This window comes from Psychrobacter sp. AOP7-B1-25, assembly GCF_052376195.1.
GTDB lineage: Bacteria > Pseudomonadota > Gammaproteobacteria > Pseudomonadales > Moraxellaceae > Psychrobacter.
Map to the genome: position 1 here is coordinate 1 of NZ_JBQSVK010000021.1, position 44,552 is coordinate 44,552.

The 44,552-nt window shown below is 43.8% G+C and carries 35 protein-coding genes; 19 read left to right on the forward strand and 16 right to left on the reverse strand.

Going from position 1 to position 44,552, the window contains the following annotated elements; translation table 11 throughout:
• Positions 1–83: 83 nt before the first annotated feature.
• Both ACT3QR_RS12615 and ACT3QR_RS12620 read left to right on the forward strand, forming a co-directional pair.
• On the forward strand, positions 84–1,268 hold the full coding sequence (locus ACT3QR_RS12615; RefSeq protein WP_444521677.1) for an acyl-CoA dehydrogenase: 1,185 nt from the start codon (positions 84–86) through the stop codon (positions 1,266–1,268).
• Positions 1,269–1,464: 196 nt separating this feature from the next.
• On the forward strand, positions 1,465–2,673 hold the full coding sequence (locus tag ACT3QR_RS12620; RefSeq protein ID WP_444521710.1) for a CaiB/BaiF CoA transferase family protein: 1,209 nt from the start codon (positions 1,465–1,467) through the stop codon (positions 2,671–2,673).
• A gap of 147 nt (positions 2,674–2,820) precedes the next feature.
• Here the strand turns inward: ACT3QR_RS12620 and ACT3QR_RS12625 are convergent, their stop codons facing one another.
• Entirely contained in the window at positions 2,821–3,582 is a 762-nt protein-coding gene (locus ACT3QR_RS12625) for an IclR family transcriptional regulator (protein ID WP_444521678.1), read from the reverse strand.
• Between the two features lie 220 nt (positions 3,583–3,802).
• Between ACT3QR_RS12625 and ACT3QR_RS12630 the strand changes: the two genes are divergently transcribed.
• The 4 genes from ACT3QR_RS12630 (at position 3,803) to ACT3QR_RS12645 (ending at position 8,452) form a co-directional block, all read left to right on the forward strand.
• Positions 3,803–5,266, forward strand: a complete 1,464-nt coding sequence (locus ACT3QR_RS12630; RefSeq protein ID WP_444521679.1) for an NAD-dependent succinate-semialdehyde dehydrogenase — start codon at positions 3,803–3,805, stop codon at positions 5,264–5,266.
• Positions 5,267–5,407: 141 nt separating this feature from the next.
• The gene (gene gabT / locus ACT3QR_RS12635) at positions 5,408–6,682 is read left to right on the forward strand and encodes a 4-aminobutyrate--2-oxoglutarate transaminase (protein WP_444521680.1); all 1,275 of its coding nucleotides are present in this window, start codon (positions 5,408–5,410) and stop codon (positions 6,680–6,682) included.
• An 87-nt stretch (positions 6,683–6,769) separates the two neighbouring features.
• Complete coding sequence (locus tag ACT3QR_RS12640; RefSeq protein WP_444521681.1) at positions 6,770–6,988, forward strand: hypothetical protein; 219 nt, start codon at positions 6,770–6,772, stop codon at positions 6,986–6,988.
• A gap of 21 nt (positions 6,989–7,009) precedes the next feature.
• The gene (locus tag ACT3QR_RS12645; RefSeq protein ID WP_444521682.1) at positions 7,010–8,452 is read left to right on the forward strand and encodes an APC family permease; all 1,443 of its coding nucleotides are present in this window, start codon (positions 7,010–7,012) and stop codon (positions 8,450–8,452) included.
• A 78-nt stretch (positions 8,453–8,530) separates the two neighbouring features.
• Here the strand turns inward: ACT3QR_RS12645 and ACT3QR_RS12650 are convergent, their stop codons facing one another.
• The 6 genes from ACT3QR_RS12650 to ACT3QR_RS12675 form a co-directional block, all read right to left on the reverse strand.
• Positions 8,531–9,904: an NAD-dependent succinate-semialdehyde dehydrogenase gene (locus tag ACT3QR_RS12650; RefSeq protein WP_444521683.1), complete on the reverse strand. Its 1,374-nt coding sequence runs from the start codon at positions 9,902–9,904 to the stop codon at positions 8,531–8,533.
• A gap of 84 nt (positions 9,905–9,988) precedes the next feature.
• Positions 9,989–11,104, reverse strand: a complete 1,116-nt coding sequence (gene aguA, locus ACT3QR_RS12655) for an agmatine deiminase (protein ID WP_444521684.1) — start codon at positions 11,102–11,104, stop codon at positions 9,989–9,991.
• 61 nt (positions 11,105–11,165) lie between these two features.
• The gene (aguB, locus tag ACT3QR_RS12660; RefSeq protein ID WP_444521685.1) at positions 11,166–12,035 is read right to left on the reverse strand and encodes an N-carbamoylputrescine amidase; all 870 of its coding nucleotides are present in this window, start codon (positions 12,033–12,035) and stop codon (positions 11,166–11,168) included.
• A 136-nt stretch (positions 12,036–12,171) separates the two neighbouring features.
• On the reverse strand, positions 12,172–13,665 hold the full coding sequence (locus ACT3QR_RS12665; RefSeq protein ID WP_444521686.1) for a Na+/H+ antiporter NhaC family protein: 1,494 nt from the start codon (positions 13,663–13,665) through the stop codon (positions 12,172–12,174).
• Positions 13,666–13,863: 198 nt separating this feature from the next.
• On the reverse strand, positions 13,864–15,195 hold the full coding sequence (locus ACT3QR_RS12670) for an NAD(P)/FAD-dependent oxidoreductase (RefSeq protein ID WP_444521687.1): 1,332 nt from the start codon (positions 15,193–15,195) through the stop codon (positions 13,864–13,866).
• Position 15,196: 1 nt separating this feature from the next.
• Positions 15,197–16,543 carry a glutamine synthetase family protein gene (locus ACT3QR_RS12675; protein ID WP_444521688.1) on the reverse strand — a complete coding sequence of 449 codons (1,347 nt, stop codon included), beginning with the start codon at positions 16,541–16,543 and terminating at the stop codon, positions 15,197–15,199.
• A 356-nt stretch (positions 16,544–16,899) separates the two neighbouring features.
• On the opposite strand from ACT3QR_RS12675, the gene ACT3QR_RS12680 reads away from it, so the two are divergent.
• Positions 16,900–17,637, forward strand: coding sequence for a gamma-glutamyl-gamma-aminobutyrate hydrolase family protein (locus ACT3QR_RS12680; RefSeq protein WP_444521689.1), 738 nt, complete (start codon positions 16,900–16,902; stop codon positions 17,635–17,637).
• A complete protein-coding gene (locus tag ACT3QR_RS12685) occupies positions 17,615–18,298 on the forward strand; it encodes a cupin domain-containing protein (protein ID WP_444521690.1) in 684 nt (227 codons plus the stop codon). The genes ACT3QR_RS12680 and ACT3QR_RS12685 overlap by 23 nt, the downstream gene beginning before the upstream one ends.
• A gap of 81 nt (positions 18,299–18,379) precedes the next feature.
• Here the strand turns inward: ACT3QR_RS12685 and ACT3QR_RS12690 are convergent, their stop codons facing one another.
• The 8 genes from ACT3QR_RS12690 to carA form a co-directional block, all read right to left on the reverse strand.
• Positions 18,380–19,699, reverse strand: a complete 1,320-nt coding sequence (locus ACT3QR_RS12690) for a glycosyltransferase (protein WP_444521691.1) — start codon at positions 19,697–19,699, stop codon at positions 18,380–18,382.
• A 151-nt stretch (positions 19,700–19,850) separates the two neighbouring features.
• Positions 19,851–20,723, reverse strand: a complete 873-nt coding sequence (locus ACT3QR_RS12695; protein ID WP_444521692.1) for a TIGR03915 family putative DNA repair protein — start codon at positions 20,721–20,723, stop codon at positions 19,851–19,853.
• Positions 20,724–20,798: 75 nt separating this feature from the next.
• Positions 20,799–22,067, reverse strand: a complete 1,269-nt coding sequence (locus ACT3QR_RS12700; RefSeq protein WP_444521693.1) for a putative DNA modification/repair radical SAM protein — start codon at positions 22,065–22,067, stop codon at positions 20,799–20,801.
• A gap of 141 nt (positions 22,068–22,208) precedes the next feature.
• A complete protein-coding gene (locus ACT3QR_RS12705; protein ID WP_444521694.1) occupies positions 22,209–22,784 on the reverse strand; it encodes a hypothetical protein in 576 nt (191 codons plus the stop codon).
• 207 nt (positions 22,785–22,991) lie between these two features.
• Positions 22,992–23,882 (reverse strand): hypothetical protein, encoded by an 891-nt coding sequence (locus tag ACT3QR_RS12710; protein WP_444521695.1) that lies wholly within the window; start codon positions 23,880–23,882, stop codon positions 22,992–22,994.
• A gap of 471 nt (positions 23,883–24,353) precedes the next feature.
• Complete coding sequence (gene greA, locus ACT3QR_RS12715; RefSeq protein WP_444521696.1) at positions 24,354–24,830, reverse strand: transcription elongation factor GreA; 477 nt, start codon at positions 24,828–24,830, stop codon at positions 24,354–24,356.
• A 330-nt stretch (positions 24,831–25,160) separates the two neighbouring features.
• Complete coding sequence (carB, locus tag ACT3QR_RS12720) at positions 25,161–28,439, reverse strand: carbamoyl-phosphate synthase large subunit (RefSeq protein WP_444521697.1); 3,279 nt, start codon at positions 28,437–28,439, stop codon at positions 25,161–25,163.
• 158 nt (positions 28,440–28,597) lie between these two features.
• Positions 28,598–29,839, reverse strand: a complete 1,242-nt coding sequence (gene carA, locus ACT3QR_RS12725) for a glutamine-hydrolyzing carbamoyl-phosphate synthase small subunit (protein ID WP_444521698.1) — start codon at positions 29,837–29,839, stop codon at positions 28,598–28,600.
• Positions 29,840–30,454: 615 nt separating this feature from the next.
• On the opposite strand from carA, the gene ACT3QR_RS12730 reads away from it, so the two are divergent.
• The 5 genes from ACT3QR_RS12730 (at position 30,455) to ppnP (ending at position 34,840) form a co-directional block, all read left to right on the forward strand.
• Complete coding sequence (locus ACT3QR_RS12730) at positions 30,455–31,762, forward strand: RNA-guided endonuclease InsQ/TnpB family protein (protein WP_444521699.1); 1,308 nt, start codon at positions 30,455–30,457, stop codon at positions 31,760–31,762.
• A 137-nt stretch (positions 31,763–31,899) separates the two neighbouring features.
• Positions 31,900–32,436 carry a gamma carbonic anhydrase family protein gene (locus ACT3QR_RS12735; RefSeq protein WP_444521700.1) on the forward strand — a complete coding sequence of 179 codons (537 nt, stop codon included), beginning with the start codon at positions 31,900–31,902 and terminating at the stop codon, positions 32,434–32,436.
• A 159-nt stretch (positions 32,437–32,595) separates the two neighbouring features.
• Complete coding sequence (locus ACT3QR_RS12740) at positions 32,596–33,288, forward strand: HAD family hydrolase (protein WP_444521701.1); 693 nt, start codon at positions 32,596–32,598, stop codon at positions 33,286–33,288.
• A 127-nt stretch (positions 33,289–33,415) separates the two neighbouring features.
• Positions 33,416–34,511, forward strand: a protein-coding gene (prfB, locus tag ACT3QR_RS12745; RefSeq protein ID WP_444521702.1) for a peptide chain release factor 2 whose coding sequence is annotated in 2 segments (ribosomal slippage) — positions 33,416–33,487 and positions 33,489–34,511 — 1,095 coding nt in all. Because the reading frame shifts where the segments join, the coding sequence is not laid out codon by codon here.
• A 44-nt stretch (positions 34,512–34,555) separates the two neighbouring features.
• Complete coding sequence (gene ppnP, locus ACT3QR_RS12750; protein WP_057760713.1) at positions 34,556–34,840, forward strand: pyrimidine/purine nucleoside phosphorylase; 285 nt, start codon at positions 34,556–34,558, stop codon at positions 34,838–34,840.
• A gap of 118 nt (positions 34,841–34,958) precedes the next feature.
• On the opposite strand, the gene ACT3QR_RS12755 is transcribed toward ppnP, so the two are convergent.
• A complete protein-coding gene (locus ACT3QR_RS12755; protein WP_444521703.1) occupies positions 34,959–35,411 on the reverse strand; it encodes a GNAT family N-acetyltransferase in 453 nt (150 codons plus the stop codon).
• Positions 35,412–35,591: 180 nt separating this feature from the next.
• On the opposite strand from ACT3QR_RS12755, the gene ACT3QR_RS12760 reads away from it, so the two are divergent.
• The 6 genes from ACT3QR_RS12760 to ACT3QR_RS12785 all read left to right on the forward strand — a co-directional run bounded on the left by ACT3QR_RS12760 (position 35,592) and on the right by ACT3QR_RS12785 (position 44,519).
• Positions 35,592–36,722: a DNA topoisomerase IB gene (locus ACT3QR_RS12760; protein WP_444521704.1), complete on the forward strand. Its 1,131-nt coding sequence runs from the start codon at positions 35,592–35,594 to the stop codon at positions 36,720–36,722.
• 206 nt (positions 36,723–36,928) lie between these two features.
• Complete coding sequence (locus tag ACT3QR_RS12765; RefSeq protein WP_444521705.1) at positions 36,929–38,632, forward strand: AMP-binding protein; 1,704 nt, start codon at positions 36,929–36,931, stop codon at positions 38,630–38,632.
• 71 nt (positions 38,633–38,703) lie between these two features.
• Positions 38,704–39,498, forward strand: a complete 795-nt coding sequence (locus tag ACT3QR_RS12770; protein WP_444521706.1) for an SDR family NAD(P)-dependent oxidoreductase — start codon at positions 38,704–38,706, stop codon at positions 39,496–39,498.
• A gap of 98 nt (positions 39,499–39,596) precedes the next feature.
• Entirely contained in the window at positions 39,597–40,178 is a 582-nt protein-coding gene (locus ACT3QR_RS12775) for a L,D-transpeptidase family protein (RefSeq protein ID WP_444521707.1), read from the forward strand.
• 298 nt (positions 40,179–40,476) lie between these two features.
• Positions 40,477–43,074 carry an ATP-dependent chaperone ClpB gene (gene clpB, locus ACT3QR_RS12780; protein WP_444521708.1) on the forward strand — a complete coding sequence of 866 codons (2,598 nt, stop codon included), beginning with the start codon at positions 40,477–40,479 and terminating at the stop codon, positions 43,072–43,074.
• A 197-nt stretch (positions 43,075–43,271) separates the two neighbouring features.
• Positions 43,272–44,519 (forward strand): PQQ-dependent sugar dehydrogenase, encoded by a 1,248-nt coding sequence (locus ACT3QR_RS12785; RefSeq protein ID WP_444521709.1) that lies wholly within the window; start codon positions 43,272–43,274, stop codon positions 44,517–44,519.
• Positions 44,520–44,552: the final 33 nt, after the last annotated feature.

The following is a 44,552-nucleotide window of genomic DNA, read 5'->3' on the forward strand; positions in this document are numbered from 1 at the left end:
CAACAAAGTCAATGACTTGTTAGGCCGAATGATGTATCAATCACTATTCGTCAGTCAGGAAGACTGATACCAAGGAGATCCACATGGCAACATCTACCAGCCCACGCTTTGATTGGGAAGATCCTTTCTTATTACGTGACCAACTCACGGAAGAAGAGCGCATGGTCACAGACAGCGCGCGTCAGTTTTTTCAAAAAGAGCTGATGCCTGGCATTATCGAAGCCAACCGCAATGAAAACTTCGATCGCAATATCATGCGTCAAATGGGTGAAATGGGTCTGCTAGGTGTCACGATTGAAGGTTATGGCTGTGCTGGTCTATCTAGTGTTGCTTATGGTCTGATTGCAAAAGAAGTAGAAGCCGTTGATTCGGGCTACCGTTCAGCGATGAGTGTGCAGTCAAGCCTCGTGATGCATCCTATTTGGGCGTACGGTACTGAAGAGCAGAGAGAGAAGTATTTGCCAAAGCTTGCGACAGGTGAGTACGTCGGCTGCTTCGGTCTGACTGAGCCAGATTCAGGGTCTGACCCTTCATCAATGTCGACACGTGCGCGCACAGTCGATGGCGGTTACGAGCTGACTGGTAATAAAATGTGGATTACCAACAGTCCTATCGCCGACGTGTTTGTAGTATGGGCAAAAGATGATGCGGGTGAGATTCGTGGTTTTGTGTTAGACAAAGGCATGGAAGGATTATCTGCACCAAAAATCGAAGGCAAATTCTCATTACGTGCCTCAGTCACGGGTGAGATCGTCATGGATAAAGTATTCGTTCCTGAAGCCAACGCTTTTCCAGATATTCGTGGTCTAAAAGGACCATTTGGCTGCTTGAACAAAGCTCGCTATGGTATCGCTTGGGGCAGTATGGGCGCGGCTGAATTCTGCTGGAAAGCGGCTCGTCAATACACGCTAGACCGTAAGCAGTTTGGTCGTCCGCTCGCCGCAACGCAGCTCGTACAGTTAAAACTAGCTAATATGCAAACAGAAATCAGCTTAGGTTTGCAAGCAGCGCTACGTGTGGGTCGTCTGATGGATGAGGACAACGCTGCACCTGAGATGATCTCACTTATTAAGCGTAATAACTGCGGTAAAGCGCTTGATATCGCTCGTATCGCTCGTGATATGCATGGTGGTAATGGTATCTCTGATGAGTTCCATATCATCCGTCACGTGATGAACTTGGAAGCGGTCAATACTTATGAGGGTACACATGATATCCATGCGCTTATCCTAGGTCGTGCACAAACAGGTATTCAAGCGTTCTTTTAAGCGTTTTTAGCTAATAGTGTTTGGTACAACTGTATTCGGTGACGTACGTGGCTGCTTGGCTTTTTATTAAAAGAGCATGAACAGTAGCGTACGTTTTTCAGTTGTTATTCATCATCTAACTATTTAACCGTTAAATGATGAATAACAATTTTATGATTAAAAATACGCGACAGAGTAAGGAAATCTCATGACAGATATGACTGATACGGCTAATATGCCAGAGGGTGCATTGCATGGTATCAAGGTGCTTGATTTGTCGAGAGTGCTAGCAGGGCCTTCTTGTACACAAGTATTGGCTGATCTCGGTGCCGAAGTCATTAAAATAGAGCGTCCGCATATTGGCGATGAAACGCGGCATTGGGCGCCGCCAAAGTTTAGCGACGACACATCCGCCTATTACGCGACCATTAACCGCAATAAAAAATCACTGACGGTAGATATCACTACGCTAACAGGACAAACTATTATCAAGCAGCTAATCGCTGAGAGTGATATTTTGGTTGAAAACTTTAAGGTTGGCGGACTGAAAAAATACGGTCTAGATTACGACAGTCTAAAGCAAGACAATCCGCGGCTGATTTATGCATCATTGACAGGTTTTGGTCAAACAGGTCCCGATGCCAAGCGGCCTGGTTATGATTATATTATCCAAGGTTTATCGGGGCTGATGAGTATCACAGGCCCTAGTGATGGCGAGCCGCACAAAGTTGGCGTGGCAGTCGTCGATCTATTTGCAGGTTTGCAACTGACGATTGGTATTCAGGCGGCACTGCTCGCGCGTCAACATACTGGTGTTGGACAACACGTCGATGTGGCATTGCTCGATAGTGCGCTTTCCATGCTGGCCAATGTCGGTATGAATCATCTAGCATCCGATAAGATACCGCCAAGATTGGGCAATCAGCACCCTAATATTGTGCCGTATCAAGTATTTGCTGGTGAAGGTGAGCAGCACTTTATCTTAGCCTGTGGCAATGACAGTCAGTTCGCCAAACTGTGTGACGTGCTCGCAGTTGATTGGCATACTGATGAGCGTTTTTCGACCAATCCACAACGCGTTGCCAATCGTGAACTGCTATGTGGCGAGCTAACTAAACAATTTGCCAAGCAGTCTCGCACCTATTGGCTAGAAGTGTTGGATCAAGCAGGTATCCCATGTGGCGCGATTCATAATGTGGCGGAAGCCTTAGCCATGCCGCAAGCACAAGCCCGCAACATGATTGTAAATTTCACTGAGCAAGGTAGTCCAGTACGCGCACTCGGAAATCCTATCAAATTGTCCGCATCACCTGTCAGCTACCGTACACCGCCACCGCAGTTGAGTGAACATACTGACAGCACACTTGCTGATTTGGGTTATGACAGTAAGATGATTGCTAAGCTAAAAGCCGATGGAATTGTTTGAAAGCACTTTGACAGCCGCCTATTTACAGCAATAAGTGTTATAAGTAATCAAGATAACTGATAGCTCAAAAGCTTCAGTAATAACAACATAAAAAGCAGTTAAAATGGGTCGCAGAATGCAGCAGAAAGCCCTATGACCCATTTTCTATCAGTTCGCCGTAAAGCCTAAATGCTGTTCAATTTGCTCGGCCAATTCAATCAATACAGCACTGACCTCAGCCCGCTTGGATTCATACTCTCCTTGCAAAAAACTCACTGCCATACCAGCGACCGCATTGCCTGAGGCGTTACGGATATGGGTGCCTAAGCAGTACATCCCATCGCGCAACTGTCCATCATCGAGAGACACGCGGCTTTCTTGTATCGCTGCAAGCTCGGTAGCCAAATCGGTAAAGTTACTGACACCATTCTGGGTCATAGGTGTCGGAAACGTGTCTTGATACAATGATTTGACACTATCCATCGATAATGTCGATAGCATGGCTTTACCCGTCGCAGAAAATACCGCAGGTACGCGAACGCCTGCACGAAAAGTAAAACCAAGCGGCTCAGGCGACTCATGACAAGCCAAAAATACTACTTCTCCCAAATCAAGCTTCGATAAAGTTACGGTGTGCTGAAGCAGTACTGGATACTGCACAATCAAATCTTTAAACAACTGTACAACGCCTTGCTGCTGCTCGTACTTGCCTGCCCAATACATCAAATAGGAACCCAAATAAAAGCGGCTTTCAGAGTCCTTATAAATGACATGCTTGGCAAGTAGGCTTTGCAAAATATTGTGAGTTGAGCTACGCGGTAGCCCAAGCTCTTTTGCGATATGAGCCGCAGTCAAAGGCTGTAAGCTATCGGTAATCAAGTCCAAAATTTGAAACGTTTTGTCTAGCGCAGGCACGGCAGTCGAACTCATAAATAACCTATAAAGTGAAATAAAAGAAAAAAGTACAAGATAATTTTCAAAATAATGCGATTAAGGGTTGCAAATCACGTCATATCGTTCTTATAATGATGTCTCGTATATAGAATGCGTGTTCAGTATATTGAACAAAAAATAAATTATCAATAATTATTTACGACTGACCATTGTATACATTCTTATAAACACATCCTATATGACAAGGAGCGTCACCATGTCACACGCGCTGCAGTTATCAAATCCAGATTTACTCAAACAATCTTGCTTCATTAAAGACGGCTGGCATGCTGCTAGTGATGACGCTGTGCTTGATGTAAATAATCCTTTTAATGGCGACCTTATTGGTACTGTACCAAGCCTCACGACAGAAGATGTCAACGAAGCAGTTGCTTATGCTCATGACGTCCAAACAGAGTGGGCAGCAAAAACAGCCAAAGAGCGTGCAGAGTTATTGCAAAAATGGGCTGATCTGATCGATGCCAATAAAGAAGACTTGGCCATTATTATGACCGCTGAGCAAGGCAAACCGCTTACTGAATCACGTGGTGAAGTGGGTTATGCCAATAGCTTTATTCGCTGGTTTGCCGAAGAAGGCAAGCGTGTCTACGGCGATGTGATTCCAGCTAATAGCGCACAGCTACGTCACGTTGTTCTTAAGCAGCCAGTTGGTGTTTGTGCAGCTATCACGCCTTGGAACTTCCCAGCTGCAATGATCACGCGTAAAGTTGCTCCTGCACTAGCAGCAGGCTGTACGATTATCGTCAAACCTGCTACCGAAACGCCATATTCTGCATTGGCACTTGGTGTATTGGCAGAGCAAGCGGGCATCCCAGCTGGCGTCATTCAGGTTGTGACTGGCAAATCATCAACCATCGGTGACATCTTAACGGGTGATGCACGCATTCATAAATTATCATTCACAGGCTCTACAGAAGTAGGCCGTACGTTGATGGCACAATGTGCACCGACTATCAAGAAGCTGTCGTTAGAGCTAGGTGGCAACGCGCCATTTATCGTCTTTGATGATGCGGATTTAGAAAAAGCTGCTACTGGCTTAATTGCTTCTAAATATCGTAATGCTGGTCAGACTTGTGTTTGCGCCAACCGCGTATACGTTCAAGACAGTATTAAAGATAAATTCTTAGAGGTTTTTGTCAAAAAAGTCGCTGAATTAACAGTTGGTAACGGTTTAGAAGAAGGCGTAGATATCGGTCCTCTTATCAACCAAAAAGCGTTAGATAAAGTCCAAGCCTTATTAAAAGACGCACTAGATAAAGGGGCGAAACTGGTCACTGGCGGTAGTGTCAATGACGCTTCAGAATTGACTTATAACCCAACGGTTATCACAGATATTAGCAGTGATATGGACATCGCTTCTGAAGAAATTTTTGGACCAATTGCGACCATCTTTACCTTCAAAGACGAAGCGGAAGTTATTCGTGCTGCTAACGATACTATCTATGGCTTGGCCGCTTACTTCTATAGTGGTGATTATGCTCGTTCATGGCGTGTGACTGAAGGCTTAGAGTACGGCATCATTGGACACAACACTGGTTTGATTTCTACAGAAGTTGCGCCATTTGGCGGTGTGAAGCAGTCTGGATTTGGCCGTGAAGGCTCAAAATATGGCATCGAAGACTATATTACGACCAAATATTGGTGTTCTGACGTCAGCTAATATAACAATAGCTAACGTACAAGGCACATTTTAATAGTAGCTAGCCACTGTGATGGTACTAGTGATACGAGTACCAATCACAGCAATACCGATAGTAATGAATTTAATACAACCAACACCACATTAAAAAAGGACATTCTGATGACTACGAACACCCAAACCACTAACGAAGCATTACTTGCCCGTCGTAAAGCTGTTTTACCAACAGGACTTGGGGTTGCCTTTCCTATCTTTGCAGAAAAAGCAAAAAACTCAGAGATTTGGGATGTTGAAGGCAAGCGTTATATTGATTTTATCGGTGGTATCTCGGTATTAAATACGGGTCATAGTCATCCAAAAATCACTCAACGTGTACATGAGCAAGTTGACAAATTTACGCACACTGCTGCGCAAATTGTTAGCTATGAAAGCTATGTTGATCTTGCAGAAAAACTGTGTGAAAAAGCACCTATTAGCGGTCCAACCAAAGCGCTATTTTTGACCACTGGTGCTGAAGCGGTCGAGAACACGATCAAAATCGCCCGTGCCAAAACTGGTCGTCCAGGCGTTATCTCTTTTGTTGGTGGCTGGCATGGTCGCACGCTAATGTGCATGAGCTTGACTGGTAAAGTATTACCGTACAAAAAGAACTTTGGCCCAATGCCTGGTCCTGTATTCCACGCATTGTTCCCTGCTGAAGAGTTGAACATCACAGAAGCACAAGCACTACATAGCCTTGATATGATTTTTCAGGCAGATATTGACCCAAGTGAAGTAGCGGCAATGATTATTGAGCCTATTCAAGGCGAAGGTGGCTTCCATCAAGTCACGCCATCATTTGCTAAAGCATTACGTGAAATTTGTGATGAGCACGGTATTGTATTGATTTTTGACGAAGTCCAATGTGGTTTTGCCAGAACGGGTACTTTGTTTGCAGGCGAGCAGTTGGGTGTTGAGCCAGACTTAATGACCACAGCTAAGAGTTTGGCTGGTGGTTACCCTGTATCAGCAGTGGTTGGTCGCGCTGATATTATGGACGCGCCGCAAGTAGGTGGTTTGGGTGGTACGTATTCTGGTAGTCCGATTGCGTTAGCCGCAGCATTGGCTGTAATAGAAGTTATCGAAGAAGAGAATTTGCTCGAACGTAGTGTCGTGATTGGCGATACCATTGCCGAATTCTTAAAAGGCTTAAACCTAAGTAGCATTGGCAACGTTCGCTATAAAGGTGCCATGCTAGCATTTGATTTAGTGGATAGCGAAGGCAAGCCAGATGCTGCTGCCACTGCTAACCTTAAACAAAAATCTTTTGAGCAAGGTTTGTTATTAGCGTCTTGTGGCATGTATGGCAATGCGATCCGTGTGATGGTGCCATTGACAGTTGAAGATGAAGTGCTACAAGAAGGCCTTGATATCATCAAAGGTATTCTAACTGCATAAAAAGTATTGAGTGTCATTTATTTTAGCGATGGACCGCTTTTAACCAAGTACAGCTATTTCAAGTACCGATATTGGTTAAAAGATTGTATGAAAAATAACGGCAAGGTTGCTCTTCTTATGACACTCACTTTGAGTGAGCTTTTTAACGGCGCCTTGCAAGTCAAGACGCCGTTTTTGTTTTTGCTGTTTGAGTACTATGCCGATGGCAAATCCAAGTTTTACGGCGACGCGACAGATACAACAAATATGATGGGTATTATCCCATTTAACAAAAATAGTGTAACTGTAAAAGGTTTACACGGATGAAACACAGACAAGGAGTAGGTTATGTCTGAATTAAAAAAGTCGCTAGGGGTGTTCGATATAATTGCACTGGCATTCGGTGCTATGGTTGGTTGGGGCTGGGTGGTACTGGCGGGTAGTTGGATTATCTCAGCAGGTATATGGGGCGCAATTAGCGCCTTTTTGGTCGGCGGTCTGGTAGTTGTTTTGATTGGTGTGACGTATGCTGAACTTGCAGCCTCTATGCCAATCACTGGTGGTGAGCATACTTATACCCATCGAGCGCTAGGGGTTAATATCTCCTTTATTTGCTCGTGGAGTATTTTGTTTGGTTATTTCTCAGTCGTCGCTTTTGAGGCAGTAGCGCTGCCCACCGTCGTCGAATATATCATTCCTAATTATAGCCAAGGGTATCTTTGGAATATTGCTGGTTGGGATGTTTATGCCACTTGGGTAGGCGTCGGGATGCTCGGCTCAGTGATTGTCACCTGGCTGAACATACGCGGTATGGAAGTCAGTGCCTGGTTCCAAAAAACAGCAGTAGTCGGCATTTTTCTTGTTGGTGTATTACTGTTCGTGGGTGCATTACTATTTAGTCCTGAAACCTCTAACTCTGTACAAGCGCCTAACTTTATTGGCGGTATGGGCGGCATTATGACTGTGATGGTGATGGTACCGTTCTTGTTCGTTGGCTTCGACGTCATTCCTCAAGCGGCAGAAGAGATCAATCTATCTCGCCCGAACATCGGCAAGTTTTTGATCGTCTCTATCATCATTGCCGTGCTATGGTATGTTGCTGTCGCTTGGAGTGTGGGTAAGACTTTACCGCTATTACAAGCGCAAGATTCGACATTGGCAACGGCTGATGCGATGACCAACGCTTGGAATGGTAAATGGGCTGGTACGTTGCTGGTTATTGGTGGTGTGCTCGGGATTCTATCAAGTTGGAATGCGTTTCTTATCGGTGGTAGTCGTCTGCTATATGCTATGGGTAAAACGCATATGTTGCCACAGTTTTTGTGCAAGCTGCATCCGAAATACAACACACCCGTCAATGCGATTTTATTGATCGGTGGTCTAGCGACACTTGCACCATTGTTTGGTCGTAAAATGCTGGTATGGATTGTAGATGCTGGTGGGTTCGGTATCGTTATTGCCTATACCTGTGTGGCTATGTCATTCCTAGTACTGCGCTACCGTGAGCCTGATATGGTACGCCCATTTAGAGTACCAGCAGGTAAATTGGTGGGTGCTATCACCATTATCTTAAGTATTGGTATGCTCACGCTTTATTTACCAGGTATGCCATCAGCACTCGTCCCGATTGAGTGGTGGATTTTCCTTGGCTGGATCGTACTTGGTGGGGTGTTATACGGTTATGCTACGATGAAGCATCCTGGCAAAAGTAAAGATATTATGGACCATGAGCTGCGCGAGCTAAAAACGGCTAATCAGCAATGGTTAAAAGAAAATTCATATAAAAAGTAAACTTACTTTAATTATCGTCCCATAAAAAAGCCTAACGTCAAACGTTAGGCTTTTTTTCATTCAACTAAGTTTAATCTATTAAGACTTATCACGAATAAGCTTATAGTTTAAGAACTCGGTGATACCAAGGGTGCCAAGTTCACGGCCAAAACCTGAACGTTTAACACCGCCAAATGGCGTATTAGCCTCAGAACCAGAAGGCGCGTTAATAGTAACCATGCCCACTTCTAATTTGTCAGCAATTTCAGCAGCCAGTGCTGCATCTTGCGTTTGGATAGACGCACCTAGACCAAAAGGCACATCGTTGGCGATCTTGATAGCATGTTCGATGTCATTTGCTTTGTAGACGACTGCTACAGGACCAAACAGCTCCTCACGATATACGTCCATTGATTCAGTCACATCTGTCAGTACCGCAGGCTTAAACCAAGCGCCAGGCTTGTCTTTCTCCATGCCACCTTCTACCAATACCGTCGCTCCTGCTTGGATAGCGCTGTCTAGCTGTGATTGCAAATTGACCGCAGCAGCTTTTGACGACATTGGGCCAATGAACGTATCTTCTTTAAGCGGGTCAGCCAAAGTCATGTTACTGACTGCATTGGTAAAGCCTTCAACGAATTTATCATAGACAGATTCGATAACGATCAAACGCTTGGCTGCGTTACAAGCTTGTCCAGTATTACCGAAACGACCAGAGATAGCGCCTTGTATCGCTTGCTCGATATCGGCATCAGCTGCAACGATAAAGGCATCTGAACCACCCAATTCTAGAACGACTTTTTTGAGTGCGCCACCAGCTTCTTTGGCAACTGCTTGACCAGCACGTTCAGAACCTGTTAATGAGACACCCTGTACGCGAGCGTCGTTGATGATGGTCGCTGATTGCTCGTTGGTCGCAAAGATATTGTTATAGACACCTTCAGGTACGCCAGCATCTTTAAAGATATCGACAATAATTTCTGCGGTGTTTGGACACTGCGGTGCGTGTTTTAAGATAATCGTGTTACCCGCCATAAAGTTTGGCGCGACAAAACGGGCTACTTGGTAATGTGGATAGTTCCACGGCATAATACCTAAAAGCGCGCCTACAGGATGCTTTTCTACCGATGCTGATCCGCTATCGACGTCAATAGTGCTAGGTGCTAGCAGTTGCTCAGCGTTGTCTGCATAGTAGCGAAAAATATCAGCAACCAGACCGATTTCACCTTTTGCCTGTGCAACGGGTTTGCCCATCTCATTAGCCACGATACGTGATAGCTCATCTTGACGCTCAAGATAGATATCAGCGATTTTATGCAGTAGTGCACTGCGCTCATCTAATGAGACGTGACGCCAGTCTTGATACGCGCTGTCGGCTTGCTCAATGACCTGTTGGATATCTTGTTCAGTGGCAGTAGGGTAAGTGGCTTCTACTTCGCCAGTGGCTGGGTTATTAACCTGATAGTCGCTCATGTTGTGTCCTTTATTTTAAAATATTATTGAGTTTATCGTCCATTTTGGTCTATCTTTTTATACGGGCATTTTTACTTAATAATTTTAGTTATTACTTTTGACTGATGGTTTTGGTTGCTGCTGCGTAATACAGTGAATATTACCGCCACCAAATACAATCTCTCTTGTTCGTACTCCCACTACCTGATGTTGAGGAAAGACTTTTTCAAGCTGTTCGATGGCGAGTGCATCATTTATATCATCATATTGCGGCACGATGACCGCGTCATTACAAATCAAAAAATTGGCATATGAGGCAATACAGACATCACCTGTCAGACGTGGTTTGGCATCATCAGATTGGACAATGTCGTAATCGTTAGGCAAGGTTACTGGCTGCTGGGTGCAGCAAAGCTTATGAACTTTTAGATGTCTGCCTTTTGCATCGGTCATATTTGAGAGCTGCTTATAGGCTTGTTGCGTTGCTTCATAAAACGGATTTTCAGGATCATCAGTGAACAAGCAAACCACTTCACCCGGGCGTGCAAAGCAGGCGATATCGTCAATGTGACCTGTAGTTTCATCAGGGTCAATACCATCATCAACCCAGAGCACTTTTTGAACGTTGAGATAAGCTTTTAATTTGTCCTCAATCTGCTGCTCGTTCAGATGTGGATTGCGCCCCGGACTTAGCAGACACATACGCGTGGTCAGAACCGTGCCTTCACCATCGACATGAAACGCGCCGCCTTCCATAACGAAGTTATCCGTTCGATAACGCGGAATATCTAGCTGCTCGCACAGTCGTTCTGCGAGCTTATCATCGTCATCCCATGGCGAGTAGAGGCCATCATAGTCTCCGCCCCATGCATTGAATGTCCAATCACAAGCACGTAGCTCGCCTGCGTCATTGATTAAGAACGTCGGAACGGTATCACGCGCCCACGCATCGTTGCTTGGCATAGAGATAACGTCGATATCATCAGGTAAGCTATCGCGGCACTGCTGATAGTCGTCAGGATTGACCAGCACGCCAACTTCACAAAACTTGTTAATCGCCAACGCTACATCAGCATAAGCTTTTTTTGCAGGGACAGCTTGTTGTCGCCAGTTATCAGCACGGTATGGCCAGACCATCCAGACTTTTTGTATTGGCTCAAACTCTGCTGGCATATAAAAATCATCTTGCTGCGGGGTTGAGTCTGTCAGTAATATAGACATAAAATCACCTTATCGTACACGAGCGACTATAAAAATAATGAGAGTAAACTAAAGAAACGAGTTAACCGTGAGTGAGCAACGTGCCATACATTGATGGACGACGATCACGGAACACACCCCATTCCTGACGTTCGATAGCCAGTTGATCTAAGTCAAAGGTCATACTCATCACTTCACTCGTATCTGCTGACGCTTCCTTTACAATCTCCCCGCGACCGTCGGTAATGAACGAGCTACCATAGAACTGCATCGTGCTGTCATTACCATTTTGACTGATAGTTTCAGTGCCAATGCGATTGGCGGCAATAACTGGCATCAGGTTGGCTGCAGAATGGCCTTGCATACAGCGCTGCCAATGACCTTTTGAATCGATGCCAAGCGTTGGCTCATCGCCAATAGCAGTCGGATAAAACAGCAACTCGGCACCCATCAATGCCATGCTACGAGCGCATTCAGGGAACCACTGATCCCAGCAGATACCCACGCCAATCTTAGCGTACTTGGTCTGCCAAACTTTGAACCCTGTATCGCCAGGGGTAAAGTAGAATTTTTCGGCATAAGGAATGCCATCTGGGATATGCGTTTTGCGATAAGTGCCCAATATCTCACCATCGGCATCGATGACAGTGATGCTATTAAAAAAGGTATTACCTGATTTTTCATAGAAACTAATGGGTAATACCACTTCTAACTCTTTTGCCAGTTTTTTAAAGTGATTGATAGCGGCATTATCTTCAACTGAGGTCGCCAGTTTGAAATAGTCAAAATCATGAACTTGGCAAAAGTAAGGCGTCTCAAACAACTCTTGTAGCAAAATAATATTGGCACCATCATTGGCCGCTTTTTTTACTAAGTCAGTCGCGGTTGCAATGTTTTGCTGGATATCCCAACCGCATGTCATCTGAGTGGTTGCCACAGTAACGTTTCGCATGATTTAAATCCTTTTATTGATCGATAGGTAACACTATAGGTAAATGGTGATTTGTATTTTCTAACGAACAATTTCTCATCATTCGTTAGTGTATAGCTTAACCATAGTTAAGCTAATTTTAGACAAGTTTATACGCTTAAGCCATCATATAACCCAATCCTAAGAAAGTGAAGACAGTTAGTACTGCTCCTAACAATGCATAAGGGAATTGGGTAAAGGCATGCTGCATAGGAGAGCAGCCAGCACCTTGCGCAGCAAGTAACGATGAGTCACTAAAGAAGCACGCATGACTACCGAACGATGAAGCCGATAACAAGGCGCCAATCATAAGTGGTGTGCTCACGCCAAGGGCGAGTGATATTGGGAATACAATCGGCATCGCCAACACGTACAGACCCCAGCTTGATGCGGTCGCAAAAGTTAAGAAAGCCATCACAGCGAAAATAATCGCAGGGAAGATAATGACCGTCATGTGCGGTGAGATAGCGTCAATGACATACATCGTCATACCAAGCTCGTCGTTAATGGCTTTCAAAAAGAAACCACCAATAACGGTCGAGAGAGGATAGAGCATGACTTTAAAGCCTTTAAAGATAGACTCCATTTGTGTCTCAAAGCTTAAGATACCTTGCATCCAATAGATAACAACCGTCACAAAACAGGTTAATAGTGCACCGCGTAACAGGTCAACTTCAAAGTAGATGGTCGAGACAATCAACAGAATCATTGGAAAAGCAAAATTAGCGATATTGGCTTTGAACGATAACGTGCGTTTGGCTTTAACATTTGAAACTAACTGCTCATCAACGAAAGCCTCTGGAACAGGGTTGCCAGCTTTGGCGCGTTTCTCAGCGCGTTTCATTGGTCCCCAGTCGCCTAGGATACCGTAAGCTACTAAAAATACGATGAGTAGCGCAAACCACGCATAGGCCATGTAAGGAATAGCGCTGATATAAAGTCCGATACCGCCGCCATCTGCCGCTACGCCGTTTTCTTCTAGTAGACCTGCAAAGTAAACTGCCCAAGTCGAGATAGGCACGATGATGCACATAGGAGCGGCGGTTGAATCGACGATATAGGCAAGTTTTTCGCGAGAGACATTATAGACGTCAGTGAGCTTTTTAACGGAAGTAGATACCGCTAAGCAGTTCAAGTAATCATCAATAAAGACCACAACGCCCAACGCAAAAGTAGCCAATAACGACTGACGACGCGATTTGATAATTTTTTGTAGCCATTCACTAAAACCATTTAGGCATCCACTGATTTCAAGGAGCTGGATAAGACCACCCATGAGACCACAAACGAGTACGATCCAAATAATGGTTTCGTTACCGAGTACAGCTGAGATATTATCTGCGAAAGGGGAAACTAAATCGAATGGGTTGAGCATAACGAGGCCAGCGACGCAGCCTGCGATCATAGATTCAAAAGGACGCCTAGAGATGATAGCGGTGACTAATACTAATAAGGTGGGTAATAAGGACAAAGCACCCCAAGATTCATCTGGGCCGCGACTCATAGAAAGCCAAGCAAAGGCTAGATAAATAACAGCGGCTACTACTACGGTGAGAAAGACTCGCTTATTATGATAGTGCCCTTCGACAGCATCATTGAGTTTCATGTTCATGTTTACACTCCCTATAGAACATAATTTTTTAAAACAAACTCTATTTTGTGGTTGATGCTCGATAGAGAGTAGCGAAACAACTTTCTATCAAGCTTCCTATCACAGCAATCCATTACTGTGATAGGTCAGTGCAACAGTAGTTTTTATGAGAAAAGCGTTGAGTATATCGTCCGCTTTTATGCAAGGTTAGTCCTATATTTACATGCCAGTCTTGTCCTTTAGCGCGTACCACCATGACCCCATCATAGAGTAGGGCACTCGTAGTGCGCGACCACCAGGGAAAGGAATCCAAGGAATTTTCGTAAATGTATCAAACTCTTTTGTGTTGCCATTGATGGCATCGGCCAGTATCTGTCCAAACAGATGCGAGCCTGTCACACCGTGACCACTGTACCCATGGGCGAAATATACTCGATCATGTAGTTTACCCATCTGCGGCACACGTGAAAAAGACAGCGCAAAATTACCGCTCCATGCATAGTCAATTTTTACATCACGCAGCTCTGGGAAAATCTTATTCATGTTGGGTCTGATTTTGGCAGTGATATCAGAGGGATCTTGACCGCCGTAGACCGTACCGCCGCCAAACAACATGCGCTTGTCTGCTGACAGACGATAGTAGTCAAGGATATAGCGGACATCTTCAACACAAACATCAGTAGGGAGCAGCTGATCGGCCAAATCACCCAATGGTTCGGTGGCGATAATTTGCGTTGATACTGGCATAACTCGATCAGTCAGTTTAGGAATGACTTTGTTTAAGTACGCATTACCGCACATAACGGCTTGTTTACAAGTGACCGTACCAAACTCAGTAATGACCTTGATATGGTCATCAGCATATTCAACATCAACGACTAAGGTGTTTTCGTAAATAGTACCGCCACGTGATTCTATGGCAGCTGCTTCACCAAGCGCAAGGTTTAGTGGATGAAAGTGTCCACCTGAATGATCGATAACGCCGCCCACATACGCATCTGATTTAATGTGCTCTTGCATGCCGTATTTGTCGAGCATTTCACGGTCGTGCATACCATGGCTTTCCCACAGTGCATGCGTTTTTTGTAGGTCTCTTAACTGCCCGTTGTTTAAGGCGGCAAAGATATTTTTTTCTTTCAGATCACAGCTGATATCGTAGTCTTTGATCAATCGGCGAATGATTTTACCACCGCGAGTCACAAGCTGACCGACAAAATCAGCATTTTCTTGACCATAAGAGCTTTTGATTTTTTCCAAGCTGGCATTTAGACCATTGACAATCTGACCACCATTGCGACCTGATGCACCCCAACCGATCTGTGCGCCTTCAAGTACGACCACTTCGTGATCTGTCTCCATGAGGTGCAGTGCCGTTGATAAGCCGCTATAGCCACCACCGACCACGCAAATCTCAACATGAATGTCATCTTCTAGCTTTGGTCTATCTGGTTTAGGATTGCGACTGGCAGCATAATAGCTATCAGGATATTGCCCATTGTCTGAGTAGTGTGGAATATTGCGCGTATTGTTAGACGGCTTGCTATTTGACATATTAGACATCCTGTAAATAGGTGAGGTATTCAAGATTGGTGACTTGCTGAGCAAAGCGCATGGCTTCTTGCTTTTTAACGGCAATCAGAAGTTCAATCATCTCGCTTGGGAATAGTGCATCAATGACGTCGCTGTTTTCAAATTGACGAATGGCTGACAACCAATCTAATGGCAAGGTTTTAAGGTCTTCATCATTATAAGTAATACTATTGATTGGATCTGGGGCTTCTAGTTTGTTTTCGATACCATACAGCATGCCTGCTAGTACTGCACTACAGACTAAATAAGGGTTGGCATCAGCACCTGAAACGCGGTGTTCGATACGGCGTGCTCTTGAATCTCCACCTGGAATACGTACGGCTGCTGTACGGTTTTCATAACCCCATGACACATTATTTGGTGCTAGTGTACCTGGTGCAAAGCGGCGATAAGAGTTGACGTGTGGTGCAAACAGTAATGTGCAGTCTGACATAGTCTTCAGTAGGCCAGCGACGGCATGACGTAGCATATCCGAGCCTTCATCTGAACCATCGTCAAAGATATTATTGCCGTCTTTATCTAGCAAGCTGCAATGTACATGAAAGCCATTACCAGACTGTAGACCAAACGGTTTGGCCATAAAAGTGGCGGTGAGCTTGCGACGAGCAGCGACCGCTTTGACCACTTGTTTGAATAGTATCGCATCGTCAGCGGCTTTTAGTGGATCATCGACATGCAATAAGTTGATCTCAAACTGACCACAGCCGTTTTCTGCCAATGCTGCATCAACAGGAATATCGAGTTTCTCACACTGAGCGTAGACTTCGTCTAAAAACTCATCAAATTGTAATAAATCATTGATACTAAGAATAGAGGTTTTGTTCAGTCTCAGGCCGCTCTTAGGACGGATAGGTGGCTTGGGTGTCTCTCCCTCAGTATAGTCAACCAAATAAAACTCAAGCTCGGTTGCCATGACAGGTGTCAAACCAAGCGCTTTGAATTTGTTGCTAATGAAGTTCAGAACGTGGCGAGCATCACCGTAGTAAGGCTCATTGTCTTCGGTATAGAGCCACACAGGTAGCAGAGATGATGGTGCACTGGTATTTAGAAGCGGAGAAGCAGCACGACCAGTAGGGCGAGCAATGGCATCGATGTCACCATTACACTGGGAAGATTCAATAACATCAGCACCCCAGATATCGACACCTAAAATAGATAGTGGTAATCGAATATCGCCATTTTGTGCTTTTCCCATTTGATTATATGGGATGCGTTTACCGCGAAGTAACCCGTTGATATCACCCGCCGCAATATAAACATATTCGGTATTGTTTGTTGCCGTACTTATAGTTTCACTATTCGTTGTCATCTCTTCTATCCCTGTCAGTTTCAAACGATTTTGGTTGGCTTTTATAATTTAACTAACAATATTAAATACTTAGTATTCAGTGCTTAGCGAATTTCAGAAAGCTATCTGTTAATGTGCACAATGTATAAAAATTGTTTTGTGTCATAAATATGTCTTTTAATATATGTATGAAGTTTATAGTTGTCAATATTTATTTTTATTTATCTAAAAGTAATTTATATAACTCATAATACCTTAAAGAGTTGTTAGTGAAGTTTATAGTTTACATTTGATGAGGTATTGTGATAAATTTTGGTTAAGTAAATACTTACACCATCTGGACATATAGGTTCGGATACCATATCTAGGGAAAGAATATGTCTACTACTAAGCCAATCATCGCTATCGTGTCATGCCATAAAATGGTTGATGGCCAACCAGCACAAGCGGTATATCAAAAATATATCGATGCCATACAACACTATGGTGGGAACCCAATATTGCTACCTTACACCGCTGCTGATGACGCAAACTTTGAAACATTAATATCGCTAGTAGATGGTATATTATTGACAGGCAGTTATAGCAATGTTGCGCCGACACGTTATGGCGCGACACACGTAGAAGAAAAGCAAGATTTAAATCGTGATGAGCTGAGCTTTAAGCTATTGGATTATTCAGACAAGTCTGGCACACCTTTATTAGCAGTGTGCCGTGGCTTACAAGAGATGAATGTGCATTTTGCGGGGACACTGCACCCAGATTGGCGTGAGATAGAAGGGTTTTATGAGCAGCATCTAGAAGACAATACGCAACCGCTCGAAGTACAATATCAGCCAGTACATGATGTCATCATCCAGCCTGAAGGAAAGCTTGCAGCATTTGGTGAGGAGTGGCATGTCAACTCGTTACATAAGCAAGCAATCAATAAAGTGGGTGAGGGGTTATTTGTTGAGGCAGTCGCACGTGATGGATTGGTAGAGGCAATCAGCTTAGCAAAACATCCGTTTATGATTGGTGTACAATGGCATCCTGAACTAAATTATGCCAAAGATGGTTTTTCCAAATTTTTATTTACGGAATTTATTCATTATGCCAGTCAAACAAAATCCTGATAACAACGTCGATACTAATACCAGTATCGATGATGACATCAACGATGAAGAAGCGTGTTCTACTGAAGAGCAGGATATGCTTGAAAATACTCAAGAGTTAGAAAAGCCTGAAGAAGATATTGGTAAAAAAATCAACCAATTGCGTCTTACCAAAGGTTTCTCGCAGCGTAAATTGGCGAGATTAGCAGGATTGACCAATACTTCCATCAGTGCTATCGAGCGTAATAAGGTTAGCCCTGCCGTCAATACGCTAAAAGCAATATTGGAAGTGCTCGATTCTGACCTAAACACCTTTTTTAGTGACGAGTGGAAAGAACGTAAAGACAGAGTCGTTGTTACACCAAAAGATCTGGTAGAAATTAGTGAGCCAAACAGTCGAGTCTCTATCAAACAAGTATTTAATGGTAGTCCGATTAAAAACTTAGGGTTTTTGATAGAGGTTTACCAGCCGAATAGTTCGACTGAAGATAGGATTTCTCATGAAGGTGAGGAGATAGGTACCGTGATCGAAGGCAAGATTATCATTCGTATTGATGATACTACTTACCTGTTAAATGAAGGCGATAGCTACGTGATTAAAACCTGTCTGCCTCATACTTTTATTAACCCAACTAATGCCATTACTCGCATTATCAGCGCGCATACTCCAGCGACTTACTAAACTGGCTTATTAGTTTGAGTACTCATTAACATTCAATATTTAAAAGGCTACTTTCAGCGATGAAGGTAGCCTTTTTTACGTTTAGTCTGTCGTAGTATCTGCTTTTCTCGGTTTTTCTTTCGTCAGTTTTATTTTAGGATTTTTAGCAACAGGTTCAATATTTTTGACCGCAACATTCAGGGCGGGTTTGGCCGCTTTTTTGAGGCTTTTTTTAATTCTTCGCACTGCGATTGCATCTGCCTCCGCTTGTTCTTCTGCTAGTGCTGTCTTGTGTAAACCTTCATATACCTCAAGTGTCTTATCAATCATCTCTCGCATGGTAAATTTATTGGTCATTTCAGGGCGAGTCACACTCTCCAGCTGATTTCTAACTGCTTTACAAAGCGCATTGGCATTGTACTTTTTGACCAGTCCTTGTGGGTAGAGCGGTTGCAAAATCTCGCTAAAGGCTGCTTGATCCCAACCAATGACAGGCGTACCTAGATGTATGGCTTGTAGGGCGTTGATACCGATTGACTCTGGCTCATTGGCCAGTGCCATGACAATATTGGCCGCCGATAGCCATTCCCGCATATCATTACGTTTGCTACCTACATAAGTGATGCGTTCAGCAAGTCCCAAGCTGTTGGTACGTTGGCGAAAGTCTTCATGAGCGACATCACCATCTTTATAGTCTTCATCCATAATAATGACATGAATATTGGGGAACTGTTCCTGCAGATTGCCCAAGATATCAATGAGCCATTCTTGTCCATACTCATTACCGATGACGGTTGGAAATACTAGCCATTTTTTGTGCTCAAGCTCAGGGTATTCAGCAAAGGTATGACGTAACCAATAGACGGAAGGATTATGACGGTAAGGGTAGCGCCGAGTATCGATGCCGCGATAGATACGCGTGATGACTTTAGGGTCTACGTCCTCTAGGTCCTCTAGGTCCTCGATGCGTAGTCCTTTTCTTAGATATTGAGTGACACTATCAGATACAGTGATTATCGTATCAACGTTGAGCAAGGCTTGAGAGTACTTATTAATAGGATAAAAACCATACATGGTCGAGACCAGTTTGGGAAACCGTTTGATGCGTGCTCGGCGCAGTGCCAAATGCAGTATCCATGCAGGTGTACGCGAGTGTATATGGATGACATCAGGTTCGTGCTTTTCTATCAAATGTCGCAGTGCAGAAACTTGTAGCAATGCTAGCCAAGACTTTTTATTCACATGCAGTTGATGGTATATATTGCCATCACGCTTGAGACGTCTAACCAAATCATTGTCTTCATCGGCACTCGAGACAATAATAGAAGTATGCTCATTTTTGACCAATGCCCGCCCAAGATGAAAAATGCCGCGCTCGGATTCATCATGCTTTAGAGACGACAGTAAGCGCATAACTTTCATAATAGCGTTGGTCACCAGTTAGTAATATCAATTTGCTATTGTCAGTGAAAAGCGACTAAAACTCAACCACCAAGATAAAAAGATGAGGTCAGATAGGCAGGGTTTTAGAATATATAAATATAATATATGGATTAACGAATACTAAAAACCACTAACGCTTTTTTTGTAAATGATCAGCATTGGGCAGCATTTGCTTTTCACTCAAGTACTTCCAGTAGCGCTGCGGCAAGTATTGCTTATGTAGCTTAGGGTTTTTGCGCTCTTTGATATTGACGTTGGTAAAGTACCCTTGCCAAAATTTCTGATAACGTTGTTCGTTCTCGCTATGGATGCTGGCAGGATTGCGCAAGACTGCATCATCGAGATCGGTGATGGTTTGCAGCTTTGCTGGTCGTGACGACGTACTATTACTTTTATCATAATAGATACCAAATCCGCGACTGATATCATAGATTGCCCAATGCTGATCTTGATAACGCTGACGAAAGTGCTCTCCGATCAGTGGCAGTACATTAAAATCAGGCTCTACACGTGCAAAATAAATATCGTCAGTGGTATGCTCAAACCGTACAAACGCTTCCATGCGATGTTTTTCACGGCCAACAGATTTGACTGTTTGTACTAGTTCGAGAACATCTAAATTACCAAGATCTTGCATTATATGGCGGCCAGGGTAGTCGATAGCGTATTTGACCACGCGGAATAACGTCGTACCAATATCCTCTTTCTCTGATAAAAATCCCCATAAGATATTTCGCATACCTGAGCGTCCTAGTAGCTTATTCAGTTTTGTGAGGACGCGCTCGGCTTTGTCTTCATCAGTTGCTACGTTGGTTGCTTGAGCAATGAGTGAGGGCCTATAGCAATCTTGAGCGGTTAGCTTCAGTGATATATCGTTTTGTAGGCGGTTGGCATAGACATAAAACACCGCACTCAGCCAACCTTCAAAGCTAGGCTCATACAGTACAATGCTAGGCGTCAACTGACCGACAGCGTAAGAGTCGTTTTGTATAAGTGCTGACATGTTTTATCCTATATTTCTAGCATAACTACAGTAGCGAGATAGCGATTTATTTAACGTACATTACCTAGAGCAACTCTAAAATAAAGCCAACTGCCCGCTACGCTGATCGTTAAACTTAGTCTGCGTTTGAGCCAATACATACTGACGGAAATTATCGCGCGTTAAATGAGCAAGGTGTTCGTTTTTGCCAGTGGTTGCGATGAAGTATTTGGCACGGTTGACCGCAGCGCCCATCTTTTTGAGATGGTATAGCGTCAATTGATTGAATTTACGTGCTTTGACGATTTTTTTGGCGGTTTTTGTACCGATACCTGGGATACGCACGATCATCTCATAAGTCGCTGTCTGAATATTGACAGGGAAATGCTCACGATGGCGTATCGCCCAAGCAAGCTTTGGATCACAGTCTAAATCTAAAAACGGCGACTCTGGCTCTACAATCTCATGCGCGCCAAAACCATAAAAGCGCATTAACCAATCTGCCTGATACAGACGGTTCTCTCGCACCATCGGTACAGGTGTGCCAATCGCTGGCAGACGATTATCGGAAAGCATCGGTACATAACCTGAGTAGTAAACACGCTTGAGATCATACGTTTTGTAGAAGTGACTCGATAGCTGAATCACCTGCAAGTCAGTCTCGTTACTGGCACCAACGATCATTTGGCTAGTCTGACCTGCTGGCGTGAACTTAGGCGCTTTTTTATGGGTTTTACGGCTTTCACGAATAGTGATAATTTCTTCTTTTACCGTTTCCATCGGTGCTTTTAATTGATCATGTGACTTTTCTGGTGCAAGCAAAGCCAATCCTGATTTAGTCGGAATCTCGATATTGACGCTCAAACGATCCGCATACAGTCCTGCTTCTAGCAGCAGCTCTTTTGATGCACCTGGTATGGTCTTTAGATGGATATAACCATTGAATCGCTCGCGCGTACGCAAGAGTTTGGCGACTTCGACCAGTCGCTCCATGGTATAGTCGCCACTTTTAAAGATACCAGAGCTGAGGAATAGCCCTTCAATATAGTTGCGACGATAAAACTGCATGGTTAAATCGACGACTTCTTCGACACTAAACGCGGCACGCGGCGTTTCATTGCTTTTACGTGAGGTGCAATAAGCACAGTCGTAAATGCAGTGGTTGGTCAAAAGAATCTTTAACAGGCTGACACATCGGCCATCTTCGGTATAGCTGTGACAGATACCTGTCGCTGAAGCATCGCCTAATCCGCCGCCTTGGTTTTTGCGAGTACCAGCGGAGGATGAGCAAGAGACATCATACTTGGCAGCATCAGCCAGAATATTGAGTTTGCCCTGTAATCTTTCATAATTGATGTTTGCCATAAGTCGCGTTTTACCAATTAATTGATGAAGGGTTATTTTACCAAAATTATCGCTAAGTCATTGTATTTATAGGCGAAGTTTAAACGATATGCGACAACGGTTGTCGTCACAAGAGTTTGTATCTTTGGATATGATTTGAAGTTATATAAAGATTTTTTCAGCTAATAATCCAACCACCAATCCGCCAATAATACTTGTAATACCAAGCAATAAGAGAGGAATGGATAGTATCGTGAGTATCTGTGCTTGGCTTTTTTGAATCTCAATAGAGTAGTGGTTTAAATCAATATCTGCCAACGGTATGGCACCTCCTATCATTGCTTGAAATCTTGAGGTACTTGACCCTGGTACCAGTTTCAATTCGTAATGACCCGCTTCCGCCTTAAAAGTAAAAAGTTCAACTCTTCCAGTATCAAAATTTTTTGAGCGCGGAGACAGTATTGAGCGATTAAGCTTAATTTCTTTATCAGTAGCGGTATTGAGAATATGTGGTCTAAACTGGGTCAGCGGTGTTTTTTTGAAAAGAGGGCCTTTGTGCCAGATTGCATAGACGCCTGATTTTGAAACAGTGAAGTGGCCTAGATTATCATTGTACGGCAGCATCAATAATTTAACGCCATTGAATACATTCTTAAGCAATTTTATTGCTTTAAATACAATAAATATGCCGATAAGAATAAGGATGAATAAAAGTATTCTAATAGATAGGATGCTCATTATTCATCTTCCTTAGTGGTATAAACATACGCAATAAAATGATTTAACCAATACCAGTACGAGGTGCATTTTAAATCAACACGCATTTATTTATATCATAATCAGTGAGCTATCTTTAAAAAAGGTCTTGCTGACTAGATAGCTAGTCTACAAAACCTTTTACATATACTAATAACTATTGAATTATAATACGCAGCAATCTCAGCTTTATTGTACCTTGACACGTATTACGACGGTTTGACTATCATTGGCATTAAGGTTTGCTAAGTTCCATTTCAGATCAGAGTAGTTTTCTTGTATGGCCACCGTATTGCCAATTTGTTGAATAGTTTGATAGCTGTTACCGTCAGTGGTGGCAAACGTTGGTAGGGGACTATTTAACGAGACCAGTTGGACACCACTCGGTAGTGAGATCATGGCGTTGATGTCATTGACCGGCTGTGCCGTGGTATTGGTATACGTGGTGTGATACTCGATCACATCGCCTGAGGTAATATGATTGGCAGGAACGGCAATTTCACGTCCATCAGCATTTTTTAGAATTTTCATGACTTTAGTGTTGGCATTGACTACGTCAGGTGTACTAAAAGTAGGGGACAGTTGCAACGTATCTAAAGTTGTTTTCGTCGTTACTTGATTGGTCACTGGCTGCTGCATAATCACTGGCGGGGTGACGTTGGTTGCGACAGGTAGTACTTGTGCCACACTACAGGCAGGCGTGGTAATCACATCTACTTTAGTGACGCGATTAGTCGTTCGATTGGTCACTGGTACGCTAGTAACGGTCGCCGTACCTTGGACAATAGAAGACTGATGTACGACATAGCGTGGCACAGCGTTTACCTGAGTCACCGTGTATGGCATGCCGTTTTGCATAGTGATACCGTCTGGTGTCGCCGTAATAGTAGCAGTATTGCCATCAGAGTATTGCTCGATCACGGTAGTGCTACCGCTGTTAGATGAGCCAATGGCGACCTCAGGGGCAGCATTGACCGATGAGGCGGCTAACAGGATACCTGTTAGTATTGCAGAAATAGCTGCATTTTTTGCCATAGTCGTTTTAGTAGCTGATGCTTGAAAACTATCGTTCGTAATCATAAGTACTCCCTCAAAAATAGTAGCCAGTAATACAACAGTAGGTAATGCTTAGACAAACAAAACCCCCGCTAAATGACACCAAAAAATATGCCAAATAACGAGGGTAGTCGTGCTGATATTAGCCTATGTTTGCGATCAGGTCATCATTACTTTTATTGAAAGCGCAGCAGTGATAACTTGTATAAAAGTTATTCAATCTTAAATATTGCTTACTGAATAGACTTAATATTAAAGCTATTGTACACACAAACTCAAATAATTATGCGCCAAAATAAATCATGGTTAAAAGCAGCATTGTGTAACCGAAACAGTGTAAATACTATTTACGCGTATTATCGCTTTTATCTACGGAATTGAATGGCAAAGTAGCCAATCGCAACCGTTGAAATAAAAGCTATTGTCTAAAGGTCACTTCTCAAACTATTTTTAACTGAGGGCGTTAAGTTTTTAGATTAAAACACAGTTTATCTATTAGCCGTAGATCACTTTCATGACTTCGTATTCAACCACGCCCTTTGGTGTTTCGATGCGTACTTCGTCGCCTTCGAACTTGCCAATCAGGCCACGAGCGATTGGTGAGTTGACTGAGATTTTGCCAGCTTTAAAGTCAGCTTCATCATCGCCAACGATTTTGTACTGTTTTTCTTCTTCAGTGTCCATGTTTTCGATCACGACACTGACGCCAAAAACGATACGGCCTTCTTGTGGTAGAGTCGAAGGATCGATGACTTGAGCGCCACCAAGTTTCGCTTCGATATCGCGAATACGCGCTTCACAAAAACCCTGTTGCTCACGGGCAGCATGGTATTCAGCATTTTCCTTCAAATCGCCATGTTCGCGTGCTTCAGCAATCGATGCTGTGATGCGTGGACGGTCGACACTTTTTAGCTGTTTTAATTCGGCTTCTAAAGCTGCGTGTCCTTGCGGAGTCATTGGGTAACGTTGCATGTTTTTTCCTTAAACCAATAACACCACACCACCTCATAATGAGATGGTGTCAGTGTTGTTGCAATGGATATAAAATATAAAAGAGTGATAACCAAGACAATGTAATGAATAAGTTGGCTATCATTTATGAGTGTATTTCACCTCAATTCAAGCATAGACGTACTTAAGCTTACGTAATAAAAAGCATAGTCGCAATTTAGCCACTATGCTTTTTAGGTCTATCACAGTAAAGGTATCGTTCCTCAAGCATGGCTGGCTATATTTAAAGCAAACAACCACATCTGAATGAGCTTTTAGGCAAGCTTAACGGTTATGCTTAATCTACTGAAATTATTCAGCCACGTCAATAGACTTTGCTTGCTCATGTAAATCTTGTAACTTATAGACATCAAACGGTAAGTCAATCGCATAAGATTTGCAAACGGCATCTGCGGCACCCAACGTGGTGACGTAGAATACTTTACCTTGTAGCGCACTACGGCGAATAGAGAATGAATCCTCTTGTGCCTGCTTACCTTCAGTAGTATTAATGATAAGGTCAATTTTGCCGTTTTTCAAGGCATCAACAATATGCGGGCGACCTTCAGTAACCTTGTTGATTTGCTGACTTTCGATCCCAGCATCGCTCAGTATTTTTTGCGTGCCAGTGGTCGAGACAATCTTGAAACCAAAGTCTGCAAGCTGACGAGCAATTGGAGCGATTTGGGCTTTGTCACTATCACGAACTGAGATAAAGACGGTTTTTGTCTCGCCTTCAGTTGGTAAACCTGGCAGGCGCTCATTACTACCGATAATAGCCTTGTAGAATGCTTCGCCAAAGGTTTTGCCCACGCCCATAACTTCGCCTGTTGATTTCATCTCAGGACTTAAGATTGGATCAACACCTGGGAACTTAGCGAATGGGAATACCGCTTCTTTGACCGCATAGAATACTGGAACAATTTCAGTCGTGAAGCCTTGGTCTTTAAGTGAAGTACCAGCCATACAGCGAGCGGCAACCTGTGCTAACGACGTACCGATACACTTAGAAACAAACGGTACCGTACGTGCAGCACGTGGGTTCACTTCTAAGATATATACGGTTTCGCCTTTTACGGCGAACTGTACATTCATTAGACCGACAACGCCTAGCTCTTTTGCCATGGCGATCGTCTGCGCACGCATCACATCACATAGCTCTTTAGACAATGAGTATGGTGGTAGTGAGCATGCTGAGTCACCTGAGTGGACACCAGCCTGTTCAATATGTTGCATGATACCGCCGATGACCACATCAGTGCCATCACAGACACAGTCTACATCGACTTCGATAGCATCATCTAAGAAGCGATCTAGTAGGACAGGCGCTTCGTTTGATGCTTGTACCGCAGTACGTAGGTAATGTCTTAGCTCATCTTCGTTATAGACGATTTCCATCGCGCGACCACCCAATACATAAGATGGACGTACAACCAATGGGTAGCCTACGTCTTTTGCTTTAACCAAGCCATCTTCTAAGCTGGTCGCTAATGCGTTCGACGGCTGTACTAAATTAAGCTGTTGAATCATGTGCTGGAAGCGCTCACGGTCTTCAGCACGGTCGATGGCGTCTGGACTGGTGCCGATGATTTTAACACCTGCTGACTCTAGTGCGCGAGCCAGTTTCAATGGCGTTTGACCACCAAACTGTACAATCACGCCATCAGGGTTTTCGATACGGACGATCTCTAGCACGTCTTCTAATGTGATCGGCTCAAAGTACAAGCGGTCAGAAGTGTCATAGTCGGTTGAAACCGTTTCAGGGTTACAGTTGACCATGATGGTCTCGTAACCATCTTCACGCATGGCAAGCGCTGCATGCACACAGCAGTAATCAAACTCGATACCTTGGCCGATACGGTTAGGACCGCCACCGATCACCATAATTTTCTTTTTGTCTGTTGGGTTGGCTTCACACTCGCTATCGTACGTTGAGTACATATAAGCCGTGCTAGTCGCAAACTCAGCAGCACAGGTATCGACACGCTTATAGACTGGATAAACGTTTAGGTCCCAGCGCTTTTTGCGTAGCTGCTTTTGTGAAACACCAAGCAATTTAGCAAGACGTAAATCAGATAAGCCTTTACGTTTGAAGCTACGTAAATTATTTTCAGTCAAGCCACCAAAGCCAAGTGATTTAACAGTAGTTTCTGTTTTAACGATATCTTCGATTTGTACCAAGAACCATGGGTCAATTTTGGTGAAGTTAAACACCTCATCGACGCTCATACCAATGCGAAACGCATCAGCGACGTAGTAGATACGCTCAGGAGTTGGAATCGTTAAACGGTTGATAATTTCGCTACGCGCTTTTTCAGTACTCAGCTTACCGTCTTTAATAGCAGCAAAATCAATCTGCTCATCGAAGCCATCCGCGCCTGTTTCCATACCGCGTAGTGCTTTTTGCATAGACTCTTGGAAGTTACGACCAATCGCCATCACTTCACCAACTGACTTCATCTGAGTCGATAAGATGTTGTCTGCTTGTGGGAATTTTTCAAAGTTAAATCTTGGTATCTTGGTCACGACATAATCAAGCGCAGGCTCAAAACTGGCTGGCGTTTTACCACCTGTGATGTCATTTTGCAATTCATCTAAGGTATAACCAATCGCTAGTTTTGCTGCGATTTTGGCAATCGGGAAACCAGTGGCTTTTGAAGCGAGGGCAGATGAGCGCGATACACGTGGGTTCATCTCAATGACGACCATACGGCCGGTATCAGGGTTGATACCGAACTGTACGTTTGATCCGCCCGTTTCCACACCAATTTCACGCAATACCGCGAGTGATGCGTTACGCATGATTTGATATTCTTTATCAGTCAAAGTCTGCGCTGGTGCAACAGTGATTGAGTCGCCTGTATGCACACCCATTGGGTCAAAGTTTTCGATGGCACAGATGATGATGCAGTTGTCGTTTTTGTCACGAACCACTTCCATCTCATATTCTTTCCAACCAATGAGTGACTCATCGATAAGCAATTGATGGTTTGGAGACAAGTCAAAACCGCGCTCACAGATTTCAATGAACTCATCGCGGTTATACGCGATACCGCCACCTGAACCGCCCATGGTGAATGATGGACGAATGATACATGGATAGCCCATTTTTTCTTGAGTAGCAAAGGCTTCTTCCATAGTTTCAGCAGTTTCAGCACGCGGGCATTCAAGGCCGATACGCTTCATCGCTTTGTCAAATAAGTCGCGATCTTCTGCCATCTCGATTGAGTCTTTGGTCGCGCCAATCAGCTCACAGCTATATTTGGTCAGTACGCCATGCTTGTCTAAATCTAGCGCACAATTTAGTGCAGTCTGTCCGCCCATCGTTGGTAGGATTGCGTCAGGACGCTCTTTGGCAATGATTTGCTCAACGGTCTGCCAAGTAATCGGCTCGATATAGGTGGCATCCGCCATGACAGGGTCAGTCATAATGGTCGCAGGGTTTGAGTTGACCAAGATGACGCGGTAGCCTTCTTCTTTTAGTGCTTTACACGCCTGTGCGCCTGAATAGTCAAACTCACATGCTTGGCCGATGACGATGGGGCCTGCGCCAATGATAAGAATGCTTTTTATGTCGGTACGTTTTGGCATAGTTAGAGCTACCTTCGTTTGGGTGATAATTTGAGTAATCTTTATTTTTGATAACGCTCATGGCGTTTTATACTTACCGTGTTTTACTGTATTTAAGACCGCCTGAACCGCTATGGGCGATTCAAGCTTTTACTTATTATGTAATTATAATCGACCGTTTAAGCTTGGGCAGTTTTAGACTGTTCCATCATTTCCGCAAACTTATCAAATAATGGCGCGCAGTCATGTGGGCCTGGGCTGGCTTCTGGGTGACCTTGGAAGCTAAATACTGGCTTATTGGTCAGCTCGATACCTTGGTTAGTACCATCGAATAATGAGCGATGAGTCGATTTAACGTTGTCAGGTAGCGTGTCTTCATCAACCGCAAAACCATGGTTTTGACTGGTAATCATTACCGTGCCAGTCGCCAAATCCTGTACTGGATGGTTGGCACCATGATGGCCAGTTTTCATTTTGATAGTATTTGCACCGCTAGCCAGACCAATCAGCTGATGGCCTAAGCAGATACCAAAGGTTGGTACGTCAGTTTGTTCAATGATGTGACGTACCGCATCGATTGCGTAATCACAGGCTGCAGGATCGCCAGGGCCGTTTGATAAGAAGATGCCATCTGGGTTCAATGCTAGTACGTCTGCGATAGGAGTCTGCGCTGGCACGACAGTTACGTGACAACCGCGGTCGACGAGCATGCGTAAGATATTGGTTTTACTACCGAAGTCATAAGCGACAACGTTGTATTTAGCATCGATGTGAGTGCCGAGTTGCTTAAAGAAGCCGCCAGTACCGCTATCATGGCTACCAGGGATGTCACGGTTAAGTAGAGTGTCTGACAAATCCCATGTACCAGCTGTCCATTCAAAGTTTTCTGTCGTGCAGCATTCTTTTGCTAAGTCCATGCCCTTTAGGCCTGCAAATCCTTGTGCCAGCTCAATCGCTTTTTGCTCATCGTCGCTACTGATAGTCTCACCTTTTGAAGCGGTCATGATACAACCGTTTTGAGCGCCTTTATCACGTAATAGGCGAGTCAACTGACGCGTATCAATTTCAGCGATAGCTACTGTTTCGTTACGTTGTAAGTAGTCGCTGAGTGATTCAGAATTACGGAAGTTAGAGGTTGCCATGGTGGCGTCACGGATAATAAGACCGTCTGCCCATACTTTGTGACCGTTGCCAGATTCTGTGTCCTCGCTGTTGGTGCCTGTATTACCGATGTGAGGATAAGTCAAAGTCACCAGCTGGCGGGCATAACTAGGATCGGTTAGGATTTCTTGATACCCTGTCATGGCTGTGTTAAATACCACTTCACCAATACGATGACCTAAGCTGCCGATACTCACACCGCGAAAAATTGTACCGTCTGCTAGTGCCAAAATTGCTTGTATTTCTGCCGATGAATTCAAGGATTGCCTCCGCTGTTATTGGTGAGTGCCATCATGTTTTGTTGGTCTAAAATTGCTCCGTATCCTTTTATTTACGGCATTTGACTGCTGTCATATAAAAGTAAAGAAAGGGCGATACACAAAAATTTTCCACAAAAAAGCGAGAAGACATTATTGATGGAAACTACAAAACCCACTAGATAGTGAATAGGTAACTTGCATCATGTCCGCTCGCTTAGGCACAGATTTTGCGTATTATATACAAAATAGACGTTTATAGCTAGCCGATTCACTGGATTAATAGTCATTTCTTGGCTAATGATGAGGGCTTTATAAAAATAGCTACCTGATAGAAATAGCCTAAGTAAATACAAACTACTTTCCCTTTTACCAAATTCAATATCAAGCGTATATTAATAGCGCTGGATTTTCGCAGTTGGCTTTGCCACAATGGACAGCGCAGCGCTAGACCCAACTTTTATAATTATCAGAAAAAGCGAAAGAGGACTCCACCCGACATCAGGGTGGAGGTGAATTTCGCTTAGTATCTATTATATATACATAAAAACTATATACTGAAAGAAGCTATCATAAATTTTAGAACTGACACTACAATAAATAAAATGAATGGGCGTTATGAAAATCAACAAAGCGTATAAATTTAGGCTTGAGCCTAATGCAGGGCAGGAGATTATTTTAAATAATCTTGTCGGCTCTGCGCGCTTTGTTTGGAATCAAATGCTGGCAATCTCATTTGAGATGTTTGCTAAAGGTGAGTTTATCAACGCCACCAACCTTGTTAATAAAATCATGGATCTAAAGGATAATCCTGATTTTGAGTTCTTAAAAAGCAGTTCAAACGCTGTCTCTTTACAACAAAAAGTACGTGATCTGGCATCGGCTTGGTCACGTTTCTTTGATCCTAAAGTACATGCCAGATTGAAAGAAAATAAAAAGAAACCGCGCAAGCCGAAGTTTTTTAAACTGGCTGATGGCACAGAGATTCAACGACGACCGTTGATGCCAAAATTTAAGCGCAAATCCGATGGGCGCGACTCAATTCGCTTGGTTCAGTTTGATAAATACTGCCGTGTTGAGGGTAATCGAGTAAAACTGCCGAATGGCATTGGTTTGGTGAGGTTTAGAAAATCGCAAGATATTATTGGCACAATTAAAAATGTCACCATCAGCAAGAAATCAGGGCACTGGTACGTGTCCTTTGGCACAGAACGTGAACTGACTGAGAACCCTCGTCACCCCTCTAAAAGCGCTATTGGCTTGGACATGGGTATCAGTAAACTACTCACCACCTCAAACGGTGAATATATCAAACCTAAGAATAGCTTTAAAGACAATCAAATTAAACTTGCCAAGCTGCAACGTGGGTTGGCGAAAAAAGTAAAGTTCAGTGAAAACTGGAAAAAGCAAAACCGTAAGATTCAAAAACTCCACCATCATATCGCTAACATTCGCCATGACCATTTACATAAAATCACCACCAGCATCAGCAAAAACCACGCCATGATTGCTTGTGAGGATTTAAAGGTCACTAATATGTCGAAATCAGCCAGTGGTACGATGGAAAACAAAGGTCGCAATGTCAAAGCCAAGTCAGGATTGAACAAATCAATCTTAGATCAAGGCTGGGGCATGATGGTCAATATGCTTGAGTACAAGCAGCAATGGCGCGGTGGGTTGCTGATTAAAGTAAATCCACGCTACACCAGCCAAACCTGCTCTGAATGCCAGCATATTGCTAAAGAAAATAGACAAACTCAGGCAAAATTTGAGTGCGTCAAATGCAGGTATGTTACGAACGCTGATTTTAATGCGGCTCGTAACATATTAGCGGCAGGACATGCCGTTTTGTCTGCGGAGGGAGGATGCAGTAAAGGTCGCCCGTTGAAACAGAAAACAAGCGACCTTCGTGAGAAAGTCGCCTAAGAGTGTTTGCTTTTAGAATCCCCCACTTGAGCTTCGCGAAAGTGGGGGGAGTATGTCAAAATAGTAGTTAAACAATAGGCAAAGCACGTTTAACAATATATCTAATCTCTATAGGATTGATTAAACAAGGAGTCGTTATGATTTATCAGTATTTAGACAAAACCCCTGAATTCGCCGTACCGTTCAACGGTTGGGTAGCAGATTCAGCGCAAGTGATGGGCGATGTATATTTAGGCCATCAAGCCAATATTTGGTTTGGTGCAGTGATACGCGGTGATAACGATCGTATCCATATCGGCGACTATAGTAACGTGCAAGAAAACAGCGTGATTCACACTGATGCAGGTATCAAAGTGACTATTGGTAATTACGTGACTATCGGCCATTTGGCTATGTTACACGGCTGTGAAGTCGGTGATAACAGCTTGATTGGTATAGGTGCTGTGGTGCTCAATAATGCCAAAATAGGTAAAAACTGCCTGATAGGGGCAAAAGCATTAATTACTGAAGGTCAGGTTATTCCTGATAACTCTCTAGTGATGGGCGCGCCTGCAAAAGTGGTCAAGACACTGACAGATGAGCAAGCTGCCATGCTAAAAATGTCAGCGCTACATTATGCTGAGCGTTGCCAGAAATTCAAAACAGGCTTGACAGAAATAGCGATGCCTGACTAAAGGTCAATAGTTGAAGCAATTCCAAATGGATATATTACAAGGTGTGAGCAATATTTAATTGCTGTGCTGTTTAAGAGCTGTGCTCAGCCCTAGTAGATAACTGTATCCAATTTTATTAAACAATTCATATTTTTTCGCAACCAACGATAAGGTCTCACCATGCAGGCAAATCAAGCACAAAAACAACTGGCATTATTTGATTTAGATCATACATTACTTGATGTCGATAGCGATTATCTCTGGGGTGAGTATATCGTAAAGCATGACCTTGTTGACGAGGCACAATACCGTACTGCCAATCAGAAATTTTATAATGACTATATTGAAGGTACGCTAGACGCGACAGAGTACAATGAATTCGTCGCGCAGTTTTTAAGCAGTCTACCGCTTGATCGACTTGATGAGCTAAGAGAAGACTATATCAAAAGCGAAATCGAGCCACATATTCGCCCAAAAGCGATGGAAGCACTGTGTCAACACATTGAGCAAGGTCATGACGTGGTGATTATTTCTGCGACTAATGATTTTGTGGTATCCGCCATTGCTAAGCGTTTTGGTATTGAAGCTGCTAATGTGTTGGCGACGCCACTCGAGATTAAAGACAATCGCTATACAGGCAAGCTCATCGATAAGCCAAATTTTCAGGCGGGCAAGATATACCATCTAGACAAATGGCTGAGTAAACAGCAAACAGCTGGTATAACGTTCGAAAAAACATACGCGTATTCTGATTCCAAAAATGACATTCCGCTACTAGAATGGGCTGATGTGGCCGTTTGTGTGTCACCTGATGAAGTGTTACATGCGCACGCCTTGGCGCATCGCTGGGCCGTAGAAGATTGGTCAATCTAACAAGCTTTCCAATCCAGTAAGAGTAGCAACATTAGCAATAGTGATAATTAGCGAACCATTTATGCTCAATCTCATTTAAAATAGCGCCGTATTCGTTATTTATTTTTATTAGAAAACAGGAATATTCATGGAAATCAATCCGTATCAAGAACAGATCAAAGACTTATCAGAGCGTGGGCAGGACTTGCGGAGGTATCTTTGACTTCGATGGTAAGCAAGAACGCTTAGAAGAAGTCGATTTAGAATTAGAAAACCCCGAGCTATGGAACGATCCAGAGCGCGCGACCAAAATTAATAAAGAAAAAAGTCATCTTGATGGTGTCATCGATGTGGTGGTCTCTCTTGAAACCACATTAGAAGATGCGTCTGCTATGCTAGAGTTGGCAGTTGAAGCAGAAGATGAGTCATTGCTAGCTGACGTGCAGAGCGAGCTAGATAGCGCAGAGCAACGCGTTGCTGATTTAGAATTCCGCCGAATGTTTAGCGGTGAGATGGATCCAAACAACTGCTACCTAGATATTCAGTCAGGTAGCGGTGGTACTGAAGCGCAAGATTGGGCTGAGATGTTGCTACGCATGTACACACGCTGGGCAGAAGCTCATGGTTTCAAAGTGGACGTGATTGAAGTGTCATCAGGTAGTGTCGCTGGCATTAAGTCGGCAACCATTGAGATCAAAGGTGACTATGCGTTCGGTTGGTTACGCACCGAGATTGGCGTCCACCGTTTGGTACGTAAGTCACCATTTGATAGTAATAACGGACGTCATACCTCGTTTGCAGCGGTGTTTGTCTCGCCTGAGATTGACGATAATGTAGAGATTGATATCAATCCAGCAGATTTGCGTATCGATACTTATCGCTCTTCGGGCGCGGGTGGTCAGCATGTAAACACGACAGATTCTGCGGTACGTATTACCCATGAGCCATCGGGCGTGGTAGTGACGTGTCAGAATGAGCGTAGTCAACATGGTAACAAAGCCACGGCGATGAAAATGCTGCGTGCTAAGCTCTATGAGCTTGAGATGCAAAAACGTATGGAGTCACAGCAAGCGGTCGAAGACGGTAAGTCTGACGTTGGCTGGGGCAGTCAAATCCGCTCGTACGTGCTTGACGACTCACGTATCAAGGACTTACGCACGGGCGTTGAAACTTTTAACACGGGTGCTGTGCTAGATGGTGACCTCGATCAGTTTATCGAAGCGAGTCTAAAAGCAGGGTTGTAAGCAGCCATTTTAAAATAGTAACCAATATTTAATTAAGGAAAATTATGCCAAGCGTTAATAATTATTTTGATGACAAAGTAACTTCTATTGCCTTTCAAACAGCGACCAAGCCTGCGACTGTCGGTGTCATGGAAATTGGTGAGTATGAGTTTGGTACTAGCGAATTTGAGACCATGAGTGTGGTGAGTGGTGCATTGACTGTCAAGCTACCAGAGAGTGATGAGTGGCAAACGTTTAACGCTGGCGAGCAGTTTACCGTTGAAGCCAATCAAAAGTTTCAAGTAAAAGTAGATGTTGAAACTGCTTATCTATGTGTATATGGTAAATAACGATTGTTAAGATATATCAGTATTAGAACAATTAACGCTAAGCATAAAATGCTTAGCGTTTTTTTATGCGTGTGATATTTCTGAGCTAACTTCAAAGGACAAAACAAACAAGTACGATTTATAAATTCTTACGGTATTGCACCATATCGGTCAAGCTGGCGATGTCGTCGTATAGCTTACGTGCAGATGTATTATCTTCCTGCGTTACCCAATAGACACGGTTGCAGTCTTTCTCATTGGCAAAAGCATAAACCTGTTCGATTAACGCACGTCCAACGCCTTGACCGCGCACATCTTCACTCACGTATAGATCTTCTAAATAGCAACAGTCAGTAGTGTTCCAAGTATTGGGGTGTAGTACCACATGTGTGAAGCCTACGAGCACATCACGTTCCCACGCGCCAAATCCATAAATTGCCACGTTATCATCTAAAATATTACGCCATGTTGCCTCTATGACGCTAAGTGGTAAGGCCGTCTCATAAAAGCTTAAATAGTCTTGCCATAATACCAACCAAAAGTCATAGTCGGTTTTAGAGAGTGGTGCTATTTTGATAGAAGTGTTTTTCATTATTTTTTATTCAACTTAAGTTTTGATAGTCACTGAATTATGCCCTAAAACTCTACAATTAAGTACCCTGACATCCGCTTTATTTTACACAGCCTTACACATTCTCTGCGCCAAGCAAACAGCAAAAACTACCGTCATTAATTATGCTAAAACCATGAATTCTCAAAGGTATATAGGTTTATGACAAAGGCAACAATAAAGACAAGCCAGCAGACAATGACCAAAGACGTGCGTCATGATTATGAGCACCTCGCGCGCCGAGCTAATTTGCGTTATGTGAGTGATGATGAGCCAGGTTACGAGCGTAGACGTTGGGGTCGTGGCTTTACTTATCGTGATGCAACGGGCAACACGGTAAAAGACAAAGCATTGCGTCAGCGCTTTGATGCATTAGTGATACCACCCATGTGGTCAGAAGTATGGATATGCCAAGATGAAAGAGGTCATTTGCAATCGACAGGACGAGACGAAAAATCGCGTAAGCAATACTTATATCATCCATCATGGAACAATATCCGCGACCAAGCAAAGTTTGATGCAATGATTGGATTTGCAGAGGCGCTGCCCAATCTGCGTGCGCAAGTCGAGGCAGATTTAGAAGCAGAGTCATTGTCACGTACCAATGTACTCGCTGCCGTCGTTAAGTTGCTAGAAACCACCTTAATCCGTGTGGGTAATAGCCGTTATGCCAAGCTCAATAAAAGCTATGGTCTGAGTACGCTACGTAGTAAGCATGTTAGTGAAACGGACAATGGACTGGCGTTTGATTTCGTTGGAAAGAGTGCCAAAGAGCATCATATTGAGCTACAAGATGAGCGATTGATTGATATCGTACAAGCCTGTTCTGAGTTGCCAGGCTATCAGATATTCAAATATTTAGATGACAAAGGGCACAAACAAGTCGTTGACAGTAGCGACATCAACGACTACTTGCGAATGCATACGTGCGGCATGGATTGTGAGAGCAAGCTATACAGTGCAAAGGATTTTCGCACGTGGATGGCAAGTGTGCTTGCGGCAAGCTATCTATATGACGAGCTACAAACGTCTGCAGGCGCTAGCATACTAGATAGTGCACCAAAAAGTGATGAGCGACAGCAATTAGTCACTGATATGGTAAAAAGTGTGGCAGCAGAGCTGGGTAATACGCCAACTGTATGCCGCGCCTCTTATATTCATCCTATTGTCATTGAGCGTTTTTTGGCAGGGCAGTTTTTTGAGGCTTACAAACAAGCACGCCGTGGACGAACCAAACAATACCAAAGCTGTGAAGAGAAAGCGTTATTAGGATTCTTAAGGGCTGATGTTTAGGTGTGAGGTTTTATATAGCAATAGTAGTAGGATATCTCTATTATCATAAAATAAAAATGATACATTATGTATTGAAATAAGTATAAAAATGCGTTACTAATAGAGCATGATAAATACGAACATATGAAATGGTCTATAGGATGTGACCGTTTTTCAATCATAAATACCATTTTACCAGTTACCTGCTATTGCTAAAGGATTAGCTTATGAACACCACCACTCAAACCCCGACGAATATTGATATAGATACTACCATCACACCAAAAAACTATACCGATTACTATAATCATTTTGAAATGAATACACTGCTGTCAGAAATATTTGGCGAGCATGTGGATGATCGTTTAAATGCTTATATGGCTTGCTGTGGTCGTCATGTACGTGATGGCCGCGCTGACCATCCTGCGTTAGTACATGAAGATACCTCAGGCAATATAACGCGCATGAGCTTTGGTGAACTTGATAAAGCAAGCGCGCAGGTCGCCAACTTATTACAGTCGTATGGCGTAAAAGCAGGAGACAAAGTAGCGACTATGCTACCGCGTACGCCTGAGCTACTTACTGTTGTATTGGCAACATGGCGTATCGGAGCGGTATATCAGCCACTATTTACTGCTTTTGGCTATGATTCAATCAAATACCGTATGGACAAAGCCGACACCAAAGTTGTTTTCACCAATCTAGAAAACCGCAGTAAGTTTGAAGACTTAGCCGCGCAAACTAAGATGGTATTGGTTGGCAGTCCTGATGATGCTCAGACGTGGGGTGATGACCACTATACTCAGTCTATGGCAGCACAGCCGCAGACGATAGAGCCAGTCACGCTTGATACGGACGCACCATTTTTGCAGATGTTCACCTCAGGTACGGTTGGTAAATCAAAAGGCGTCAGTGTTCCATTAGCTGCGTTACCGGCTTTCTATTTATATATGCGTTATGCCATCGACCTACGCGAAGATGATCAGTATTGGAACATGGCGGATCCAGGCTGGGCATATGGTTTGTACTATGCCATTACAGGACCGCTACTATTAGGCGTCACTACTTATTTTAATGAAGCAGGGTTTGATGCGAACAATACCCGTGATTTCATGGTACGTCACAAGATTACCAATTTGGCATCTTCACCAACGGCATTTCGTATGATGAAATCTAGCGGCGTGTTTGAAGACGCTCATAATGACACTAATACCAAACTGTCTCTTCGCTGTGCCAACTCGGCAGGGGAGACATTGAATACCGAGGTGGTCAACTGGGTCGAGACGTATTTAGCTTGTCAGGTAAAAGATCAATATGGGCAAACAGAGACCGGCATGACTTGCTGTGCACATCATGCACTAGCGCATGACTGTCCTGTTGGCTCGATGGGTATGGCGCTACCAGGCCATACGCTAGTGGTACTAGATGATGATATGAATGTGCTACCAGATGGTGAGCAAGGACAGCTAGCAGTCGTGGTCAGCCAGTCACCTGCGTTTTATTTCCGTGGTTATAGCTGGAATGAAAAACAAGCCTTTGTAGATGATTACTATCTGACAGGAGACGTGGTTGAACGTCATAGTGACGGCAGTTACTGGTTTTCAGGCCGTGATGATGACATTATCATTACTGCAGGTTACCGCGTAGGTCCCACTGATGTTGAAAACACTGTATTAGAGCATGAGGCCGTTGCAGAGTCTGCAGCGGTAGGCGTGCCAGACGAAGTGCGCGGTCACACTATCAAATCTTATGTGGTGCTAAAAGACGGTATCAAAGGCAGTGAGCAGATTGCTAAAGAAATCCAAGAGCTGGTACGCAAACGTCTATCAACTCATGCCTATCCGCGTGAGATTGAGTTTGTGACAGAGCTACCAAAAACGCCAAGTGGTAAGATTCAACGCTTTTTGCTGCGTAGTCTGTCTGCTGCATAAAAAAGTTGGTAAAGCGTTTATAGGTTGAATAAAAAATATCTAATAAAAAGTAAAAACTGAAAGGGATAATCATGCAAGTTAAACAAAATAGCTTTTTGGTCACAGGCGGTGCATCAGGTTTGGGTGAGTCGGTGGCTCGTGCGATTGTAGATCAAGGTGGTAATGTCGTTATTGCCGATCTAAATGAAACCGCTGGGCAAGCACTAGTCGCTGAACTTGGTGATAGTACACGCTTTGTACGCTGTGATATTACTAATGGCGATGAAGTACAATCAGCGGTTGAGATGGCCGAAGAAGCTTTTGGTAGCCTACAAGGCTCAGTCAACTGTGCAGGTATCGCAGTAGTACAGAAGCTGCTAGACCGTGACAACAATCCAGCAGATCTTGAATCGTTTAGTCGCGGGGTCAATATTAATCTGGTCGGTTCATTTAATGTTGCACGTTTGGTCGCAGCGAGCATTGCCAAGCGTATAGCCAGTGGCAGCACTGTAGAAAAAAGCAATGAAGAAAAGAACGTAGATCAAGGTATTATTATCAATACGGCATCTATTGCAGCCTTTGATGGTCAAGTAGGTCAAGCCAGCTATTCATCGTCTAAGGCAGGCGTGGTCGGTCTGACTTTGCCACTTGCTCGTGAGCTGGCACGTCACGGTATTCGTGTCATGACGATAGCCCCGGGGGTTTTTGCCACACCAATGATGGATACCATTCCTGAAAAGGCACGCGAACAGCTAGAGGCAGGTGTGCCATACCCTAAACGTTTAGGCGCGCCCAATGAGTTTGCTAAATTGGTGACCCATATCATCGATAACGCTTATCTGAATGGTGAAGTCATCCGCTTAGACGGTGCGATTCGTATGGTGTAGTCCACGTAATTTTCATCATTCTTGCACAAAAATTGGCATGATTCTTTGATACAGTATTATTAATCGTTTTTGAGAGTTAATAATAAGGATTAAGTTTCGTGTCATTTTTTTGCAAAAAACCTCATCAGCTAGATAAGCCGCGTACCTACAGGTTGCTTACATTCATCAGTCTTAGCCTTGCTGTATGTGTGAGCACCAGTGCTATCGCTTATGTCAAAACCACTTCAGAAAACAAAAATCCAATTCCTCCTTCTATAGTGATTGATCGAGTCTTCGTCGATAAATCAGACCGTGTATTGCAGCTCATGAGCCATGGCAAAGTTATACGGTCATATCGTATTGCGCTTGGAGATAGCCCGGCTGGTCATAAGCAGCAAGAGGGCGATCAGCGTACACCAGTTGGTGTTTATACATTAGATTATAAAAACGAGAACTCTATTGCGCATCGTTCTATCCATATTAGTTATCCGAATACTGAAGATAAGGCGCGAGCGAAGTCATTGGGTGTCAGCCCAGGTGGCGATATCATGATTCATGGACAAATGAATGGCTTTGGACATTTGGGTTGGCTGAACCAGCAGCGTAATTGGACAGATGGTTGTATCGCAGTTACCAATGATGAGATGGATACTATTATGGCAGCCGTGACGATTGGCATTCCTATTGACATCGTAGAGTAGCATAGTCCGATTATGATTAGGTCTATGCTAAATAGATACGTAACTTATTACCGTATTTAACAAATATCTATGCTGTATCCTCTCCAATAAAACAACATAACTTATATTTCAGATAGAGTTAGTTAGTATTAATAACTCCTTTAATTAATATTAACAATAAATATCATTGTTTTAAGTAAGGTTTTATTGGTAATCGTCTTGAAATAAATGTATATATACCTTATATAAGTGACAGATAACAGTGGGCGCTAGCGTCTAGAGCGACGACTGAAAACACCAATTATAAAAGGATATAGACATGAGATTTGAGAAATTTACTCAAAAACTGCAGTCAGCCATTCAAGAAGCACAAAGCCTAGCATTAGGACGCGATCATACAGGCATCGATCCTGTGCATTTGCTTGCCGTGTTGCTACAGGATGAGTCTAATTTGTCCATCTGCCAGCAAGCAGATGCTTCAATTCCAGCGTTAAAAAATGGCGTTGCAAAGGCATTGGATAATCAAGCAACGATTTCGGAGCCAACAGGTGAAGTCAACCTAAACCCAAACTCGGTAAAAATCTTAAACTTGGCCGATCGTCAGGCGCAAAAAGAAGGCGATGATTTTATCGCGACGGAATGGGTGATGTTGGCACTCGCTGAGCAGGGCGAAACCAAAAAGATATTTGAAAGCGCAGGCGTAACAGCCAGTAAACTAAAAACGGTGATTGAGCAATTACGCGGCGATGATACCGTCAATAACCAAAACGCTGAAGACCAGCGTGATGCACTCAATAAATACACGATTAATTTGACTGAGCAAGCAGAGCTTGGCAAGCTCGATCCCGTCATTGGCCGTGACGAAGAGATTCGCCGTACCATTCAAGTGCTATCACGCCGTACCAAAAACAATCCTGTACTTATCGGTGAGCCGGGTGTGGGTAAGACAGCTATCGTTGAAGGTTTAGCACAGAAAATCATCAATGGTGATGTGCCAGAAGGTCTACGCCGCAAAGAAGTGCTGTCGTTAGATTTAGGTGCATTAATCGCAGGGGCGAAATTCCGCGGTGAGTTTGAAGAGCGCCTCAAAGGCGTGTTGAGCGATCTGGCTAAGCAAGAAGGCAATGTCATCTTATTCATCGATGAGCTGCATACGATGGTTGGTGCAGGTAAATCAGACGGTGCAATGGATGCGGGTAATATGCTAAAACCTGCGCTAGCACGTGGCGAGCTGCATTGTGTCGGGGCAACGACGCTTGATGAATATCGTAAGTACATCGAAAAAGATGCTGCGCTTGAGCGTCGTTTCCAAAAAGTCTTAGTCGATGAGCCAACAGTTGAAGACACCATCGCGATATTACGCGGCTTAAAAGAGCGTTACGAGCTGCACCATGGCGTCGATATTCAAGACAGTGCCATCATCGCTGCTGCGCGCATGAGTCATCGCTATATCACGGATCGCAAGCTACCAGACAAGGCGATTGATCTGATTGACGAAGCGGCCAGTCGTCTGCGGATGGAGATGGACAGCAAGCCTGAGTCACTAGGTAAGCTTGATAGCCGCTTGATTCAGCTAAAAATGCAGCGCGAAGTACTCAAAAATGAAGAAGATGCTGGCGCGCAGGCCGAGCGTAAAGTACTGGATGCGCAAATAGCAGAGTTAGAAAAAGAATATGCTGATCTCAATGAAGTGTGGCAGGCAGAGAAAGCATTGGTCAAAGGCAGTCAACAGCTAAAAGACGAGCTGGATAAAGCCCGTATTGCCTACGACAAAGCCAGCCGCGAAGGTGACTATGAGACCATGAGTAAGCTGCAATACGAAACCATTCCACAGTTAGAACGACGCATTAATGAGTCTGATTTGGCTGAGCAAAAAGAGCAGACAGTGGAAGGTAGCGGTGTGAAGTTACTACGTAATAAGGTCACAGATAATGAGATTGCAGAGGTGGTTGCAGCCGCGACTGGTATTCCAGTCAGCAAAATGATGCAAGGCGAGCGCGATAAGATGGTCGCAATGGAAGAAAAACTCCATGAGCGTGTGATTGGTCAAGACGAAGCGGTACAGTCGGTGGCCAATGCGGTACGTCGTAGCCGCGCAGGTCTGTCTGATCCCAATCGTCCTTCTGGTTCGTTCTTATTCTTGGGGCCTACCGGTGTTGGTAAAACAGAGCTGACTAAGTCACTAGCAAACTTCTTGTTTGACTCTGAAGATGCGATTGTACGTATCGATATGAGTGAGTATATGGAGAAGCACAGTGTCAGCCGTTTAGTCGGTGCACCTCCAGGATACGTGGGCTACGAAGAAGGTGGTACATTGACTGAAGCGGTACGCCGCAAGCCATATAGTGTCATATTATTCGACGAAGTGGAAAAGGCACATCCTGATGTGTTCAATATCTTACTGCAAGTATTGGACGATGGTCGTTTAACGGATTCGCAAGGTCGGGTAGTAGATTTCAAAAACACTGTGATTATTATGACCAGTAACTTGGGTTCGCATAAGATTCAAGAGATGGTGGGTGAAAGCTATGATGATATTAAGGCAGAAGTAATGGACTCTGTTGGGCAGCATTTCCGTCCAGAGTTTGTCAACCGCATTGATGAAATCGTTGTCTTCCATCCACTTGGTATGTCGCAGATGGCGGGTATTGCTGATATTCAATTGGATCGCTTACGCCAGCGTATCCAAGAGCGTGAGATGGATATTGAGCTATCAGCAGATGCGATGAGCAAATTGGTTGCCGTAGGTTACGACCCTGTCTATGGCGCGCGTCCACTAAAACGTGCCATTCAACAAGAGATCGAAAACCCATTGTCATTGAAGCTATTGGCAGGTGATTTTGTCGCTGGTGATATCATCAAAGTCGATGTAGGCGCAGATGACAAGTTAACTTTTGAGAAGCTTAGAATGAGCTAATCAATCAAGTTTTTTACTCTTTATGATCTAGCGTTACTCTTAACTTCAACCCCTTATCTGCAAATGTAGGTAAGGGGTTTTTTGTTCAGGTAGCGTACTTTGTGTTACTGTTTTTTTACCGTCTGAAAGCTATGAGTATGCTATAACTAAATGGATAGCTAGTAGTATCACTATAAACTGAATGGAGAAATAGAACGATGACAATCAGTATCGAACGTATAAGCCCACCCTTAACTTCACCGATAATCATTGCAGCGTTGCTGTTTAGCACATCCGCTTGCTCCAATCCTTCAGCAGTGAATTCTAGCAATAACAAAAGTACTGCCACAGGCTATCAAGAGGGTTCAGTCACAGATGCCCAAACAGACACTAGCAAGCCTGACTTTACGACTAAAGCAGTTGCAACCTTTGATGAGCCTTGGGCTATGACAGCGTTACCCAGTACTGATAGCGAAGAGTCAAAACTACTGGTAACACAAAAAACAGGTGAGCTATTCATCGTAGATACAGCGACAGGTAACAAGATAGAAATCAAAGGTGTTCCTGAAGTGGCTTATGGCGGTCAAGGCGGCTTGGGAGACATTATTGTGTCACCAGATTTTGCGACTTCTAATACCGTCTACCTTAGCTATGCGGAAGCAGGAACGGGAGGTGATAGTAACAAATTTGGTGCTAAAGTTGTCAAAGCGACACTCTCAGGATTGGAGACAGCCACACCCACGTTGCAAAACATAACGCCTATTTGGCAGCAGTCTCCGAAAGTTACAGGGCAGGGACATTATAGTCATCGTTTGCTATTTTCACCCGATGGGCGCTATCTATATATTAGCTCAGGTGAGCGCCAAGAAAAAACGCCAGCGCAAGATATGAGTGCCAATTTAGGTAAAGTCATACGTCTAAATGCTGATGGATCTATCCCAACAGACAATCCATTTACTGACAATGAGATAGCCAAACAGTTTTGGACCATCGGACATCGCAATGTGCTTGGTATGGCGTTTGACGATAGTGGACAGCTTTGGGTGAATGAGATGGGACCAAAAGGCGGTGATGAGTTCAATATGATTAAAAAGGGCAATAACTACGGCTGGCCAGTCGTATCTAATGGACGCAATTATTCAGGTCTAGATATTCCTGATCATGATACAAAGCCAGAGTTTTCGGCACCTAAAATCACTTGGACGCCTGTCATATCACCATCTGCCATGAGTATCTATGCGGCAGGTGATCACAATGACTTTCCTAGCTGGCAAGGCAATGCGCTTATCAGTGGCCTATCATCTAAAGCACTTGTCGTAGTGGACATAAGCAAAGACAATACCGCTGCTGAGCGTTATCGCTATGACATGGGTGAGCGTGTACGTAGTGTGTTAGCAGTAGACGGACAAGTGTGGACACTTGAAGACGGTGATGATGCAAAATTACTCAGATTACTGCCTAAATAACATCAAATTGAAGATACTTTTATGTAGGTGTGT

Excerpts from the sequence above, each read along its gene's own strand:
- clpB (WP_444521708.1), top strand. The coding sequence starts at position 40,477 with ATGAGATTTGAGAAATTTACTCAAAAACTGCAGTCAGCCATTCAAGAA.
- ACT3QR_RS12785 (WP_444521709.1), top strand. The coding sequence starts at position 43,272 with ATGACAATCAGTATCGAACGTATAAGCCCACCCTTAACTTCACCGATA.
- ACT3QR_RS12755 (WP_444521703.1), bottom strand. The coding sequence starts at position 35,411 with ATGAAAAACACTTCTATCAAAATAGCACCACTCTCTAAAACCGACTAT.
- ACT3QR_RS12630 (WP_444521679.1), top strand. The coding sequence starts at position 3,803 with ATGTCACACGCGCTGCAGTTATCAAATCCAGATTTACTCAAACAATCT.
- ACT3QR_RS12690 (WP_444521691.1), bottom strand. The coding sequence starts at position 19,699 with ATGAAAGTTATGCGCTTACTGTCGTCTCTAAAGCATGATGAATCCGAG.
- ACT3QR_RS12765 (WP_444521705.1), top strand. The coding sequence starts at position 36,929 with ATGAACACCACCACTCAAACCCCGACGAATATTGATATAGATACTACC.
- ACT3QR_RS12680 (WP_444521689.1), top strand. The coding sequence starts at position 16,900 with ATGTCTACTACTAAGCCAATCATCGCTATCGTGTCATGCCATAAAATG.
- ACT3QR_RS12705 (WP_444521694.1), bottom strand. The coding sequence starts at position 22,784 with ATGAGCATCCTATCTATTAGAATACTTTTATTCATCCTTATTCTTATC.
- ACT3QR_RS12645 (WP_444521682.1), top strand. The coding sequence starts at position 7,010 with ATGTCTGAATTAAAAAAGTCGCTAGGGGTGTTCGATATAATTGCACTG.
- ACT3QR_RS12695 (WP_444521692.1), bottom strand. The coding sequence starts at position 20,723 with ATGTCAGCACTTATACAAAACGACTCTTACGCTGTCGGTCAGTTGACG.
- carB (WP_444521697.1), bottom strand. The coding sequence starts at position 28,439 with ATGCCAAAACGTACCGACATAAAAAGCATTCTTATCATTGGCGCAGGC.
- ppnP (WP_057760713.1), top strand. The coding sequence starts at position 34,556 with ATGCCAAGCGTTAATAATTATTTTGATGACAAAGTAACTTCTATTGCC.
- ACT3QR_RS12760 (WP_444521704.1), top strand. The coding sequence starts at position 35,592 with ATGACAAAGGCAACAATAAAGACAAGCCAGCAGACAATGACCAAAGAC.
- gabT (WP_444521680.1), top strand. The coding sequence starts at position 5,408 with ATGACTACGAACACCCAAACCACTAACGAAGCATTACTTGCCCGTCGT.
- ACT3QR_RS12650 (WP_444521683.1), bottom strand. The coding sequence starts at position 9,904 with ATGAGCGACTATCAGGTTAATAACCCAGCCACTGGCGAAGTAGAAGCC.
- ACT3QR_RS12685 (WP_444521690.1), top strand. The coding sequence starts at position 17,615 with ATGCCAGTCAAACAAAATCCTGATAACAACGTCGATACTAATACCAGT.
- ACT3QR_RS12620 (WP_444521710.1), top strand. The coding sequence starts at position 1,465 with ATGACTGATACGGCTAATATGCCAGAGGGTGCATTGCATGGTATCAAG.
- greA (WP_444521696.1), bottom strand. The coding sequence starts at position 24,830 with ATGCAACGTTACCCAATGACTCCGCAAGGACACGCAGCTTTAGAAGCC.
- ACT3QR_RS12700 (WP_444521693.1), bottom strand. The coding sequence starts at position 22,067 with ATGGCAAACATCAATTATGAAAGATTACAGGGCAAACTCAATATTCTG.
- ACT3QR_RS12735 (WP_444521700.1), top strand. The coding sequence starts at position 31,900 with ATGATTTATCAGTATTTAGACAAAACCCCTGAATTCGCCGTACCGTTC.
- aguB (WP_444521685.1), bottom strand. The coding sequence starts at position 12,035 with ATGCGAAACGTTACTGTGGCAACCACTCAGATGACATGCGGTTGGGAT.
- ACT3QR_RS12640 (WP_444521681.1), top strand. The coding sequence starts at position 6,770 with ATGAAAAATAACGGCAAGGTTGCTCTTCTTATGACACTCACTTTGAGT.
- aguA (WP_444521684.1), bottom strand. The coding sequence starts at position 11,104 with ATGTCTATATTACTGACAGACTCAACCCCGCAGCAAGATGATTTTTAT.
- ACT3QR_RS12730 (WP_444521699.1), top strand. The coding sequence starts at position 30,455 with ATGAAAATCAACAAAGCGTATAAATTTAGGCTTGAGCCTAATGCAGGG.
- ACT3QR_RS12710 (WP_444521695.1), bottom strand. The coding sequence starts at position 23,882 with ATGATTACGAACGATAGTTTTCAAGCATCAGCTACTAAAACGACTATG.
- ACT3QR_RS12770 (WP_444521706.1), top strand. The coding sequence starts at position 38,704 with ATGCAAGTTAAACAAAATAGCTTTTTGGTCACAGGCGGTGCATCAGGT.
- ACT3QR_RS12615 (WP_444521677.1), top strand. The coding sequence starts at position 84 with ATGGCAACATCTACCAGCCCACGCTTTGATTGGGAAGATCCTTTCTTA.
- ACT3QR_RS12665 (WP_444521686.1), bottom strand. The coding sequence starts at position 13,665 with ATGAACATGAAACTCAATGATGCTGTCGAAGGGCACTATCATAATAAG.
- ACT3QR_RS12740 (WP_444521701.1), top strand. The coding sequence starts at position 32,596 with ATGCAGGCAAATCAAGCACAAAAACAACTGGCATTATTTGATTTAGAT.
- ACT3QR_RS12670 (WP_444521687.1), bottom strand. The coding sequence starts at position 15,195 with ATGTCAAATAGCAAGCCGTCTAACAATACGCGCAATATTCCACACTAC.
- ACT3QR_RS12625 (WP_444521678.1), bottom strand. The coding sequence starts at position 3,582 with ATGAGTTCGACTGCCGTGCCTGCGCTAGACAAAACGTTTCAAATTTTG.
- ACT3QR_RS12675 (WP_444521688.1), bottom strand. The coding sequence starts at position 16,543 with ATGACAACGAATAGTGAAACTATAAGTACGGCAACAAACAATACCGAA.